Raw genomic sequence first — 57,671 nt, forward strand, 5'->3', positions numbered from 1 at the left:
CGGTGAATTCGAAATCTTCGCCTTCTTTGATCTCTTTCGGATCCATGGTCGGCGCGCCAGCCGGGCTCAGTTTGTTTTCGATGATGGCTTTGATGAAGTTGTTCTGCATCATTTCATCGGCAACACGGGCGTGAGCCATGGCACCAAACATCTTCTTGATGATGGCAACCGGAGCCTTGCCAGGACGGAAACCGTCGATGCGACGGGTTTTGGCCAGGCCGTTCAATTCTTTGCGCACAGCGGCGTCTACGGTAGCAGCCGGTACAGTGATGGTAAGACGGCGTTCCAGACCCTGGGTTGTCTCTACAGAAACTTGCATTCTTCTACCTCGTTCAACTCAGCACTGTGTGCTGACCCTTTATTGCCTCCGGGCAAAGCCGGAGTCTTCCTGTTTATAAAGACAACAATATGTCTTTGTGATGAGAAAATATGACGCGGCATTATAGCGGCGCACTCTGGTCGAGTCGAGCCACACAACCCCCACATTGGGCGCCGCAGAGGCACAATTCGTGCAAAAGTGCTCTTTATATGGGGAGTTGCAGCCCGAACTTCAACTGGCATTGCGCGATATTTTTGCGCTTGCTCACCTTTTTCTGCGCAAATTTGCCTGAAACGCCGATCTATTGGTCAATATCCGGCAACTGAATACCCGCTGCCCATAGGTGGTATCACGACCCAGGTTGACCGGCCCGATGCATCCGGGCCAATCAATCGTTGCGTCCCCTGCCCTCCCTCGTTATGGTGGCAACCAACTTGATAAGTCTGGAGTATCCCACATGGCCTTTTTCCGCTTCTTGTTCAATCTGCTCTGGTTTGTACTGGGAGGTGTCTTTATGGGCCTGGCCTGGTGGCTGGCCGGTCTGCTCTGCTTTATCTCGCTGGTCGGCATCCCCTGGGGGCGCGCCTGCTTCGTCATTGGCACCTTCACCTTCTTCCCTTTCGGCAAGCAGGCGGTCAGTCGCAAGGCGATGACGGGTCAAGGTGATATCGGCACCGGCACACTCGGGCTGATTGGCAACATCATCTGGTTCGTGCTGATCGGGATCTGGCTGGCCATCGGCCACATTGCCTCGGCGCTGGCCTGCTTCATCACCATCGTCGGCATTCCATTTGGTATCCAGCACCTCAAGCTGGCCATCATCAGTCTGGCCCCCATCGGCCAGATGATCGTGACCAATCAGGAAGCCGAATCAGGCCGCTATATCCGCTGAGCGGGTTAAAAATCGGATGGCAGGCGGTGCCTGTATTGCAAAAAAAGGGCAGACTAGGGTCTGCCCTTTTTCATTGCATCCATTCGAGGCACTCCATGCTCCCCAGCCACTTTTTTGCCAATCTCGCCCGCATGAAGCTCATCTACCGCTGGCCACTGATGCGCAACATCCAACCGGAGAACATCGCCGAGCACAGCCTGCAGGTCGCCATGGTGGCCCATGCTCTGGCCATCATCAAAAACCGGCTCTTTGGCGGCACTGTGAATGCCGACCGCGCAGCAGTGATGGCGCTCTACCACGACAGCAGCGAGGTGCTGACCGGCGATCTGCCCACCCCGGTCAAGTACTTCAATCCCGAGATTGCCCGCGAATACAAGAAGATTGAGCTGGCCGCCGAGCAGCGTCTGCTTGGCATGCTGCCAGCGGAACTGGTGGAGGACTTTCGCCCACTGCTCGATTCGGCGATGCAGGATGAGGAGCTGGCAAGGCTGGTGAAAGACGCCGACACCCTCTGCGCTTATACCAAGTGTCTGGAGGAGATCAACGCTGGCAACCGGGAGTTTGAACCGGCTCGCAAACGCCTCGAGGCGATGTTGGCAGCGCGGATGAGCGAGGAGATGCGCTACTTTATCGACACCTTCGTTGCGAGCTTTTCCCTGCCGCTCGATGAGTTGAACGCCCACTAAGTCCGCTCACTACATTGACACACAGACATAAAACAGGAGAGCCCGCCGGTTTAACACCGGCGGGCTCTTCGTTTTGATTAGCGGATCAGATGCTGTGCATCAGTGACCCAGCTCGCGAGACGGCACCAGACCGCTCGCCCGCCAGGCGGGATAGAGGGTCGCAACCAGACTCATCAGGATGGCCGCCCCCGTCACGATAAGCAGATCCTGCATATGCAACTCGGTCGGCAAGAAGTCGATAAAGTAGATATCCGGATTGAGAAAGCGGTGGCCAATGAGCTTCTCGATAACACCCAGGATCTGGGTCAGCTTGCTGGAGAGCAGGCCCCCCAGCAGCGCACCGAGCAGGGCACCGGCTACACCGTTGACCATCCCCTGAATGACGAAAGTAAGCCGGATCTGGCCAGGACTCGCCCCCATGGTCTTGAGGATGGCGATCTCGCTGCGTTTCTCGTTCACCGCCATCACCAGGGTGGAGACGATATTGAAGCAGGCCACGGCCACCACCATCAGCATCACCACATACATGACGGTACGCACCATCTGGATGTCCTGATAGAGGTAACCCTGGCTGTTCATCCAGCTGCGGATATAGACGTGATGAGGGAAGCGCTGGGCCGCCGCGACCGTGATGGGCTGCGCCTTGAGCACATCGCTCACCCGCAGGCTGAAGCCCTCCACATCGCTGCCCATACCGGTGATCGCTTGCGCATCGGTCAGGTGCATGAAACCGAGCAGGCCATCGAGCTGGCCGCCGATCTCCAGCAACCCGACCACAGTCAGGGTTTCCCGGCGGGGATTCTTGATCCCCGTCTGATCGCCCCCTTGCGGCAACAACAGAGCAAGGGTGTCGCCAACCTTCACCCCCAGCTTGTCGGCGATGGTCTTGCCGAGGATCACCCCCCGCTCGCCGGGCTGCAGCTCACGCAGGCCACGGCCCGTCATGTATTTGCCGGCATCGGAGAGATTGGCTTCCAGATCGGGCAGCACGGCACGCAGCTGAACCCCCTTGAGGGCGGAGCCGTGCTCCAGCAAGCCGTTGAGACGAATGACGGGGGCGGCAGCTTCCACCCCGGGCTGCGCCAGCAGGTAGTCGCGCAGACGGGGCCAATCCGGCAGCGGCCGCTCGACAGCATCCAGCTCCCCTTGCGGCACCACGGAGAGCACCCGGTCTTTCAGTTCACGCTCGAAGCCGTTCATGGCGGAGAGGCCCAAAATCAGCGCCATCACCCCGAGGGCGATACCGATCAGGGAAGAGGCGGAGATAAAGGCGATAAACCCGTTGCGACGACGGGAGCGGCTATAGCGCAGGCCCAGAAAGAGGGGCAGCGGTTTGAACATCAGGCAACCTCCGCCATCACGCCGCTCACCAGCGTGACCCGACGATGGAGCTTGGCCGCCAGACTCAGATCATGGGTGACCACCACAAACGCAGTGCCCAGCTCACGGTTGAGCTCGCACAGCAGCTCGTAGACGGCGGTAGCGCTGGCGTGATCCAGATTACCGGTCGGCTCGTCCGCCAGCACCAGGCTCGGTTCGTTGACCAGCGCACGGGCAATCGCCACCCGCTGGCGCTCACCACCGGAGAGCTCGGACGGTCTGTGGTTGAGACGGTGGGAGAGCCCTACCCGCCCCAGCATCCGGGTCGCCTTCTCGGTAGCGACCGCTACCGATTCACCGGCGATCAGCAGCGGCATGGCCGCATTTTCCAGCGCACTGAACTCGGAGAGCAGGTGGTGGAACTGATAGACGAAACCCAGCTCCTGATTGCGAAAACGGGCCTGGGTACGGCTATCCCAGTGGTGAATATCCTCCCCCTTGAACAGCACGGCGCCGCTGGAGGGGTTATCGAGTGCCCCCATCAGGTGCAGCAGGGTGGTCTTGCCGGAGCCAGAGCTCCCCACTACCGCCAGCATCTCGCCCGGTGCGACGCTCAAATCGATCCCCTTGAGTACCTGGGTCTCCAGCTCGCCCTCTTTGTAGACATGGTTGAGGGCCTGGCAACGCAGCAGAGGCTCACGGGATACGGCTTCATTCATAAAGGGGGCTCCACTTGCTCCAGTAATTGCACCAGAGGTAACAACAGAAGATGAATTATTCATAACGCAGCGCCTCCGCCGGCTTCACGCGCGCCGCGCGGGCTGCTGGATAAAGGGTGGCGCTGAAGCTGAGCAGCACGGCGCCCAGCAAAATGGTGACGACCTGGGCTGGTTCGACGATAACCGGCAAGCCGCTTCCGCCCGCAGCCATATAGAGGTTGAGCCCCACCGCATTGAGCAGCGGGTTGAGACCCAGGGTCAGGCCAAGCCCCGCCAGCGCACCAAACAGGGAGCCAATCACCCCGCTGGAGGCTCCAAGCACCATGAAGATTTTGACAATCCCCGACTCGCTCATGCCCATGGTGCGCAGGATGGCCACTTCACCCTCCTTGTCAGTCACCACCATCACCAGCGCTGAGAGGATATTGAAGGTCGCAACGGCGATGATCAGCACCAGCATCAGCCCCATCATCCGTTTCTCCATGGCGACAGCCTGGAACAGCTCACCCCGCTCACGGCGCCAATCCTGCCACAGCAGGCCGTCGGGCAGCGGGGTTTTGATCACCTGATCAGCGGCAAACGGGTCATCGAGCCAGAGGCGAATGCCACCGACGGTTTCTGTCGGCAGACGCAGCAGACGCTGGGCATCCCCCAGCGCAATGAACGCAATCTGGTTGTCCACATCGGCACCGACCCCGAAGATACCGGAGACCGTAAAGAGGCGCTGGGCCGGCACCCGGCCAAAGGGGGTAAAGCGGGAGCCTTCAGTCAAGATCAGACGAACCTGATCGCCGATGGTGACATTGAGGCGGCGCGCCACCCCCTGCCCCAGCACGATGCGGTAGTGACCGGCCTGCAAGGTATCGAGGCGCCCCCCCAGCATCTGGGAGTGCAGGATGTCATCCTTGGGCCAGAGGGCGGGATCGATCCCCTGCACGCTGACGCCGGTGAGCTGGCCGGGGCTTTGCAGCATCCCTTCGCTGTCGAGCATGGGGGCCGTGGCCACCACATGAGGCAGCCTGGCCAGGTCCGGCAGCCCTTGCGGCGCGGCATCAATGCGGCCAGCATCGTTGGTGACCACCACATGGGGGATCACCCCGAGGATGCGCCCCTTGAGCTGGCCTTCGAAACCGTTCATCACCGAAATGACCACCATCAGGGCCGCAACCCCGATAGCAATGCCGAAGGTGGAGAACAGGGAGATAAATGAGACGAAGCGGTTGCTGCGCTTCGAGCCGGCATAACGCAGGCCGATGGCCAGCGAAAGGGGCTGAAAAAGTCCGGTCTTCAAGGATATCTACGTTGCCAACAAAATAAGATACCGGATAATAAAGGGAAACCGTCCATGACAACAAGGGATAGCCTCCATGCAGGAACAGTTCTTCAGCGTTACTCATGCCATGCCGGTCAATGTGATCCCCATGCCGGCAGACTTCCATCTCCCTTCGCTCACGGAGCTGGACGCTGAGCTGCCGGAGCCTTTTCGCATCTCCTCGGCCATCACCTCCATCGACATGGTGACCAGCCGGCTGCTGCGGAATCAGAACGAATCGATGCACGATCTGGTCGAGATCGTCAATCAGCAGTCGCGCAAGATCGACATGATCATGGGCTATGTGCTCTCCATGCAGGATCACCCCGAGCAGCGCTTCCACACCCTGCGCTTTGGCGCTGGCGAGCTCACCTACCTGCACCCCTATCATGGCCACGGGGATGCGCCGCATCCACACCAGATAGTGCGCCTCAAGATCTTCCTGCGCGAAGAGGCCGCCGCCATCTACTGCTATGGCCAGGTCAGGGAGGTCACCCCGGGCGAGCATGGCACCCATGTGGTGCTCGACTATGTACGGATCCGTGAAGATGACCGTGAACTGCTGGTACGTGCCAGCCTCCATGTGCAATCCAAACAGCTCAAACTGCGTGCCCAAGAGCGCCAACAACGTTAAAAGAATCGAACGATGCCAATGACACTCCCCGCCTTGCCCGCCAAAGCGGGCCAAAAGATCACGCTCGGCCAACTGGTCGGCAGCAGCCTCTCGCTCATCGCCGCTCGCCTCATTACACAAAACAAGGGGCCCGTGCTGCTGCTCACCGCAGATACTCCGAGTGCCTTGCGCCTTGAGCAGGAACTGCAATACCTGCTGGCCGACAAGGGCTGCCCGGTACTGCTGTTTCCGGATTGGGAAACCCTGCCCTACGACACCTTCTCCCCCCATCAGGACATCATCTCCCAGCGGCTCGAGACCCTCTACAAGCTGCCGCAGATGAGCAGTGGCGTACTGATCGTCCCCGTCTCGACCCTGATGCTGCGTTGTGCGCCGCGCGCCTATCTCGACAAATACAGCCTGATGGTGAAAAGCGGCCAGCGCCTCAACCTGCAACAGCTGCGCGGGCGCCTCGCCGAAGCGGGTTACGTGGCGGTGGATCAGGTGCTGGAGCACGGCGAGTTTGCCGCCCGCGGCTCCCTGCTCGATCTCTTCCCCATGGGCAGCAGCAGCCCCTATCGCATCGACTTCTTCGACGATGAAGTGGACTCCATCCGCCCGTTCGATCCGGAAACCCAGCGCTCCAGCGAACCGGTCAAGAGCGTCAGCCTGCTGCCAGCCCGGGAGTTTCCGACCGATGAGGGGGCCATCGAGCTGTTTCGCGGCCACTATCGCGAGCAGTTCGAGATCTCCCGCGCCGAGGGCTCCGTCTATCAGGAGGTGAGCAAGGGGCACTGGCCTGCCGGCATCGAGTATTATCTGCCGCTCTTCTTCGACCAGACGGCCTGCCTGTTTGACTACCTGCCGGCAGAGACCCTGCTGCTCACCGTGGGGGATATCTACCCCGCCGCCCAGCGCTTCTGGAACGACATCGAGCAACGCTACGAGGACAGGCGCTGGGACAACACCCGTCCCCTGCTCCCCCCGGCCCAGCTCTACCTGCCGGTGGAGCAGCTGTTTGCCGCCCTTGGCCACTACGGCGCCGTCAGGTTGCAGGAGGGGCCGACTGCGGGAGATGCGGGGCAACACGATATGCCGGCCAGCACGCTGCCGGACCTGCAACTCGACCACAGCAAGGAGCAGCCGCTGCTGGCGCTCAACCAGTTCCTGCAAGGCTTTGCCGGGCGCACCCTGTTTGCGGTGGAGTCCGAGGGTCGGCGTGAAGTGCTGGGCGAGCTGCTGGCGCGCATCGCCCTGCAACCCAAGGAGTTCCCCTCCCTCGACGCCTTTATGGCGAGCCAGGATCGCCACGGCCTGCTGGTTGCCCCTCTTGAGCGCGGTTTCCTGTGGCAAGAGGCCGGAGCTGATGCCAGTAATCAGCCACTGGCCCTGATCACCGAGACCGAGCTGCTGGGTGGCAAGGTACGCAGCAAGCGGGCACGGGAGAAGAGCAAAAACTTAAGCTCCGATGCGGTGATCAGAAACCTCGGCGAGCTGACCCAGGGCCAGCCGGTGGTGCACCTCGATCACGGAGTCGGCCGCTATCTGGGGCTCGAAACCATCGACGCCGGTGGCCTGCCCACCGAGTTTTTGACTCTCGAATATGCTGGCGGCGACAAGCTGTTCGTGCCGGTTACCAGTTTGCACCTTATCAGCCGCTACACCGGCTCTGACAACCCGCCCAGCCACAAGCTCGGCGGCGAGGCCTGGAGCAAGGCGCGGCGCAAGGCGGCGGAAAAAGTACGCGACGTGGCGGCCGAGCTGCTCGATGTCTACGCCCACCGCGCCGCTCGCGCCGGCTTTGCCTTCAAACACGACCGCGAAGCCTATCGCCAGTTTGCCGCCGGCTTCCCGTTCGAGGAGACCGAGGATCAGCTCAACGCCATCAATGCGGTGCTGGGGGACATGTGTCAGGCCAAGAGCATGGACCGACTGGTGTGCGGCGACGTGGGCTTCGGCAAGACCGAAGTGGCGATGCGGGCGGCGTTTGTGGCCGTTCATGGCGGCAAACAGGTTGCCGTGCTGGTGCCCACCACCCTGCTCGCCCAGCAGCACTACGACAACTTCCGCGACCGCTTCGCCAACTGGCCGGTACGGGTCGAGGTGCTGAGCCGCTTCCGCTCCGCCAAGGAGCAAAACAGCGTCATGCAGGAGCTGGCCGAGGGCAAGGTGGATATCATCATCGGTACCCACAAGCTGCTCGGCTCCGAGCTCACCTTCAAGGATCTGGGGCTGCTCATCGTCGATGAGGAGCACAGATTCGGGGTGCGCCAGAAGGAGAAGATCAAGGCGCTGCGGGCCGATGTGGACATCCTCACCCTCACCGCCACCCCCATTCCGCGTACCCTCAACATGGCGATGTCGGGCATGCGGGATCTCTCCATCATCGCCACCCCGCCCGCCAAGCGGCTCGCCATCAAGACCTTTGTCCGCCAGCACGAACCGGCGGTGGTGCGCGAGGCGGTGCTGCGGGAATTGAAGCGCGGCGGGCAGGTCTACTACCTGCACAACGACGTGGAGAGTATCGAGAAGTGCGCGGCAGACCTTGCCGAACTGGTACCGGAGGCGCGCATCGGCATCGCCCACGGCCAGATGCGCGAGCGTGAGCTTGAGCGAGTGATGTCGGACTTCTACCACCAGCGCTTCAACCTGCTGGTCTGCACCACCATCATCGAGACCGGTATCGATGTACCGAGCGCCAACACCATCATCATGGATCGGGCTGATCATCTCGGTCTGGCCCAGCTGCACCAGCTGCGGGGCCGGGTTGGCCGCTCCCACCATCAGGCCTATGCCTACCTGCTCACCCCCCATCCCAAGCTGATGACCAAGGATGCGGCCAAGCGGCTGGAGGCGATCGCCTCCCTCGAAGATCTCGGCGCCGGCTTTGCGCTGGCCACCCACGATCTGGAGATCCGTGGCGCAGGCGAGCTGCTCGGCGACGATCAGAGCGGTCAGATCGAATCGGTGGGTTTCACCCTCTACATGGAGATGCTGGAGCAGGCGGTCGAGGCGCTGAAATCGGGCAAGGAGCCATCTCTCGAGCAACTGATGAGCCAGCACACCGAGGTGGAGCTACGCCTGCCAGCGCTCTTGCCGGACGACTACATCCCGGACGTCAACATGCGCCTCTCCATGTACAAGCGGATCGCAAGCGCGGCGGACGAACAGGAGCTGCGCGAACTCAAAGTGGAGCTGATCGATCGCTTCGGCCTGTTGCCGGAGGCGACCAAAACCCTGCTGGAGTTGGCGGCCTTCCGTCAGCGCGCTACCGCCCTTGGCATTCGCCGGGTGGAGATGAGCGAGCGCGGTGGCTATCTCGACTTCACCCAGGAGACCAAGGTCAACCCGACCTATCTGGTCAAGCTGCTCTCCGAGCAGCCGCGCATCTACAAGATGGACGGGCCGACCCGGCTGCGCTTCCAGGTGCCGACTCAGGACAGAGCCATGCGCCTCAAGCTGGTGGATGGCTTGCTGGCGGATCTGGCCAGTCACAGCCAGTAACGGCTGCGAACGCCAAAACGAAACGGGAGCCTGTGCGGCTCCCGTTTTTTATTCACTCGCGATAAATCAGAGAATTACCCCTGACTGGCCGGGTCCTCGTGGGAAGAGAATTCGCGCATAAAGGCCTCTGCCCGCTCCACCATCTTGGTTGAACCGACGAAGTAGGGGGTACGCTGGTGCAGCGCGGTGGGCTGGATATCCATGATGCGGTTGAAGCCGTCAGAGGCTTTGCCGCCTGCCTGCTCCACCAGAAACGCCATCGGGTTGCACTCATAGAGCAGGCGCAGCTTGCCGTTCGGCGAGTTGGTGCCGGACGGATAGATGTAAATGCCACCCTTGAGCAGGTTGCGATGGAAATCGGAGACCAGGGAGCCGATATAGCGGGAGGTGTAGGGTCTGTGGGTCGCTTCATCCCGCTCCTGGCAATATTTGAGGTACTTCTTCACCCCGTCCGGGAACTTGATGTAGTTGCCCTCGTTGATTGAGTAGATCTTGCCCTCCTCCGGAATGCGGATGTTTTCGTGGGAAAGGCAGAAGCAGCCGATGGAAGGGTCATAGGTAAAGCCGTTGACGCCAAAGCCGGTGGTGTAGACCAGCATGGTGGAAGAGCCGTAAACCACGTAACCGGCCGCAACCTGACGGTTGCCCGGCTGCAGGAAATCCTCGAGGGTGACGGGGGAGCCCTGCGGACTGACCCGGCGATAGATGGAGAAGATGGTTCCGACCGAAACGTTGACGTCGATATTGGAAGAGCCGTCGAGGGGATCTATCAGCACCACGTATTTGGAATTTTTGGAAAGCGGCGAGTCAAAAGCGACGAAGTCCTCCTCCTCCTCGGAGGCCATGCCGCACACCTCACCGCGCGCCTCCAGCGCCGCCTTGAAGCGCTCGTTGGCGTAGACGTCCAGCTTCTGCTGCACCTCGCCCTGCACGTTTTCAGCCCCCATGGAGCCGATGATATCGGCCAGCCCGGCCTTGTTGATCTCCCGGTTCACCACCTTGGCGGCAAGGCGGATTGAGCTCAGCAGCGAGGTCAGTTCGCCGGTCGCGGTAGGGTAATCAGCCTGCTTTTTGACGATGAACTCGCCCATGGTGATCATGTTTCGCATTTTTGGTCCTTTAAGATCGTTTCCGTTGGCGTTGAAAACGTTTGCAAGCATCGACAAAAAAAGAGCCGATCCTCGGTCGTGTTGTTTTGTAACTTAATGTAACGTCTGCTTTTTGTTTTTGCAGCGAATTAAGCGGGCTAATAAAACGGCAATCTGAACCCGATTTGTACTCGTTTCGGTCATAAAAAGGGGGCCATACGGTAACTTTAAGCCTCTTATTTTGCGCCAAAAAACGGCGCCAAACAGCGACCTTACTGACATTTCCCCCTCTTTGGCCTGTCGTTTCGCCCACCAGATACGTGGTGGCCTCTCCCCTATTGAGTTCCAAACGCCAATCACGCACACTCGTTTTCCGTTGGAAGCAAAAACATAAGGATTATCAATGAACAAGACTATCATTGCCGGCACGGTAGCCGGATTGCTCTCCCTGCCCGTCTGGGCTGCCGAAGTGCCGGCCGGCACCAAGCTGCTCCCCCCGGAGCAACAAACCTTTGTCACCAATATCGGCACCGAACCCACCACCATAGATCCGCAACTGGTGGAAGAGAGTGCCGGCAGCGCCGTCGTCAACGATCTGTTCGAAGGTCTCTATGTGCTCGATGCCAGCGGCAAGACCCAGCCTGCTGGCGCGCTCAGCTACGAGCTCGACAGCACCGGCACCGTCTACACCTTCAAGCTGAGGCCGGAGGCCAAGTGGTCGAACGGCGAGCCGGTTACCGCCGCCGACTATGTCTACGGCTGGCAGCGGGCGGCCAATCCCAAGACCGCCTCCAACTACGCCTGGTTTATCGAATTGATGGGTATCGCCAATGCCAGTGAAGTAATTCAGGGCAAGAAGAGCCCCGATGCATTGGGGGTCAAGGCGCTGGATGAACATACCCTCCAAGTGACCCTGAAAAACCCGGTTCCCTTCTTCCTGAAAACGCTGGCGCACTACACCACCTTCCCCGCCCCCAAAGCCACCATCGAGAAATATGGCAAGGAGTGGGTCAAGCCCGGCAATATCGTCTCCAACGGCGCCTTTGTGCTCAAGGAGTGGACCCCCAACGAGCGGCTGACTGCCGAGCGCAACCCGCACTACTGGGACAACCGGCACACAGTGCTGAACAAGGTGATCTATCTGGAGGTGGTGTCGGAGACCTCCGCCTACAACCGCTACCGCACCGGCGAGTTGCACTACACCACCTATCCGCTGGAGCAGTACCAGCACATCAAGAGCCAGAGTCCGGAGGAGCTGGTCAGCGCCCCCATGCTGGCCACCTACTACTACGTCTTCAACATACAGCGCAAACCGTTCGACAATCCGAAGGTGCGCAAGGCACTGTCGCTCGCCATCGATCGGGAGACCATCACCGACAAGATCCTGGGTCAGGGACAACTGCCCGCCTTCAGCCTGACCCCACCGAGCGTGGATGGCTTTGATCTGAAAAAACCGGCCAGCCAGCTGCAGAGCAAAGAGGAGCGGATCAAGCAGGCCAAAGCCCTGCTGACCGAAGCAGGTTATGGCCCGGACAAGCCACTCACCGTGGACATTCTCTACAACACCAACGAGAGCCACAGGAAGATCGCGCTGGCCATATCATCCATGTGGAAACACAATCTGGGGGTCACAGCCACCCTCAACAACATGGAGTGGAAGACCATGGTCTCCACCCTCAACGAGGGGGATTTCGGGGTGAGCCGCTACTCGTGGAATGGCGACTACAACGATGCCTCTACCTTCCTCGACATCCTGACCTCCAGCAGCAGCGCCAACAGCGGTCGCTGGTTCAACAAGGAGTACGACGCCCTGCTGGCCAAGGCTCACGATGCGCAGAATGCTGACGAACGCAACGGGCTCTATCAGCAGGCAGAAGCGCTGATCGATGCCGAGGCCCCTATTGCCCCCGTCTACTTCTACGTCAAGTCGCGCCTGCTCAAGCCTTTCGTCAAGGGTTACCCCTATCAGAACCCGCAAGATATCGTCTACAGCCGCGATCTCTATCTGGTTGCCCCGTAGCGCTGATCAGTAGTGCTCTGACCATAAAGAGCCGCCATCAAAAAAGCGCCTGCATTACTGCAGGCGCTTTCATTTTCACTCTGGCGATAGGCGCACTCACTCATCCTGACAGACGGCCATCTCCTGTCGGGCACGGCGTCTCAATACCACCGGCTGCACCAGCAGCTGGGCCAGCAGCACCCCGAGCAGGGTCAGGCCACCGCCGATGAGATGGTAGGCGGTCAACCGCTCCCCGAGCAGTGAGATGGCGAGCCCAGCCGTCATCACCGGCAACAGGTTCATGAAGATGGCGGTACGGTTGGCACCGATCAGGGTGATCCCCTGCATCCAGAGCCAGGGGCAGAGCGCCGACGCGGGGATCCCCGCATAGAAGATGAGCCAGAGCGCGCGCGCCTCGGGCAGTTGACCATCCATCAGCAGATAGAAGGGGGTCAGCAGCACCACGCTGCAGAGCACCTGACTGTAGAGCAGAGACCAGTTGTCGAGCCCCAGATCCCACTTCTTGAGCAGTACGCTGTAGAGCGCATAGGTGCCGGCCGAGAGCAGCATGTAGACCGAGCCAATCTGGATGCCGTGGGTAAAGAGCCGGGTCGGATCCCCCTGCCCCAGCAAAATGGCCAGCCCCATGATGGAGAGCAGTGCCCCCAGGATGGCGCCCCAGGTGGGGCGCTCGCGCAGCAACCAGATGCTGAACAACACGGTGAGCAGCGGCGTCAACCCCATCATCAGCCCCATCTCGGTGGCGCCCATGGTTTGCGCCGCGTAGTAGCCGAAGGTCTGGTTGAGCACCATGCCAAGCAGCGCCAGCGCGGCGATCTGCCAGATACCGGCACGCAGGCGGGCCCGCTCGCGCCATACCCGGCGAGCCAGAAAAGGGGTCAGAACCAGCGCAGCCACCACCCAGCGGGACCAGGCGAACGCGGCGGGTGACAAGACACCAACCGCCAGTTTGCTGACGACGCCATTGCCAGCCCAGATGGCAATGCAGGAGAGAGGGAACAGAAAGGCAAGGGGCATCAACGGCTCCGGCATCCCGAACAAAAATTGAGCGAGGCAGTATAGGGGGCAACGGGTGAGAAACAAAGCCGTCATCAAGGGAGGCACGAGAGAGAAAACCGGATCGACAAAAACAAATATGCCCGCATAACGCGGGCATATCCGTGCAGAAACACGCTCAGAAGATTATCACGCCGCATCCATGTGCAGTCTGGAGATCAGCTCATTGACCTCGGTGACTGTCTGACGGTGGGGAATGTCCGCCTGGCTCGGCATGAGCAACAAACCGGACTGAAAATCAAACCGCCCCCGACCATGGATATAGATCCGACCTTTAAAGAAGGTTTTGACGTGTTTTGCCACCATCAGTGGCAGGTACTTCTTGAACACTCTCATCGTTTGCAACCTCTTGCAGTTGTATCCGTATGACAGCAGCTTCTGCGAATTAATTCCGTAAAATAATCATAAAAATCCGGAAAACTCGCCCATCTCTTCCCAAAAAATTCAATCTATAACTTTTTATTAACTTTTAGCCTATTGTATGCGGCCCTTCGAGCCAGAGCAAGGATCCTTTGCCATTGTGCCACTCGATGCAGGCAATGCCCGAGGTGGCGAACATGGGGGCTCCGGCGGCCGGGCAGAGGCTCTGCACCAGATATCCCACCAGCGGCAGATGGCTCACCAGCATGATCTGCTGATGCCGTTCTGCCAGCGCGGTCAGGTAGCTGGAGACAAATGCTGGATCACCATAAGGGGTGATGTCACCGCTCTCCTCCACCACGACGGCGTCTGGTAATTCCTTGCATATGGTCTGCCAGGTTTGGCGGGCGCGCAGATAGTTGCTGTGGATCACCCGATCGATACGACCGGTCAGCTGAGGCGCCAACCAGCGGGCCATCAGAAGGGACTCTTCAATGCCCTGCTCGGTCAATGGACGCTGTTCATCAGTTTTCGCATTCATGCCAGCCTGGCCATGACGCATGATATAGATCTTCATTACAACCTCGCCCAACGGGCCTGTTTTGATAGCCGGGGGATCTTACCCTGCCACGGGTGTTGAAACAATTGCGCTACCTCTCAGAAAAGGGTTTGCCTCACCGGGTAGCGGGGTCGATAATCATGTTTAAATTCAAATAAATCCAACGTGAGTCGCCCACCAATGAGCCCATATGCCAGTCCCAATGACCATCGGCAATACCACTATCTGGAGCTGGCCAACCGGCTCAGGGTCTTGTTGATTTGCGATCCCGATACCGATAAATCCGCCGCTTCTCTGGCGGTCAATACCGGCCATTTTGACGATCCGGCCGACCGGCAGGGGATGGCTCACTTTCTCGAACACATGCTCTTTCTCGGTACCGCTACCTACCCCAAGCCAGGTGAGTACCAGCAATTTATGAGCCGTCATGGCGGCAGCAACAACGCCTGGACCGGCACCGAGTTCACCAACTTCTTTTTCGAGATCGACAACGGCTTCTTCGAGGCGGGTCTCGACCGGTTCGCCCAGTTCTTCATCTGCCCCACCTTCGATCCGGAGTGGGTCGACAAGGAGCGCAACGCGGTCGACTCCGAATACCGCCTCAAACTGCAGGATGATGTGCGCCGCAGCTATCAGGTACACAAGGAGACGGTCAACCCCGCTCACCCCTTTGCCAAGTTTTCGGTGGGCAACCTCGATACCCTGGCCGATCTTCCGAGACGGGACCTGCGCTCCGACCTCATCAACTTCTACGAGAGCCACTACAGCGCGGATCGCATGGCGCTGGTGATGATGTCGCCTGCCGACATCGACACCCAGTTGCAGTGGTGCTGTCGCTATTTCGCTCCCATTTTGAATCGCAATTTGGGAACGCCGACTCTCGATATGCCACTCTACCGGCTCGACGACCTCGGCATCCGCATCCAGATCAAGCCGGTGAAAGAGACCCGCAAACTGGCGCTCACCTTCCCGCTACCCAATGTGGACGCCTTTTATGACAAAAAGCCCCTCACCTTCCTGAGCCACCTTATCGGCTACGAAGGGGATGGCAGCCTGCTCTCCCTGCTTAAAGCGAAAGGCTGGGTCAACCAGCTCTCGGCAGGCGGCGGTATCAGTGGCGCCAACTTCAAGGATTTTGGCGTCAACTTCGGCCTCACCCCGCTCGGCCTTGAACATGTGGACGAGATCGTGGCCTTCCTGTTTGGCTACCTCAAGCTTATCGACCGAGCAGGGCTGCAGGCCTGGCGCTACGACGAGAAGCGTACCGTGCTCGAATCGGCGTTCCGTTTTCAGGAGCGCGGCCGCCCCCTCGATACCGTCTCGGGGCTGGTGCTCAACCTCTTTAGCTACCAGCCGGAGGATCTGCTGCACGGCGACTACATGATGCGCGAATATGACGAGGCGCTGATCCGCCGCTTCCTCGCCAAGCTCACCCCGCACAACCTGCGCATGACCATCACGGCGCCGGAGGTGACCACCGACCGGCTGGCCCGCTGGTATCAGACCCCCTACAGCGTGGCGACCATCACCGAGGCGGAGAAGATCCGCTGGCAGCAGAGCGAACCGGACAAGGCACTGGCGCTGCCCAAGCCCAACCCCTTTATCAGCAGCCGACTCGATCCGCGCACGCCGGAGATCGCCGCCGAGATGCCGGCCTGCCTTATCGATCGCCCCGGCTTTCGCCTCTGGCACCTCCACGAGCACCTCTTTAGCGTGCCCAAGGGCAATCTCTATATCTCCATCGATAGCGAACACGCGGTCAAAAGCCCGCGCCACATCGCCATGGCGCGCCTTGCGGTGGAGCTTTTGGCCGACCACCTCAACGCCCTCACCTATCCGGCGGAGCTGGCGGGGCTTGGCTACCAGATCTATGCCCATCAGGGGGGCTTTACCATCAACCTGAGCGGCTTTGCCGACAAGCAGCCGCTGCTGCTCGACATGATCCTCGGCAACCGCACCCTGGGTTACCCCGACCCGGGCCGCTTTAGCGAGATCAAGGAGGCGCTCATTCGCAACTGGGACAACCAGTCCAAGGCGCGCCCCATCTCCCAGCTGTTCAACCAGCTCACCAGTTTGCTGCAGCCCAACAACCCGCCGTTCGAGCAGCTGCTGCGCCACCTGCGCACCGTCGAGCTCTCCGAGATGCCTGACTTCGTGGCGAGTCTCTTTGCCGAGGTGCATATCGAGACGCTGGTGCACGGCGACTGGACTGCGGCCGAGGCGCTGGAGCTGGCGGCGCTGATGGAGCGCCACCTGAGCGACATCAATGGCACCAGCAGCAAGCCCAGTGGCGAGACCCGCCGCCCGCTTATCTCGATTCAGGACAGGGGCACCCTTATTCGCGAGCAGGGCTGCGAGCACGAAGATTCGGCCCTGCTGGTCTACTACCAGTCCCGCACCACCCGGGCACGGGATCTCGCCTGCTTTACCCTGGCCAACCACATCATGTCCTCCACCTTCTTCCACGAACTGCGCACCCGCCAGCAGCTCGGTTATGTGGTGGGGGCAGGCAACCTGCCGCTCAATCGCCACCCGGGTCTCATCTTCTATATCCAGTCGCCGGTAGCGGGGCCCCAGCATCTGCTCGACGCGGTGGAGGAGTTTATCGACCTCTTCCCGCTGGCCATGCTCGAATTTACCGAGCAGCAGTGGCAGGAGAGCAAGGCCGGGCTGCAGGCCCAGCTCAGCGAGCGCGACGCCAATCTGCGCAGCCGCGGCCAGCGGCTGTGGGTCAGCATCGGCAACAAGGACTTGGGGTTCGATCAGCGGGAACGGGTCTGCGAGGAGGTCGGCAAGCTGACGCGCGCCGACCTGGTGCGCTTTATCACCCAGCTGCGTTCACGCACCTCCGATCGGCTGATCCTCTGCAGCTACGGGCAGGGGCACGAGCACGAGGAGCGGATCACCGGCCAGTTTATCGACGATCCACGAGCATTCCGGCTCAATGCCGCCACCTTCGAGGCCTGATCAGGCCTCGCATCTCCCCGTTTTTCCTTCCACGGCAAATCGCAGCCAATAAAAAGCCGACCCACGAGGGTCGGCTGGAAAAACCATAACAATTGCGACAAAGCCGCCAAAAGTGAACATGAGCGTGAAAATCAGACACTGAGTTGATGACAGGCAAGCAGGAAACCCCTTGAACTCGCCGTACAATGCCAACAGTGATTGAGAAACAGCCACATCTTAGGCACTCCCCCCGAAAACCACGTTGATCTACGTCAAAGGAGGTAGCGAAGAGTCCACCTGAAGACTCATTTGCCCTGCCGGATCACCCTTTGCCGCCCATCTGCCGCCTCTCAAGCGCGGCGGATCAGGCGATAGGCCACTTCATCGAAATAGGAGAGCTGACCGGAGAGCACCCGCGGGTGATCCACCTCGGCAGCCCGCCCCAGCACCTCAACCCGAAAGTCCCGTTCAAACAGCGCCCGCACCTCCATCTCGCCCACCGAGAAGGGCGGCTGGCTCTGCTGCTCCGGCTGATATTCAAGGGTCACCAGCAAGATCTGACCCCCCTCCTCCACCAGTCGGCTCATCAGCGCCGCATACTGGCGGCGCATGGCGGTTGGCAGGGCGATCAGCGCCGCCCGGTCGTAGACCAGCCGATAGCGGCGACCGAGCTCGGGCGCGGCAAAGAAATCCCCCTCGAAGATGCGCAGGCTATCGACCTGATGGCTCTGATAGGGGCCCACCTCGCTCACCGTCGCCTTCAGGTTGTTTTCACTGAAAAAGCTGGCGATAGCGACGGAGGAGAGCTCGAAGCCATCGACCGGATGGCCCTGCCCGCTCAGCCAGAGCATGTCGCGGGACTTGCCGCACAGAGGCACCAGCACCGGCTCGTCCGGCTGCTGCGCCGACCACCAGGATTGCAGCCAGCGGTTGAAATCTGCCTGATGAAAGCCAATTCGGTTCTCTTCCCAACGCTGATGCCAAAACGCAGCTTCCATCATGATTCCCCATTGCTTACGAAAAATTGCTTACTAAAAGATGCCTCAATATCACAACTTAACCGGCACCACGCAACCCTCTGCCTACCCTTTTTATCGGGCGGCCCCTCACCGCCTCTCCCGTGATGGCCTGCGGGGCAATCTGGCCTCTCCGGCAGGCAAACAGGGGCTTAAACCCATGCCAAAATGGCATTGGTTGGTAATGATTGATGAGAAAAAGAGGAGGATTTAACGGGCCGAAGAGGCCCGCAAGATCACAACAGCGTGCTGCGCGCCGCCACAAGCTGACGGCCGATCTCGGCAAAAGCGGGCCGCTCGCCATGAAGTTCAGAGAGGCAGGCCGCCGTGAGCTGGTGCAGATCGGCAAGCAGCGCTTCTTCAATATCGCCATCGCAGCGTGCCAGCAGCTCCTCCAGCAGACAGCCAAAGGCGCGCACCTCCAGTCGCTCCAGCCCCTGCGCCAGCTCGCGCTCATGCAGGTCATAGAGGGAGGCGGCGCCAAAATCACCGAGCAGGGCGTGGGCAGAGGGCCCGCGGGTAAACAGGATATTGTGGCCGTAGAGATCCCCGTGCATGATGCCGGCCTGGTGCAGATGACCCGCCACCGAGGCAATCCCCAGGGCCAGCGTCAGCGCCTCGGCCAGGGTAAAACGCAGCCCTTCGTCATAAACATCGCGGGTGCAGGAGGCCAAACTCGGCGGCCCCGCCAGATTGGCAAAGGCCGGGTCGATCAGCGCCATCACCAGCGCCGGCATGCCGGAGGGGTGATCGGCCACCCGCCCCAAGACGGGAATAAGATTGGGATGAGCGCCTGCCGCAAGCGACGCCGCCATCTCGCACTGGGGCAAGCCATCGCTGGTCACCGCCCCCTTGAAGATCTTGACCGCCACCTCGCTCGCGCCAATGGCATCGCGCGACTCATCGGCCATCCGATCTGCCACCAGCGGCTCACTGTGCATGGCCGCGCGATGAATCACGCCAGAAGCCCCCTGCCCCAGCAGCTCGCCAAGCGCCAGGCGCTGCCACGGCAGGGTGGCAACCTGGTCATCGCTGATGGCGCGCGCCTCCGCCCCCTCGCTAAAGGGATTGCCGGAGTAGGCAAGCCAGGCAAGGCGCGGCAGCGAGAGCAACCACTCGGGGAAGCGTTCGATGCGGTTGGCGGCGATGCGCAGCAGCTCCAGCTTGCGGCAATTGGCAAGGCTGGCCGGCAACTCGCGCAGGCGGTTGCCCGCCAGCATCAGCTTTTGCAGAGCGTCGCACTGGCCCAACTCATCAGGCAGCCGCTCAATTGCGTTATCGGTCAGGATCAGCCAGCGCAAACCGGCGGGCAGCGCTTTGGCCGAGACGGTGGCAATCTGGTTGGCCTTGAAGCCCACCATGGTGAGCGCCGGGCAGCGCCCCAGCACCTCGGGCAGCTCGGTAAAGCGGTTCTCGGAGCAGAAGATGATGCGCAGCTTGCCAAACCCGGCCAGCTCGTCAGGGAGCGTGCTTAGCTGGTTGCCGGTCAGATCCAGCACCTCCAGCGTCTCTTTCAGGCTCAAAATCTCGCTGGGGAACTCCGTCAGATTTTCAGAGAGCTTCAGATGGCGGGCGCCGCACAGTTCACCCGCGCGCAGCTGTTCCAGAGTATGCATAACCGTTTCTCAATCCTGATGATCTGCCTGATGGCACAGCGACCATCAGCGCGCGCCGAACCCGGGTCCGGCGATTTTAAAGGGGGGCATTATAAAGAATTCGGGGCGAAGATCGCCCCTTTTGTTACTTTGGCAAAGCTCAACGCTCAGCCACACCACCCCAGCGAATTGACGAAGAGACGTAGGGTGCAATAAGCGCAGCGCATTGCACCGTTTGCCGAGCGGCTTTTGTGCAAGGTATGAGGAACAAAAGTAGAGGTGCAATTTCATTGCACCCTACGGCGTGGTGCTTTTTTCCTGTACTACAAGGTTCAGCAGATGGGAATAATCCCCCATCAGTTCTTCATCCTCCATAAAAAGCCTCCGCCAAAAGCAAGAATACGGATAATCCGGCTGAAGCATTCGCTCTAATTTATCTGCAGCCTTTTTCTTTTGCGCTCTACCACTATCATCATCGAGTAATGCTTCAGAATACTTGTAATACTTCCCATAGAATTTAACCAACTGATTGCGTAATTCCGCCCTTGTAATTTCTTGATAGCCTGACTCATTACGATTATAACATTTCTCAAGTAACTTAACCGTATTGTCTGCTTCTATTGAAGCATACCCATCATTAACACGAACTAAAATTGGTTTCTTTTTAAGAGTTGGTAACTCACACGTTATCGCAGAAAAAACATCTACTCTTGTGCAATCAAGTAATTTATCGGGACTACTACTTTTTATTGAATTGCATCGACGACATGCATAGAACAGATTGTTCCAATCTCGTTCTAAATCAGGATTAACAGATTTAGGTATAAAATGCTCGACTTCTGGCGACATTGGATTTTTTGTCTCACACAAATAGCACTTTTTATAAAAAGCCTTCCTTAATGCTTTCACTACATCTTCAGAATCATAACCTTGAACTAATCCAACAGGAGCTTCTTTAGGTCGCACGACTTTGAACATACCCACCCCTATTTTTATTTTTGACCAAGTTTAAACTTCGACATATCAAAACCACTCTTGACCAACGCTTTTCTTGTTTTTAAAAGGAGTAAAACTGCTTCAGGACTTAAATCCTTTTCATGCACTGCAAGTTTTAAATATAACTTGCTGACTTTTGTTAAATCAAAATTATCAATATTGATAGCATCGTCTAACTCATCTAGCAAGTCTTCAGTAGACATAGAGTTAATACTTACACCAAGTAATCCCTCCAAAATCGCTTGATATGAAAACTTTGATAAATCTTCTAGCTGTTCTCGTTTAGAAAGATCATATATAACAGCGTCACCTACAGATTGAACAACAAAAGGAGAGTGTGTTGTAACTATGAACTGGATACTAGGAAATGCATGAGTGAAAAAGGATAATATTCGACGTTGTAAAGAAACATGCAAATGTGCATCTATTTCATCAATTAGCACGATGCCATTTAGCTTGTCTGCTGGTATATCCTTCAACTCCACCTTCATTAACAAGTCAGAGTATATATACATTATTGCGGAGAAGCCAGATGATAGTTCATTGAATTGAAAAGGACTTTTACCTTCCTGATTAATCTCGAATGATTGCTTTTCTCTATTATACGTTAAATGTAGTTCTGTATCCTCGAACAAATAACGTAAATCAGATTGAACCTTTTCCAACCATTTAGCGACCCTATCAGCTTGAGGCTTCGCGATAATATCTTGAGTTGCAACTATATCGTTATAGATAACTTTTTGTGCCACTAAATACTTTTCAAATAAAACACCAAAGTGCTCTGATAACATTTTACTTTCTTCGCCAGCCTTAAGAGCATTTAAACTTGGTCTTGTGCTATCAACTGAAATATTCGACTGACGTTCCGCTGGATAGTAACTTAAAACAAACCGTTTATCTGCGTACTCCTGCCTAAGATTATTTTCATCGACAACGGAAACAACGACGCGCTTCACATCTTCAATTTCATTTTCAAGAATAGAAACCCTGTCTTTGAAGTAGGTGTAATTAGAGTTTACGGCTCCTTTGCTCACCTCCTGTCTAGCATAATTCAAATTTGAGATGAGCTTATCCATTGTTTTATCGGGGTCAGTGCAGGAAATCAATCTATTATTTAGATTCTTAATAAAGCTTGTTTTGCCACACCCGTTACTTCCTGTGACGATAAGGTTTTTCCCAGCAAGATCTATATTGATTGGTACAGACATGTAGGGTAGTTCTAGTTTTATTCTCTGTATCTGTTTCATATTTACCACCGTAAGTTAGCAGATTTATAATCTTACTCCTTTATTTAAGGTATGTTCAACCATCCCTTAGTATAAAAATCTAGTTCAACTATCTTTCACTCATATTTCCATCGAACTCTATCCCATAAACTCTCAGAAAAAGAAAAGACGCCCTAAGGCGTCTTTCTTTATCTGGAGTCTGTAGCAAACCGGTTAGGAGATCTCCCCCTCCCCGCCTTGCCCGCAACCCGATCAGATCGGGGTGATGGAGGTGATATGGGCCGAGCCATCCAGAGACTGGAAGATCTGCACCACGGCTTCGCCATGGATCGGCTGGGCGAGCGGCACAGTGCTCTTGCACTTGAAGCGGTAGTTGGTGCCAGCCACCACCTGGGTGGAGACTTCAAAGGGGGTGTACTGTACCCCGACAAATCCTTTCATCGCCTGATTGAACACTGCCTGATCTTCGGCGGTCAGCTTGTGATATGCGGTCCATCCACCTACCAACACTGCTTGTTCTGACATATCAAACTCTCCGTGCTCTATGATCCCGATTCGTTTGGCCGATCGGGCTGCGCCCCGTTGATTCAAGTGGTTTCCGGTCTCCACCGGGAGCCGCTGCCGGTTGGCACGCTGACACCCCTTTGCCGCATCGCGGCCCTGTTGCCGCCCGCCTTGCCTGATGAGGCTTGCTGGCGCTGTATCATCAGGGGCCGGTCGCAATGGGCATGAAAGAGCCTAGTGCCGATGCCAGAAATCGCCCCCTGTTAGATGTGACAGGGGCGCGCCCGGGCAAAGCTGCTAGCGGGCAGAAAATTGCGGCGCAAACGATTGGAAAAAGAAAAGACGCCGCAAGGGCGTCTTTTTTGCATTTTTATGCTCGATGGGCAGCAGGGCGCGTGCCGCTTATTCCCATTCGATGGTTGCGGGCGGCTTGCCGGATACGTCGTACACCACGCGGGAGATACCGTTGATCTCGTTGATGATGCGATTCGATACGTGACCGAGGAAGTCGTACGGCAGGTGAGCCCAGTGAGCGGTCATAAAGTCGATGGTTTCGACGGCGCGCAGGGCAATCACCCAGTCATATTTGCGACCATCGCCCATGACGCCAACGGAGCGCACCGGCAGGAAGACGGCGAACGCCTGGCTGACCTGGTTGTAGAGGTCGGCTTTGCGCAGCTCTTCGATAAAGACCGCATCGGCGCGGCGCAGAATATCGCAGTACTCTTTCTTCACTTCGCCAAGGACGCGCACGCCCAGACCGGGGCCCGGGAACGGGTGACGGTAGAGCATGTCGTAAGGCAGACCCAGCTCGAGGCCGACGCGGCGCACTTCGTCTTTGAACAGCTCGCGCAGCGGCTCGACCAGACCCATCTTCATCTCTTCCGGCAGGCCGCCGACGTTGTGGTGAGACTTGATGACGTGGGCCTTGCCGGTCTTGCTGGCAGCAGATTCGATAACGTCCGGATAGATGGTGCCTTGCGCCAGCCACTTGGCGTTTTTCAGCTTTTTCGCTTCATCATCAAACACTTCGACGAAGACGCGGCCGATGATCTTGCGCTTGGCTTCCGGCTCGTCAACACCGGCCAGCGCAGAGAGGAAGCGCTCTTCGGCATCGACCTTGACGATGTTCAGACCAAAGTGATCACCAAACATCTCCATCACCTGGGTGCCTTCGTTCAGGCGCAGCAGGCCGTTATCCACGAAGACGCAGGTGAGGCGATCGCCGATGGCGCGGTGCACCAGCATGGCGACCACGGAGGAGTCGACACCGCCGGAGAGGCCGAGGATCACTTCATCGTCACCCACCTGCTCGCGGATGCGGGCAACGGCGTCGTCGATGATGGTGGCCGGGGTCCAGAGGCATTCGCAGCCGCAGATGTCTTTGACGAAGTGCTCCAGCATGCGGGCACCCTGACGGGTGTGGGTCACTTCCGGGTGGAACTGCACGCCGTAGAAACGCTTGGCCTCACACGCCATGGCCGCGTGCGGGCAGGTCGGGGTTTGGGCGATGGTGGTGAAGTCGGCCGGAATGGTAGTGACCTTGTCACCGTGGCTCATCCAGACATCCAGCAGGGCATTGCCGTTGTCGGCGATGGCATCTTCGATGTTGCGCAAGAGCGCGCTGCTCTTGCCAGCTTCGCCCAGCACTTCCACCTTGGCATAACCGAATTCACGCTCGGTGGAGGATTGCACCTTGCCACCCAGCTGCTCGGCCATGGTCTGCATGCCGTAGCAGATACCGAACACAGGGACACCGGCGTTGAACACATACTCGGGGGCGCGCGGGCTGCCCGCTTCGGTGACGGACTCGGGGCCGCCGGAGAGGATGATGCCGCTCGGATTGAATTCGCGGATCTGCTCTTCGGTTACGTCCCAGGCCCACAGTTCGCAGTAAACGCCGATTTCGCGCACGCGGCGGGCGATCAGCTGGGTGTACTGGGAACCGAAGTCGAGGATAAGGATACGGTGCTGGTGAATGTCTTTAGTCATTTTATTCCTGCATCAGGCTGATGTTGTCACAAAGGGCACGGGATAAAAAAAGGGTGGAAAAACGGGGCGCAGGGCCCCGTTTTATCAGCCCATCCGATAGTTGGGGGCTTCTTTGGTAATAGTCACATCGTGGACGTGGGACTCTTTCATCCCGGCGCCGGAGATGCGCACGAATTCAGCCTTGGTGCGCATGTCGTCGATGGTGGCGCTGCCGGTCAAGCCCATGGAGGAGCGCAGGCCGCCCATCTGCTGATGGATGATCTCTTTGAGGCGACCTTTATAAGGCACGCGACCTTCGATACCTTCCGGTACCAGCTTGTCGGCGGCGTTGTCGGTCTGGAAGTAGCGGTCGCTGGAGCCTTTGGACATGGCGCCCAGAGAGCCCATACCACGGTAGGATTTGAAGGAGCGACCCTGATAGAGCTCGATTTCGCCCGGCGCTTCTTCAGTACCGGCGAACATGGAGCCGACCATGACGCAGCTGGCGCCCGCGGCGATGGCCTTGGCGATGTCGCCGGAGAAGCGGATGCCGCCGTCGGCGATAACCGGTACACCGGTGCCTTCCAGCGCATCAACGGCATCGGAGATGGCAGTGATCTGGGGCACGCCCACGCCGGTCACGATACGGGTAGTACAGATGGAGCCCGGGCCGATACCGACCTTGACGGCGTTGACGCCGGCAGCAACCAGCGCCTTGGCGCCAGCGGCGGTCGCGACGTTGCCACCGATGATCTGCAGATCCGGATAGGCTTCGCGGGTGGCTTTGATGCGATCCAGCACGCCCTGGGAGTGGCCGTGGGAGGAGTCGATCAGCAGCACGTCAACACCGGCTTCCACCAGCGCGGCGACGCGCTCTTCGTTGCCGGCACCGGCACCAACGGCAGCACCGACCCGCAGACGACCCTTGTCATCTTTACAGGCGTGGGGCTTGCGCTCGGCTTTCTGGAAATCTTTAACGGTGATCATGCCCTTGAGTTTGAAGTCGGCGTTCACCACCAGCACTTTTTCGATACGGTGCTTTTGCATCAGGGCAACCACCTCTTCACGAGGGGCCCCTTCACGCACGGTGACCAGACGATCTTTCTGGGTCATGATCTGTTCAACGGTCTGGGAGAGGTCAATCACGAAGCGCACGTCACGGCCGGTGATGATACCGACCAGCTGATTGCCGTCAGTCACCACGGGGTAACCGGCGAAGCCATTCTTGTGGCTCAGCTCCTTGATTTGGGCGATGGTCATGTCAGGGCGTACGGTGACGGGGTCAGTGACCACGCCGCTCTCGTACTTCTTGACCTTGCGCACTTCGGCAGCCTGCTGCTCGATGGACATGTTCTTGTGGATAAAGCCGATACCGCCTTCCTGGGCCAGTGCGATAGCCAGACGGGCTTCGGTCACTGTGTCCATGGCAGCGGAAATCATCGGGATGTTCAAGCTGATGGCGGAGGTCAGCTTGGTACGCAGATCGGCAGTATTGGGAAGAACTTCGGAGTGGGCGGGAACCAACAGTACATCGTCGAAGGTTAACGCTTCTTTGGCAATCCTGAGCATGGCAATATCTCACCGTTGAGGAAGTGGGGGTGTAAAATATTGCCGACGAAGTTTACTCACGGATTGGTCACTGGTAAAGAAGTTTTTTGAATTTTTTATGGCGTAGCCCTCATTTAGGAGGCCAAAACGCCAAAAAACCAAGATTATCAGTACGAAAACCGCCATTTCGGGGCAAAAGAGTTGGCAAAGTGGTGTTTTATGCACCCTGCCCGTTTGCCAAACGCCCCTCTCAGAGCGGTCAGAATGGCTCCCCTCACCTTACCTAGCGCACCAAAAAGAGCGTCAACATGCTTGTTTTTTGAGCGCTTTTTCTTGTTCGAATCGCGCCTCGCACGGCACATATCTCCTATTCGGGCACGGTTTTGCCACTGCGGCAGCCCCTATAAGACAGCAACCATTTTCGCCATTGTCATACCTATGAGACAACATACAGGCCATTTGTTGCACAGGTGAAAAATTAGTGGTGCAAAACATCATGAGCTCCGTATGATTACTCACATATGCCGTGGTTACGAATCCACCGCACCAATAGCTGAAGCTTGTTTTCATAAGGGGTTACCTCAGCGCCATAATCTAGCAACAAATCAACATTTTATTTTTTTAAAACCCCAATACGGAGTTGAAATGTCACGTAACAAATCAATCATAAATCTGTTTGTCGCAGCATCATTCATTATCTCACCCTATTTATCTCATGCCGCCAGTTTTGATTGTAAGAAAGCAAAAACATCAAATGAAAAGTTGATATGTATGACGCCTGAGCTGAGTAAATTAGATGAAGAACTTGCCAAAACATATCTACTCTCACTCAAAAATAGCGCAGATAATGATATTATAAAAAAATCACAACGAGCTTGGCTGAAACAGATTAAGAAAGAGTGCTCATCTGCTGACTGTCTAATCAAAAATTATCGGATCAGACTGGAAACACTGGAAAATTGGGAAAAGAGCATCCCTGCCGATACAACAATGATTGGTACGCATTATCTCTCGCATTCAGTACCAATAATAAGTAACTCGACAAAGGAAGGATATTACTTAATTGATGCTAAAAATTGTATATCCATTGAAGAAAAAGACAATAAAACCATATCTTTCTCCATATTGACATTTAATACAAATGGGCATATTTGTGATATTAATGGCATAGCCAAACTTGTTGGAAATGAATACCAATATATACCCTCATCGGATACAGATGAACTAGATAAAGCATGCTCGTTACGCATAGTTAATCGGGCTGGCAGTATCTTGATACTCGACCCTGAAATGAAATGCAGGGAATATTCCTGCGGTGTGAGAGCCGGCCTTGATGGCACCGTTTTTCCTAAAAATTTGTCGATGACAACAGGCTGTGACCGTGGATACTGAATGTCTTCATGCGTGGCAAGTTATATATGGCCTGAATACCCGTAACGCATCACTTCCAGATAGAGGCTCGGCACCTGCCCCGCGCTGGGGTAAGATAGCGTCCATCGTTTTATCCCGGCCCCGCCGGGGCAGACCATAGGTACGCCATTGAACCGATTTACCTCATCCAGTGCGGCGAACGGCCGCGAGCAGCAGGTCTTTACCGTCACCCGCCTCAACAGCGCCGTGCGCATGATCCTGGAGCAGGATCTGGGGCTGGTGTGGCTGACCGGCGAGCTCTCCAATCTGGCGATGCCAAGCTCCGGCCATTGGTACTTCTCCCTCAAGGACATGTCGGCCCAGGTGCGCTGCGCCATGTTCAAGGGCAACAACCGGCGGGTGGCCTTCCGCCCGCAGGATGGCATGCAGGTGCTGGTGCAGGCACGGGTCTCCCTCTATGAGCCGCGCGGCGACTACCAGTTGATCATCGAGTCGATGCAGCCCGCTGGCGACGGCGTGCTGGCGCTGCGCTTTGAAGAGCTCAAGCGCCGCCTCGGTGCAGAGGGGCTGTTTGACGAAGGCCGCAAGCGGCCGCTGCCCCGTGAACCGCGCGCGGTGGGCCTTATCACCTCCGCCACAGGTGCCGCCCTGCACGATATGCTGACGGTGCTTAAACGGCGCGCGCCGGATCTGCCGGTCTTTATCTACCCGACTCAGGTTCAGGGGAGCGCCGCCATCAGCCAGATCGTCGCGGCGATCGCCAAAGCGAACCAGCGCGCCGAGGTGGATGTGCTGATCGTCGGGCGCGGCGGCGGCTCGCTCGAAGATCTCTGGTGCTTTAACGAAGAGGCGGTGGCCCGCGCCATTGCCCACTCCGCCATACCGGTGGTGAGCGCAGTGGGCCACGAGGTGGATGTCACCATCAGCGACTTTGCCGCCGACTTGCGCGCCCCTACCCCTTCGGCTGCCGCCGAGCTGGTGGCGCCGGATCAGAGCGCCCGTGCCCAGCGTCTGGTTCACCTCAAGCAGCAACTGCTGCAGGCGATGAGCCGCCAGCAGACCGCCGCCCGCCACGATTTCATCCTGCTGCAAAAGCGGCTCGACCATCAGGATCCGAAACGGCGGCTGGAACAGCAGTCCCAGCGCCTCGACGAACTCTCCACCCGTTTGCAGCAGCTATTGCGCCAGCGCCTGCATCAGGGTGAGCGGCGCCTCGTCAACCTTGAGCTGCGCCTGCAGGGCAAAAGTCCGGAGCGTCTCTTGGCAGCTGGCAAGCGCCGCCACCAGCTGGCCGAGGAGCGGCTCTATGCTCTGATTGCCAAGCGGCAAGACCTTGCCAGTCACCGCCTCGCCATGCTCACCGCCCGCCTCGACGGGGTGAGCCCGCTCGCCACTCTGGGGCGCGGCTACTCCATCACCCGCACTGCGCGTGGCGAAGTCATCAGCCGCGCCGATCAGGTCAACAGTGGCGATCAGCTCATCACCACCTTGGCACAAGGGAGCCTGCAGGTACGGGTCGAGGAAATTATCAAAGATTCAGCGCAGTAGCTCCTCGGTATCAAACCACCAGCCAGCATGCTCCCCAGCTAGGCTGTTGGCCTGTTAATCAACCAAACAAAAAGGCCACCACCGCAAACACGGTGGTGGCCTTTTTCATCTCGGGTGCTGGTGCCTGCTCACCCCTTGGCGCGGCGAGCGACCAGGGTGAACTTGTAGTCATCGCTCTTGAAGAAGTTGCGACTGAACTCAAACACGGTGCCATCTTGCAAAAAGCCACGGGAGACCTTCTCGATAATGGGCTTGGCGGGATCGATACCGAGCGCCTCCACCACCTGCGCCGAGGGGAGCACCGGAATGATCTCCTGCTCGCTGCGGTCGATCACCAGCTGCTTCACCTCTTCGATGTAGTGGTACTTGGAGCCCTGCATCACCGCATAGCTGAGGTCGGGGAAGAGAGCGAGCGGCATCCAGGTCTCCTCCAGCGTCACCGCGATCTGGCGAATAAAGCGCACCCGCTTGACGTAGTAGACCAGCGCCCCTTCCAGCAGATTGAGCCGCTCGGCCAGCTCGCTGCTCGCCTTGATCACCTCGAAGGCGAGAATGTCGCTGTGGGTCTCGGCCGCCGGATCGGTCACCTTCTCATAGAGGCTGGTGAGCTGATAGATGTCGTAGTTCACCTTCTCCTGCCGCACATAGCTGCCGCTGCCCTGAATGCTCTCGATGACGTTGAGTTCGGTCAGCTGCTTGAGGGCCTGGCGCACCGTCACCCGGCTCACCCCGAACTGCTCGCGCAGCTCGGCTTCGGTGGGCAGGGCATCGCCGGGGGCCAGCTCCCCTTGCGCAATCCACTGCTGGATGGTGTCGGCTATCTGACGATACATGGGTTTTTTCGACACGAAAGGCCACCTCGTCGGCTCTGCGCCATGATAAATGGAAGAGGCGCCATTCTACCCCAGTTGCCCGGCAGACAAAACGGCTTGGCCCCATTTGACCTAACAAATTACCTCGACCAAACAATACAAAAACAATACAAATAATGAATTGTATGATACCACTCACAAAAATCAGTCGGCCGGTTTGTTAGCATCGCTGTCACTTTCACCATGACGGCTTGCTGGCAAGCCAACCTGACAGAGGATCATCATGAATCTGACCAGTCTTACCGGCCCCCATCTCATCACGCTGCAAACCCGGTTTGCCGATCGAGATGCGGCCATCCATGCCCTGGCTGATCGGCTCGATCAGGCCGGCAAGCTGCACGACAAGGCCGCCTTTCTGGCCGCGGTCATGGCCCGCGAGGCGCAGGGCCCCACCGCCCTTGGCGAAGGGCTGGCAGTGCCCCACGGCAAGTGCGATGCGGTGCGTGAAGCGGCCTTTGCCGTCGCTACCCTGAGCGAGGAGCTGGGTTGGGAGGGGATCGACGGCCCCGAGCCGGTCAACCTGATCTTCATGCTGGCGATCCCGACCGTTCAGGCGGGCTCCACCCACATGCAGCTGCTCACCACCCTCACCACTGCCCTGGTGGATGACGATACCCGCGAGGCGGTGCTGGCAGCTCAAAGTGCCGAGCAACTGATGGCACTGCTCGATGGTGAGGGGGATAGTGGCAAGCAACCAGAAAAAGAAGACAAATCAGATACAAATCAACCCACAGTGGTCTGTGTCACCGCCTGCCCGGCGGGGATCGCCCACACCTATATGGCCGCCGAGTATCTGGAAAAGGCGGGGCGCAAGCTGGGCATTCGGGTACTGGTCGAAAAGCAGGGTGCCAACGGCATCGAGGATCGCCTGCCGCAAGAAGCGCTCGATGCTGCGGTAGCCTGCATCTTCTCCGCCGAGGTGGCCATCAAGGAGCAGGAGCGTTTTGCCGGTATCCCCCGGATCGAGACGCCGGTTGCCGAGCCCATTCGCCATGCCGAGCGGATCCTGAATGGGGCGCTGGAAGCGGCCAAGGCCGGTCGCACCGCCCCGACGCCCAACCCCAACCAGAGCGACGCGCCAACCGGCAAGAAGGTGAGCCTCAAGACCGAGCTCAAGCAGGCGCTGCTGAGCGGCATCTCCTTTGCCGTGCCGCTGATTGTGGCAGGCGGTACCGTGCTCGCCGTCTCTGTGCTGCTGGCCCAGATCTTCGGCCTGCAACATCTGTTTGATACCGAGAACTCCTGGCTCTGGATGTACCGCAAGCTGGGCGGCGGCATGCTGGGCACCCTGATGGTGCCGGTGCTGGCGGCCTATACCGCCTATTCGCTGGCAGACAAACCGGCGCTGGGCCCGGGCTTTGCGGCGGGACTGGCCGCCAACATGATTGGCTCCGGTTTCCTCGGTGGCGTGGTCGGTGGCCTGATCGCCGGTTACCTGATGCGCTGGGTCAAGCAACATGTGCGCCTCAGCCCCAACTTCAACGGCTTTCTCACCTTTTACCTCTATCCGGTGATCGGCACCCTGGTGGCAGGCAGCCTGATGCTGTTTGTCATCGGCCAACCGGTGGCCTGGCTCAACAACAGCCTCACCGAGTGGCTCAACGGCCTCTCCGGCACCAACGCGCTGGTACTGGGCGCCCTGCTCGGCTTTATGTGCTCGTTTGACTTGGGTGGTCCGGTCAACAAGGCGGCATACGCCTTCTGCCTCGGCGCCATGGCCAACGGGGTCTACGGCCCCTACGCCATCTTCGGTGCGGTCAAGATGGTCTCGGCCTTTACCGTCACCGCCTCCACCCTGCTGGCGCCGCGCCTGTTCCAGACCTTCGAGATCGAGACCGGCAAATCGACCTGGCTGCTGGGGCTGGCGGGGATCACCGAGGGCGCCATTCCGATGGCCATCGAAGATCCGATCCGGGTGATCGGCTCCTTCCTCGCAGGCTCGGTGGTCACCGGCGCCATGGTGGGAGCCATGGGGATTGGTCTCTCCACCCCGGGGGCCGGCATCTTCTCCCTCTTTCTGCTCCACGATGGCGGCCACGGTGCCCTGATGGCTGCCGCCGTCTGGCTCGGTGCGGCGCTGGTGGGCACCCTTATCTCCACTGTGGTGCTGATCGGCTGGCGCCGTCACGCCATGCAGCGCGGCACTTATCAGGTGGTCGCCGCAGAGTAAAGCTCATCTTCACCACCGTTTTTTCAACAGACTATTTTTCCGCACGGCAGGCAAGGGCCGCCGTGCGTCAGCAAAGGATCATTGTCATGACAGTTTCACGAGTTCACATCACGCCGCACATGCACTGGGATCGGGAGTGGTACTTCACCACCGAGGAGTCCCGCATTCTGCTGGTCAACAACATGGCGGAGATCCTGGCGCGTCTTGAATCCGACCCAGACTACAAGTTCTATGTGCTGGACGGCCAGACCGCGGTGCTGGAGGATTACTTCGCCATCCAGCCCGAGAACAAGACCCGGGTGAAGGCACTGGTGGAAGCGGGCAAACTCATCATCGGTCCCTGGTACACCCAGACCGACACCATGCAGGTGAGCGGCGAGTCCATCCTGCGCAACCTGCTCTACGGGATGCGCGACTGCCTCAGCCTTGGCGAGCCGATGAAGATCGGTTACCTGCCCGATTCGTTCGGCATGTCCTCCCAACTGCCCCACATCTTCAACGGCTTCGGGATTGACCGTGCCATGTTCTGGCGCGGCTGCTCCGAGCGCCACGGCACCGACAAGACCGAGTTCCTCTGGCAGAGCAACGATGGCAGCGAGGTGATCGCCCAGGTGCTGCCGCTCGGCTACGCCATCGGCAAGTACCTGCCAGAAGATGAAGCTGGGCTGCGCAAGCGGCTCGAATCCTACTTCGAGGTGCTGGAGAAGGCCTCGGTGACCAAGGATATCCTGCTGCCCAACGGCCACGACCAGATGCCGCTGCAGCAGAACATCTTCGCCATCATCGACAAGCTGCGCGAGATCTACCCCCAGCGTGAATTCCACATGAGCCGCTTCGAGCAGGTCTTCGAGCGCATCGAGGCGTGCCGCGATCAGCTGGCCACCCTCAAGGGGGAGTTCAACGACGGCAAATACATGCGGGTACACCGCACCATCTCCTCCACTCGTATGGATATCAAGCTGGCCCACGCCGCTATCGAGAACAAGATCGTCAACATCCTCGAACCGCTGGCGAGCATCGCCTGGGCGCTCGGTTTCGAGTACCACCACGGGCTTTTGGAGAAGATGTGGAAGGAGATCATGAAGAACCACGCCCATGACAGCATCGGCTGCTGCTGCAGCGACAAGGTGCATCAGGAGGTGATGACCCGCTTCATTCTGGCCGACGACATGGCCGAGAACCTGATCCGCTTCTACATGCGCAAGATTGTCGACAACATGCCGGTGGCACTGTGCGAAGACGGCGTGCAGGTGGCCGACAAGCTCTGCCTGTTCAACCTGATGCCCTTCCCCCGTCAGGAGGTGATCAACACCAGCATCCGCATTCGCGCCCAATCCTTTACCCTGCGCGATGAGGCGGGCCAGCCGGTCCCCTACTTCATCCGCGCCAAGCGCGAGATTGACCCGGGTCTGGTGGACAGACAGATCGTTCACTACGGCAACTACGATCCCTTTATGGAGTACGACATCCAGCTCTGCCATCCCCTACCCGCCATGGGCTACTGCACTCTCCATATCGAAGGCAACCAGCCGGGACTGGAGCAGCCGGTGACTGCCAGCGGCGAGCTGCTGGAGAACGATTTTTACCGCATAGCCCTCAATGACAACGGCACTTTGCAGATCCTGGATAAACTGCGCGGCACCACCTTTGATCAGGTGCTCACGCTGGAAGAGGGCTCCGATGATGGCGACGAGTATGACTACTCGCCATCGCGCGAAGAGTGGCTGCGCTACTCCACCGAGTTTGCAGTGACCCGCGAGATCACCCATCAGGCGTGGCAAAGCATCGCTACGCTCAAACTGCGTATGGCATTGCCTGCCAACCTCGCCGAGCGAGCCAACCGTCAGTGCAGCGGTCACCTCGATGTCACCTGCCGTATCACGCTGGCGCATCAGAGCCCACGCATCGACATCGAACTAGAGCTCGACAATCAGGCCGATGATCACCGGGTTCGAGTGCTGATCCCCACCCCCTTCCCGAGCGACACCGTGGTCTCCGACAACCAGTTTGGCTGCATCACCCGCCCCACCCGCGACAGCGCCATGGCGAACTGGGAGGCAGAAGGGTGGAAAGAGGCCCCCATTCCGGTCTGGCAGCTGATGAACTTCGTCGCTCTGCAAGATGGCAAGCAGGGGCTGGCGGTGCTGAGCGACGGTCTGCGCGAGTTTGAAGTGATCGGCGAGCAGTGCGACACCCTGGCGCTCACCCTGCTGCGCGGGGTCGGCGTACTCGGCAAAGAGGAACTGCTGCTGCGCCCGGGTCGCCCCTCCGGCATCAAGCTGCCCACCCCGGACTCCCAGGTGCGCGGCAAGCTCAGCTGTCGTTTCAGCCTGCTGGCGTTTGCCGGTGATCACATCAGCGCCAACGTGATGCAGGCGGCGCGCAGCTACCTCACCCCGGTGCGCTGCTACAACAAGATCCCGTTCGATGCCATGAAGCTCAACAATGCAAGCTTCACCACCCCGCTCCACTTCAGCCTGCTCACCATGGATCCCTCCGGTCCGGTGCTGAGCGCCCTGAAAAAGGCAGAGGATGAAGAGGCGCTAGTGATCCGGGTCTACAACCCGAGCGAGCAAGCGGTGCTGGAGGGTGGCAAAGTGAGCTGCGAACACTCCCTGAGCGACTGGCAAGCGGTGCGGATGGATGAGCAGCCCCTGCACCTTGAGCTGGCTGCTGGCGAGTTTGGCGAACTGGCGCCCTGCCACTCCCGCAGCGCGCGCTTTCGGGTGGCTCGCGGCTAACGGCCGGTAACACCCACAGGTAGCAACAGGCGGGGAAGAGCCATCCCCTCCCCGCCTGCTTATCCCTCAGGCAGGCCTATCCCGCTTGATAAAGACATAAAAAAATCCCCGCCAATTGGCGGGGATTTTTATTGGAACGGTATCAACGCCCGTCAGCGAGAGCGCCCCGCTTAGCTGGCCTTGCGCAGGATCTGCTCAAGGTAGCGGGCGAAGTCGTGACCGTGATGCTCCAGCAGTTTCGGGAACATGGAGATGGAGGTCATGCCCGGGAAGGTGTTGATCTCGTTGAGCAGGATCTCGCCCTCCTCAGTCAGGAAGAAGTCGATACGGGAGAGGTGAGTCAGTTTCAGCTGACGGAACGCCTTGAGAGCGTACTCGTGAATGGCGTCAGCCTGAGCCTCGGTCAGCCCTTCGGCACGTAGTGCGGTCTCGGTATGGCTGGCGCTGCTGTACTTCTCTTCATAGGTGTAGAACTTGTCCTGCGGCACGCAGATCTCGCCCGGATAGGTGGCCACCAGCTCGTCACCATACTGGTAAACCGCCACTTCCAGCTCGCGCGGCTTGACCGCCTTCTCAATCAGAACCTGCTCGGAGTAACCGAAAGCATCGGCAATGCCCTTCACCAGATCCGCTTCGTTGCTGGCGGAGTAGCAGCCAACGGAAGAGCCCTGGGAGGCGGCCTTGATAAAGACCTTGCCCCACTTGGCCAGCGCCGCTTTCGCCTCAGCCAGAGCTGCATCGCCCTGTTCGGTCAGGAACAGATAAGGGGTGTTGGGGATACCGATGGCGGAGAGCCACAGCTTGGTGGTGATCTTGTTGAAGCAGATTTTGCTCGCTTCGGCGTCGCAGCCCAGATAAGGCAGGCCAGCCAGCTCAAGGAAGGATTGCAGATCGCCAGTCTCGCCCGGGTAACCGTGGATGCAGGGAACCACGTAGTCTACCGGACGGGCCACGCTGTCAAACGAGAGCAGCTTGTCCAGCCCCAGTTTGCACTCGCGACCATCGGCGCTGAGCCAGCGGTCGGCAAACATCTCGACGCGGGTCACTTCGACGCCGGGCAGGAGAGCGAGTTGTTTTTCGAGGAAATTGGCGCTGCGCAGAGAGACTTCGTGCTCGGAGCCACCGCCGCCGCACAGCAGCAAGACATGCATGTTCTTCATTAGATGTGATCCCTTGGGAGAAGCGGCTTCGTCATGACCATTCAAAAACCACCGCATTCAAAACCGGACGAAGCCAGATACGAACATAAGTGCGCGCCAGTGTAGCAAGGGAGACAAACCCTTGTCAGCTGATGGCTGCCCTGCCAGCCACATCTTGCGGTGAAAAAGGGCGTCCTGTGTCAAAAACCGCGCAGCCCTATGGGTCAGCGAGGGGGATCGACCCGTCCCATGCCGCTGCCATTGACGCGAAACCAGCCGGCAATGCTGTAACGCTCCTGATTGGCGGGCAGCACTTCGTGGGGAAACTCTTCGGAGAGGAAGATCACCAGCCGCCCCCCTTTGGGGCTCACATCCATCAAGAACTGCTCGTCGTTGTCATAAAAGCGCAGGACACCGCCCGCTTCGGGTTGCCAGTCGTTATTGAGGTAGAACACCGTCGTCAAGCGACGGTTGGAGCGACCGGCAAAGGCATCGCGATGGGTCGCGTAGAAGTCGCCGCAGCGATAACGGGCAAAGTGAGCCTCATAGTCGAACAGCCCCAGCATCAACATCCGGTTGGCAGCCAGACGCAGTGCCTCCATGCGGGCGAGATAATCGGCGACCGGCGCCCCGAGGGAAGGCTCCAGCCAGTGGATCTGGTCGCGGCGGATCTCGCTGTTGCCTTGATGGAGCCCTTCACGACCGATCCCGGCCGGTTGCCACTCCTCTGGCAGACACCCTTTGAGGGCATCCACCTCGGCGGCAGTTAAAAAATCGTCCACTATCACCCAACCTCGGGTGTAGAAGGCATCCATGACGGCTTGATAGTCCAAGATTGACTCGCAACATGTGGAAAAGAGAGCGCTTTTTAGCGGCTTCCCGCTAAAGGCACAAACCGGTTTGCTTCTCTTGAGAAGTCCCACCATCAATACCCGATTTGGCAGGCCGCGCCCCCTTTTTCCGGGCCGATTGTGATCCTGCCCTCACCCGGTGCGTAATGGAGGGGAAAAGTGTGAGCCGCCACCCATTGCATCGGTGCCCGTTAACGTAACGCCTTGCCGTTAAAAGAGCCAAGCGATACCGTAGCGACCATGGGAATAACCCCCTTTCCTCCTGCGAGCACACTGTGCAACTTATGTGCAATCAACGACATGCAATCAACAAAAGGATGATGTGATGCCTCTGCCCGACCTGACGCTGCAACAACTGGATGGCACCCCCTACCCGCTCTCCCAACTGGCCGGCAAGGTGATCCTGGTGGTGAATGTGGCCAGCCGCTGCGGCTTTACCCCCCAATATGAGGGGCTGGAAGCCCTCTATCGCGAGCTGGGCCCCGAGGGGCTGGAGATCCTGGGTTTTCCCTGCAACCAGTTCGGTCAGCAGGAGCCTGGGGATGCCGAGGAGATCGCCCGTTTCTGCTCCTTGGACTACCCGGTCACCTTCCCCATCATGGCCAAGTGCGATGTCAACGGCGAGCAGGCCCACCCGCTCTATCAGTGGCTCAAGAAGGAGAAACCGGGGCTGCTTGGGTTGGAAAACGTCAAGTGGAACTTCACCAAATTCCTGATCGACCGTGACGGTAACGTGGTGGAGCGGTTTGCTCCCACCACCAAGCCGGAGAGTCTGGTCGCCCCCATCCGCGACCTGCTCTGATTTTGCGGCACATAAAGAGCGGCCGGTGCGACAGCTACTGCGCACCGGCCGCTCTTTTGCTATATTACGCCCCCGTTATCATTTCCATATCGTGGCTGGCGCCCGCGCCGGTCATCCGCTGAGCCAAAGGCTCACCAGAGGAGTTTCTCTCGAACATGTCATTCAACGAACTGGGTCTCTCCCCGCACATCCTGCGGGCCGTCAAGGAGCTGGGTTACGAACAGCCAACCCCCATCCAGCAGCAAGCCATTCCGGCTATTCTGGCTGGTCAGGATGTCCTCGGCGGAGCCCAGACAGGCACAGGCAAGACAGCCGGTTTCACCCTGCCCATGCTGCAGTTGCTGCTGGCCAACCATGGCCGCGGTCGCCGTCAGGTGCGCGCCCTGGTACTGACACCGACCCGCGAACTGGCCGCCCAGGTGGGTGAGAGCATCATCAAATATGCCCACCACCTGCCGTTTCGAACCCTGATCGCCTACGGTGGCGTCAGCATCAAACCCAATCTGGATGCCATCAAGCTCGGTATCGACATTCTGGTGGCCACCCCGGGCCGTCTGCTGGATCTGCTGACCCAGGGCGCATTGACCCTGAGCGAGCTGGAAGTGCTGGTGCTGGATGAAGCGGATCGCATGCTCGACATGGGCTTCATCGTCGACATTCGCCGCATCATGAAGGCGCTGCCCGCCAAACGGCAGAGCCTCCTCTTCTCCGCCACCTTCTCAAGCGAGATCAAGGCGCTGGCGGATGACCTGCTCAACGACCCCACCCTCATTGAGGTCGATCCCAGCAACACGGCTGCCGAACAGGTGACCCAGCGCATCATTCAGGTCGATCGGGAGCGCCGCCGCGAGCTGCTCTCTCACATGATTGGCCGTGGCAACTGGCAGCGGGTGTTGGTGTTTGTCCGCACCAAGCAGATCGCCGATCGCCTCGCGCATCAGATGCAGAAAGATGGTCTCGACACAGTCGCCATTCACGGTGACAAGAGTCAAGGAGCCCGCAACCGGGCGCTGGCCGATTTTCGCGAAGGCAAGGTGCGGGTGCTGGTGGCAACCGATATCGCCGCCCGTGGCCTGGACATCGATCAGCTGCCCCACGTGATCAACTTCGAGCTGCCGCAAATGGCGGAGGATTACATCCACCGTATCGGCCGAACCGGCCGTGCCGGTCGCGGCGGCGAAGCCATCTCGCTGGTCAGCCATGATGAGTTGGGCCAGCTCAAGGCGATCGAGGCCCTGATCGGTCAATCTCTCTCCGTGGAGATCCTCGACGGGTATGAGCCGAGCGGCAAGCCAAGCCGCCAGACCCTGCCCGGCAGCAAGCCGGTGCAGAACCCGCCGCGCACCCGTGGCGCAGCCAATGCCAAGGGTGGCAAGGGCAAACCGGCAGCAGGCAAGGGCAAAGCCAAAGGCGATACCGCCAAGAAGCCTGCCCCGGCCCGCAAACGGGAAGTGGTGGGTGAGGATGTCGGGTTTACCCCGATGCGCCGCCTGCCAAGGGCCCAGCGCGACAGCTATCAGGATAGCGACGACGAGTAATTCGTCCCGTACCTACACCAGACTGGTTGGCCAAGCAGCTGATTGACCAGACAAAGGGAGCCTCGTCGGCTCCCTTTGTGCTTTTGGCGATCGGGTAAAGCCCCTACACCAGCGAGTGGCGCACTCTCGGATGTTTACCATCCAGGTGCTTGCCATGCTGCAACGCAGGCTCGCTGCCATCGGCCGGATTGTGCTGCAAAAACTCGAACAACCCGGCCTGCATATTGACGTTCCAGAATCGCCCTGCCAGCGTCAGAACCAGCTGATCGCCAGCAAGATCGGCCAGCCCGTTTTGCCGCCAGGCATCGAACAGCGGCATCAGATGGCTGCGCAGTGAGGCTGGCAGGCGCGCCAGTGCCAGCACGCCACTGTCGAGTGCGCCACGCAGCAGACCATCCATCCGCGCATTCGGATTACGCCCCATCACCATGCCGGGCGCCCGAACTCCCTTCTCATGCGCTTCGTGCCACTGAGCCAAATCCCGCCCGTACATCACGCCATGGCCATGGATAGTGCCCCCGGCTCCGGCACCAAAGGGGAGGATCTCGGCACCGCGCTTGGCCATCTGGTTATAGCGACTCTGCTCGGCTGGGCTGCGCCGCCAATGACTGCAGGAGAGCCGCTCCCAACCATGCTGTTCCAGTTGTTGACCGCCGTAAGCGTACATGGCGGCCCGCTGCTGGCCATCGGCAGCCCAACCCAGCTTGCCCTTTTGCCCGGCCCGCTGCTGGCCATCGGCAGCCCAACCCAGCTTGCCCTTTTGCCCGGCCCGCTCCAGATTGGTGCCCGGCATGGCGATAAGCTGGTAGAGATCAACCCCGTGCACGCCGCTTGCCATCACATCCGTGATGTCCTGCTGCCACACGACATCATCCTGACCGGGTAGACCGAAAATAAGATCCGCCACGATCACAGCCGCATCATCGCGAGTCAGCTCGCCAAGGCGGGTCAGCAGGGTCTCCCTGTCATCGATCCGCGCCGCTTGCTGGCGCACACCGGTATCAAAACTCTGCACCCCGAACGAAAAGCGGTTGAAACCACCGCTCAGCGCGGCCTGCCACTTGGCATCGTCAAAGCCGTTGAGTCGCCCCTCCAGTGTTACCTCGGCATCAGCCGTCAGAGGAAAGCGCTGGATCATCCTGGCCAGCATCGCCAGCTCATCAGCATTCATATCAGTGGGGGTTCCGCCCCCGACATAGACGGCCGAGAAGAGGCCGCTTTGTACCAGCGGCGTCTCTGCTGCCTTGGCAAGCAATGCGCACAACCCGTCGACATAGCGGCTGATCCGCGCCGGATTGGCGCCATTTTCGAAGAAATTGCAGAAGCTGCAGCGCTTGCGACAAAACGGAATATGGAGATAGAGGGCACGCTCTTCGGCATCGCTCTCTTGCTGCCACCACTGTTGCCATTGGCTCTCATCGAGTGACAAGGGGCGGATCCCTCCCCGACTGGCATGTGCCGAGGTTTTGGCACTGAAGGCAAACTTGAGAGGATCCGGCGAAGCCACGCCGGTCATGGAAGGAGTTAGATGGATCATGGTGATGACTCGCAAATAACAGAAATGATACTTGTTATCATTCTCATGTTTTTGCGCAGGATCAACTCTTGGTGCCACTCAATCTGAAATTGCCCTGTTGGCAACCTCTATTACCGATCTGCTTAACAGATTATTTACTCAAGAGTGACTAAAGTGTGCCGATAGGAAACTGTCTCCCCGCCTCTCCTTGTCTACGCTCAAGATGAAACGGGAACCAATAAAAACAGATAAAGGGCATGGGATCGGCCACTATGCATAACCTCTCACTGAACTGGAAAATCTTTCTCCCCCTTGCGCTGGTCATCAGCTCCACCTTTGCCCTCTGCTTCGAGCTCTCTGCCTGGTTGCAACGGGATCTCGCCATCCGCATGGCAGAAGAGAAGGTAGAGAGTGCCGCCAACACCTACATGGATCAGCTCAACGTATTGATGATGACCGGTGGCATGGCCAACCGGCAGATAGTGCAAACCAAGCTCAAGAGCGAGGCCGGGATTGTCGAGGCCCGTCTTATTCGTGCCCCCGCCGTCAGCAACCTGTTTGGCCCGGGCCATCCCGACCAGAAAGCCCAGGATCCCCTCGATGAACGCGCCATTACGAAGGGGGATATCATCCTAGAGCAGCAGGGCAATCAGCTCACCCTGATCAAACCGTTCAAGGCCTACAAGGAGTATCGCGGCACCCAGTGCACCAGCTGCCATCAGGTGGATGAGGGAACCGTCATGGGAGCGGTTAGGATCAGCTATGACCTGACCCATACCTTCGACGATATCCGCCATAACAACTTTATTTTAAGCGGCAGTCTGGCGGCTGTTTTCGGCCTGGGCTTCAGCCTGCTCTGGTGGGTGCTGCAGCGCTACGTCAAACGGCCGCTGCGCCAGTTGCAACTCACCATGATCCAGATGGCGAAAGAGCGTAACCTCGCGCTCCCTCTCGTCAACAACAGTCAGGATGAGCTGGGTCAGATGACCCGCGCCGTCAACGACATGGTGCAGGGCTTCCGCCACAGCTTGCAGGAGGTGGAAGGAGCGACGCACCAGCTCTATCAGGAGTCGAGCCAGATCCGCCAGGTCGCCACCCAGACCGAAAACTCGGCCCGTCAGCAGGAGGGGATGACCACCCAGGTGGCGGCCGCAGTGAGCGAGCTCGCGGCCAGCTCCCACGAAGTACGTGAGCATGCCCGCCACAGTGCCGAGCTCTCCGCACTCACCAATCAGGATGCTGCCAATACCAGCTGTCTCGCCCAGCACTCCATCACCGACATGGGCGAGATGTCGACCGAAATCGACAGGGTGGATCAGGTGATCCAGCAGCTCGACAGCCGCTGTCTTGCCGTGGATGGAGTATTGGAAGTGATCAAGGGGATCGCCGATCAGACCAACCTGCTGGCACTCAACGCCGCCATTGAGGCTGCGCGAGCCGGCGAGCAGGGACGCGGTTTTGCCGTGGTGGCCGACGAGGTGCGCGCCCTCTCCAACCGCAGCCGGACCGCCAGCGAGGAGATCTCCCAGATGATCGCCGCCTTGCAAAAAGAGGCCCAGAGCGCCGTTACGGTGATCGGGGATGCAAAAACCAAGGCGGACGAGAGCATCAGCAAAACCGAGGCAACCCTGGCAGCCATGCAGAACATCATTGAACGCATCGCCCGGATCAACGATCTCAATGCCCAGATGGCTCAGTCAGCCGAAGAGCAGGACAGGGTCTGCAACGAGGTGGACCACTCGGTGAACCAGATCCGCAACACCTCCAACGATACCCTGGGTCAGGCTCATTCTGCCAACCTCGCCAGTATTCAGCTGGTCGAGCAGTGCCAGAAACTGGAAGCCCTGCTCAAGACCTATCGCTGGTAGCCCTGCCCCGACAACAAAAAGCGCGCCTGTGGCGCGCTTTTACTTTGTATCAATTCCTAGCTGTATCAGCTCGCTGATATATCCGTCTCAGCGGGCGTTGCGGGTGGCGACCGCATCGGCCAGATTGCGCAGCAGAGTTTCGGTATCTTCCCAACCGATGCAGGCATCCGTGATGCTCTGGCCGAAGGTGAGCTCGCAGCCCTCGACCAAATCCTGACGCCCTTCCACCAGATGGCTCTCCACCATCACGCCAAATACAGCCTTGCTGCCGGCGCGCAGCTGACCGGCTACATCTTCAGCCACCACCATCTGGTTCTTGAACTGTTTGCTGCTGTTGGCGTGACTAAAGTCGATCATCACCTTCTGTGGCAGACCCGCCTTCTCTAACCCCTTCACCACCTCGCTGACATGGGCTGCGCTGTAGTTCGGTTCACGGCCACCACGCAGAATGATGTGACAGTCCGGGTTCCCTTTGGTGGCAACGATGGCGGAGTGGCCATACTTGGTGACCGACAGGAAGTGATGGGGGGCACTGGCAGCACCGATGGCATCGATGGCTACCTTGATGGTGCCGTCGGTACCGTTCTTGAAGCCCACCGGGCAAGAGAGACCGGAGGCCAGCTCACGATGCACCTGGGATTCGGTGGTACGAGCGCCGATCGCCCCCCAGCTCATCAGATCAGCCACGTATTGCGGCGTGATCATGTCGAGGAATTCGGAAGCGGTCGGCAGCCCCATGTCGTTGAGATCGAGCAGCAGCTTGCGACCCAGGCGCAGACCGTCATTGATCTTGCAGCTGTTATCGAGGTACGGATCGTTGATGAGCCCCTTCCAGCCCACGGTAGTGCGCGGCTTTTCGAAGTAGACCCGCATCACGATCTCCAGCTGGCCCTTGAGCTCATCACGCAGCGCCTTGAGGCGCTTGCCATATTCGATGGCGGCAACCGGATCGTGGATGGAACAGGGGCCAATGACCACCAGCAGACGGTCATCTTCACCATTCAGGATGCGGTGGATGGCCTGACGGGAATCAAACACGGTCGATGAGGCGGTCTCGGTCGCCGGAAACTTCTCAAGCACCGCAACCGGAGGGAGTAACTCTTTGATTTCACTGATACGAACGTCGTCGGTTTGATGCTGCATGACAAGGCTTCCTGCTAGATAACTGCGATTAAGAAATCTCAACATAGCCCGCAGCCGAGTCGGTGTAAATAGAAAATTACATCGCTAAAGAAAGTTTTTTTAACATGCATCTTGCAAGTTAATGAAATGCTGCTAGCTGCGAACGTGCCGGAGATAAAAAGGCCCGCACAAGGCGGGCCCCATCATGTTGGAGGGATTAATCGCGCTGGCTGATGCTGGCCAGTTTTTCGAAGTAGTCCGGGAAGGTCTTCGAGGTGCACTTGGGATCGTTGATAGTCACCGGCGTATCGGACAGAGCCACCAGCGAGAAGCACATGGCGATCCGGTGATCGTTATAGGTATCGATCTCGGCATGCTTGAGCTGCGTCGGCGGGGTCACGGTAATAAAGTCACGCCCCTCCTCCACTTCTACGCCCAGCTTGCGCAGCTCGGTCGCCATGGCATGCAGGCGATCGGTCTCTTTCACCCGCCAGTTATAAATATTGCGAATGGAGGTCGGCCCCTCGGCAAACAGCGCCGCAACCGCGATGGTCATGGCAGCATCGGGAATATGGTTCATATCCATATCGATGCCGTACAGCGGCGCCTGCTCCGCTTCGATAAAGTCATCACCCCAGGTGATGCGCGCGCCCATCTTCTCCAGTACGTCGGCGAAATGGATGTCGCCCTGAATGCTGTGCTTGCCGATGCCGGTGACCCGCACCTTGCCCTTGATGGCGCCTGCCGCGAGGAAGTAGGAGGCGCTGGAGGCATCACCCTCCACCAGAAAATCACCGGGGCTGATGTAGGTCTGGTTGCCCTTGATGTAAAACAGCTTGTAGTTGTCGTGCTCGATGACCACCCCGAACTGCTTCATGATGTGCAGGGTGATATCGATGTAGGGCTTGGAGACCAGCTCCCCCTTGATATGGATGCGGGTGTCGCCAGCCGCCATGGGCGCAGCCATCAGGAAGGCGGTCAGGAACTGGCTGGAAACGGAACCATCGACATGGACGTCGCCGCCCCACAGCCCCTTGGCATCCACCACCAGCGGCGGAAAACCATCTTTTTTCAGGTACTGGATATGAGCGCCCGCCTCACGCAGGGCATCAACCAGATGGCCGATGGGACGCTCTTCCATGCGCGGCTCACCGCCCAGGGTGTACTCACCGGAGCCCAGACACAGCGCGGCACAGAGCGGGCGCATGGCAGTGCCGGCATTGCCAAGGAACAGATTGATCGGCTCTTTGACGGCAAAGCTGCGGCCAAGGCCTTGCACGGTGCACTCGGTCTTGTCGGCAGAGAGTTTGTACTTGACCCCGAGCTGGGTCAGTGCCGCCAACATGTGACGAATGTCATCGCTGTCGAGCAGGTTGGTCAAACGGGTAGTACCACGGGCCAGTGCCGCCAGCAGCAGCGCCCGGTTAGAGACACTCTTTGAACCGGGCAGATTGACCTCACCGGCCACACGAGAAATGGGTTCCAAACGCAACGAATTCATAGACTTCCTGTGCAATCTCAAATAAATGACCTGACCGGACGTTAACAGTACGCGCCCCGCTCGGCAAGGGCAGCGACAGGGGAAAAACGGGGCTGCACGCTAAGATTCAGTCGTTGTTGAAAAAAAGACGCCGGGCAAGCCCGGCGTCAGGATTAACTACAGACCGGATCAGCCGTGACGCTTGGCAAACTCATCCATAAAGCTGACCAGCGCCTTCACACCCTCCAGTGGCATGGCGTTGTAGATGCTGGCCCGCATGCCACCGACGATGCGGTGACCTTTGAGCGCCAGCAGGCCAGCAGCTTCCGATTCGGCCAGGAACTGCTTGTCCAGTTCGGCATTTTTCAGCTGGAACGGGATGTTCATCCGCGAACGGCAGCTGACATCCACCTGATTGCTGTAGAAGCTCGATTGATCGAGATAGTCGTAAAGGAAGTCGGCCTTCTCCTTGTTGCGCGCTTCCATCGCCGCAAGGCCACCCTGTTCTTTCAGCCACTCGAACACCAGACCGGCCAGATACCAGGCGTAGGTGGGCGGCGTGTTGAACATGGAGTCGTTCTTGGCGGTGAGCTTGTAGTCGAAAATCGACGGTACATCGGCTCTGGCCTGATCCAGCAGATCATCGCGCACGATGGCGATGGCGAGCCCGGACGGGCCGATATTTTTCTGGGCACCGGCATAGATGATGCCAAAGCGGCTCACATCGATGGGACGGGAGAGGATGGTCGAGGAGAGATCCGCCACCAGCGGTACACCGCCGGTAGCAGGGATATCGAACATCTCGATCCCTTCAATGGTCTCGTTCGGGCAGTAGTGCACATAGGCGGCATCAGAGCGAAACGCCGGTGTCGGCAACAGGTGCGTAATCCCCTGCTCGTTTTTGGCAACCCCTTGCCAGGTCTGGATGTCGCCGTACTTTTGCGCCTCATCCACAGCCCCCTGCGACCAGACACCGGTCAGCAGAAAATCGGCCTTCTTGTTGGCGCCACCCAGCAGGTTCATGGGCACGGCGGAGAACTGACCGCGGCCGCCACCGTGCATGAACAGCACCTTGTAGTTGTCCGGCACCGCCAGCAACTCGCGCAGATCGGCTTCGGCCTTCTCGGCGACCGCCATGTAGTGCTTGCCGCGGTGGGAAAGCTCCATGACCGAGGCTCCCAGCCCCTGAAAATTACAAAATTCGCGCTGGGCGCGCTCCATGACTTCAACCGGCAACATGGCGGGGCCGGCGCAGAAGTTGTAAACCTGTTTGCTCATGACGCTTTCCGTGAGTGGATGAGTGTGATCGATGACTTGTCAGGTTTTACACAAGAGCAGCCAGCGGATCAAAGGCTTTTTGGGAGCTGGCTCAACCTTTTACCGTCACTCTTGCTCCCCTTTTCAGTAGAAAAAGCCCTGAACGGGTCAGGGCTTGCAGAGAACATGCGCAGAAACGGTCAAGAGACCGCATAAACGGGTTGCCTCTCCCCTTTCCGACAAATTTACACCTTGGCGGTGAGCTCGGGCAGCAGGGTGAAGAGATCCCCCACCAGACCGTAGTCGGCAACCTGAAAGATGGGCGCCTCGCTGTCCTTGTTGATGGCCACAATCACCTTCGACTCCTTCATCCCTGCCAGATGCTGAATGGCACCAGAAATGCCAATCGCGATATAGAGCTCGGGAGCGACCACCTTGCCAGTCTGGCCAACCTGCAGATCGTTGGCGACGAAACCCGCATCGACGGCAGCGCGCGATGCGCCGACCGCCCCCCCCAGCTTGTCGGCCAGCGCCTCAATCAGGGCAAACTGCGCCTTGGAGCCAAGGGCTCGGCCACCGGAGACCACCACGCGCGCAGCAGTCAGCTCGGGTCGGGGCGATCGCACGGCAAGACGCTCCACCAGACGGGTCCGGCGGGTCAATTCGGGCACCACCAGATTCTCGACGGAAGTATTGCCTTCCTGCGGAGTCTTGGCAAAAGCGGTCGCCCGTACCGTCATCACCTTGATAGGGGCGCTGCTCGCCACCCGGGCGATGGCATTGCCCGCATAGATGGGGCGCAGGAAGGTATCGCTGCTCTCGATAGCCGTCACCTCGGAGATCATCTCAACCCCGAGCCGGGCAGCGATCTGGGGCAGCAGCGCCTTGCCCATGGTGCTCGCCGCCATCAGGCAGTGGCTGTAACCTTCGCACCAGCGAGCCAGCAGCTTGTCGAGTCCCTCCAGCAGACCTTCCGCCAGTGCGGGAGAGTCGGCCAGCAGTACCTTGCTCACCCCGCTCAGCGCAGCCGCCTGCTGGCCCACTTCGCTTATCCCCTGCCCCGTCAGCAGCAGATGCACTTCACCCCCCAGTTGGCTGGCAGCCGTAACCAGGCGGGCGACGTTGTCGGCCAGATGGCCCTGATGATGTTCGGCAATGATCAATACGCTCATAGTACCTTCGCCTCGTGCTTGAGTTTGTCCACCAGCTCATCCACCGAACTCACCTTGATCCCGGCTTTGCGAGCTGGTGGCGCCATCACCCCGAGCAGACGAGTCTGGTTGGCAGGTACAACGGCGAGCTCGGCAAAGGGGGCACTCTCCAGCAGCTTGCGCTTGGCCTTCATGATGTTGGGCAGCGAGGCAAAGCGCGGTTCATTCAAACGCAGATCGGCGCTGAGCACCGCAGGTAGCGGCATGCCCAGGGTCTCCAGTCCACCATCGATTTCACGGGTCACCAGCAACTCCTCTCCTTCCAGCCTGATAGCTGAAGCGCAGGTAGCCAGCGGCCAGTCGGTCAGGGCGGCCAGCATCTGAGCCACCTGACCGTTGTCCGAGTCGATGGACTGCTTGCCGAGCAGCACCAGATCCGGTTGCTCCAGCTCACACACCTTTTGCAAAGCCCGTGCAACCGTCAGTGGCGCCAGCGTCTCGTCTGTCACATAGTGGCGCGCCCGATCCGCTCCCAGCGCCAGCGCATGGCGCAGCTGCTCGGCGGCAGCATCCGGGCCAAAGGTCACCACCACCAGCTCGCTGGCGATACCGGCCTCACGCAGCCGGACGCCCTCTTCCACCGCGATTTCACAAAAGGGGTTGATCCCCATCTTCACATTGGCCAGCTCCACATCGGAGCCGTCCGCCCTGACCCGGATCTTGACGTTGTAATCCACTACCCGTTTGATTGCGACCAGCAGCTTCATGGGGTCATGCCTCGTCTCTTTGGATTGAATTCATTCACCAGTCCCTGCACTTTTGCACCGTGTTTCGCTTAATTTTTTGCTTACAATCACTTTACGTTTACGTAAACTACCAGCACTACCCTAGGTCAACTTCGGTGCAGAGGCAAGATGGAACGGGAAGCAATGGAATTTGATGTCGTCATCGTAGGTGGCGGCCCGGCGGGGCTCAGCGCCGCCATCGCGTTGAAACAGCAGGATGCCAACCTCTCGGTCTGCCTGCTGGAAAAGGGCGCCGAAATTGGCGCTCATCTGCTCTCCGGCGCCCTGCTGGATCCCGTCGCCCTCAAGGAGCTGCTGCCACAAAGCTGGCAACAGGCACCGCTCGGGGTAGCGGTCAACGACGATCAGGTACATTTGCTGCAAAGCGAGCACCGCTCTCTGCAGCTGCCAAGCTGGGCCGTACCACCACGGATGCACAATGAAGGCTGTCACATCGTCAGCCTTGGCAACCTTTGCCGCTGGCTTGGCCAGCAGGCGGAGCAGCTGGGAGTCGAAATATACCCGGGGTTTACCGCCAGCGACCTTATCATGGAAGCGGGAAGGGTCAAGGGGGTCATCACCGGCGATTTGGGACTTGATCGCGCTGGCAATCCAAAACCGGATCATGTTCCCGGCATGGCGCTCTATGGCCGCTATACCCTCTTTGCCGAGGGAGCCCGCGGCCATCTGGGCAAACAGCTGATCGCCACATTCAATCTGGAAAACCCTGCACAGCCCCAACACTATGCCATCGGTTTCAAGGAGCTGTGGCAGCTTCCCGCTGGCCGGGGTAAGGCGGGACAGGTACTCCATGGCAGTGGCTGGCCTCTTGGCAAGGAAGGAAAGAACCACAGTCACGGCGGCTTCTATCTCTATCAGATGGAGGGAGATCAGGTTGCGGTCGGGCTGATCGTCGACCTCAACTACCAGAATCCCTGGCTCAGCCCGTTTGACGAATTCCAGCGTCTCAAGCATCACCCGCTTATCGCCAACCTGCTGCAAGAGGGCGAGCGCATCAGCTATGGTGCCCGCGTCATCACCAAGGGGGGCTGGCACTCCCTGCCTCGCATGCACTTCCCCGGCGGGCTTCTGATCGGCTGCGATGCCGGCACCCTCGACTTTTCCCGTATCAAGGGGATCCACACCGCCATGAAATCGGGGATGCTGGCGGCAAAAACCGTCGCGATGGCGCTGCGAGGTGGCGATGAGGGAGGACGGGATCTGGTTCACTATGCCGACGAACTGCACCAGAGCTGGCTGGCACAAGAGTTGGGCGCGGCCCGCAACTTCGGAGCCGCCCTGCATCGCTGGGGCCCCTGGCTTGGTGGCGCCTTTAACTGGCTGGAGCAACGGCTGTTTGGCGCAAACTCGCCCTTCAAACTTATCGATAAGGAGCCAGATTACCGCCAGCTGCGCATGGCCAGCCGCTGCGAGCCCATCCATTACCCCAAACCCGATGGCAAGCTCAGCTTCGACAAACTCTCCTCCGTCTATCTCGCCAACACCAGTCACGATGAGGATCAGCCCTGCCATCTCAAGCTGCAGGATGAGCTGATCCCGGTAAAGGTCAACCTGCCGACCTGGGGAGAACCCGCCCAGCGCTACTGCCCGGCAGGGGTGTTTGAGGTGCTGGAAACGGAGGGGGTGGCCAAGCTGCAGATCAACGCCGCCAACTGCATTCACTGCAAGACCTGTGACATTAAAGATCCCAGCCAAAACATCGTCTGGACACCGCCACAAGGGGGCTCCGGGCCCAACTATCCCAATATGTAAGCTGCAGCTCACCTGTTGCGAAAACGAGCCTGCAACAAAGGGCTCGGATAAAGGGGGCAGGAAGGCAATGAGAGATGCACAAGGAGCAGCGCTCAAAACGGGACGAGCTGCTCCGACCTCGCCACCTTGCAGCTGTTTTTTTGAACAAACAAGCTGAATCCCCAATGAATAGCCCCTGACAAGCGCGGCCCGCCCCTGTATAGTTCGCCGCATTCAGGTTTTCCATCGGCCCGATCTGCTTATCCACGGGATCGCCTTCTGCAGCGATCTAAGGCCGCATGACCTGTGCAACCATCCCTGATTACCCATGACTTTTTAAGGGGGGACAGATGATCACCGCCTACATTCTCAATAACAAGGTGCTGGATATAGTCACGCTCGGGCCTGACGACATAGTACCTGACAACACGGTCTGGCTGGATGCCTACAAGCCGGACACGGCAGAGCGAGAATGGTTGACGGGCCTGTTCCTGGAAGAGGTTCCCGACAAGGAAGAGCTCGACGACATCGAAGCATCAGCCCGTTTCTACTGGGATACCGATGGTCTGCACATTCACTCCCTGTTTCCCCAGCGGATCGGTCGTGACACCAAGGGTGTCCACGTCTCCTTTACCCTGCGCAACAACCTGCTGATCAGCATTCGTGAAGATGACATCGGGCTGGTTCGCCTGCTGCGCCACTATATGCGCCAGGATCGGCTGGAGGTAGAGGATGCCCTCGACATCCTGCTGGAAGTGCAAAACCTCAAGGTAGAGTACCTCTCCGACCTTATCGAAGATGGTTACAAGACATTGGAAAACACCGCTGACCAGATCTTCGAGCCGGATCAGATCAATCCCATGCTCAAGGAGTTGATGGCTCAGGAAGAGGCCAACGGCCAGATCCGTCTCTCCCTGCACGATACCCGCCGCGCCTTGCGCTTCCTCAAGCGCAGCCTGCGCCAGCGCATGAGCCTTGAGCAGAACAAATGGATCGACGAGATGCTGCACGACGTGGAGTCACTGTTGCCCCACACCCAGTTCTTGTTCGACAAGATCAACTTCCAGCTGGAGGCCTCCATGGGGGTCACCAATCTGGAGCAGAACAAGGTGATCAAGATCTTCTCGGTAGCAGCCGTAATTTTCCTGCCGCCGACCCTGATTGCCAGTATCTACGGCATGAACTTCGGCCGCATGCCGGAGCTCGCCTGGGAGTATGGTTACCCCCTCTCGCTGGTGCTGATGGTGATGTCATCGCTCGGCACCGGTCTCTTCTTCAAGCGCAAAGGCTGGCTATAACGCCGGCTGCCCGGCACAAAAAGATTCTCGCGCATTGGGGGGCATGACCCCCCGATTAATTCCCACCCCCTCCCGCGCCTTGCAAAGGGCTCGCCTTCGCCCCATATCCTCTGCATCACTTGCACTCTATCAATGGATATCGGGCAACCATGACCCTCTACCCCGAACACCGCTATGACGATCACGGCCAGCTTCGTCCCCCTCTCTGGTTCTGGCCCATCGCCCTACTACTGACCCGCTCGGTCTGGCTCTTTCTGATGGCTGGCGTCACCCGCCAGAGCGGCAGCGAGATCCTTGAGCTCTTCTACCCCGACAAGCTCACTCTCTATATCAGCCTGCTGACCGATGTGCCCGCCATGCTGGCCCTGCTCGCCTGTGGCGGCACCTATCAGCAGACCCGCGGCATTCGCGCCAGACTCAGGCGCCATAGCCCCTTGTTGCTGCTCTGCTCTGCCACCAGCGGCCTGCTGATGCAGCTGCACAGCCTCAACTTGCAGAAGTGGTCGTTCAGCTGGCCCACCGCGCTGGTGCTGGTCGCCAGCCTCTGGGCGCTCTGGTATCTGCTGCGCAGTCGCCAGTTGCGCGAATATGCGGCCGACGAGCCCCACTAACGGGGCTCCGGACACGGTTTGCGAGGTATTCAGTGCTATTGAGGAGTAACCCGGATCTGCAGGGTCTGGCGATCGCTCTGGCTGCCACGCCCGCCCTGCAACTGCGTACCAAGGGTGCTGCCCTGCTGCGCCGAACTGGTGGATAGCTCCCCCACCGTCAGCCACTGGCCCGGGGCTCCACTGACCTCGGTGGCACTCTGCCCACGATTGATGGTTCCCTGCTCCAGCCTCGCCTGCTCGCTGCTGAGCGCTACCTGAACCCTGTCCCCTATCAGGGTTGCGGTGGCATAGAGGCCGTTCACCAGCGGCATCATCCCCACCACCGCGCCCCCGTTCCACTGATAGAAGGTGACCGGCTGATAGGAGCCCATTTGCAGCAACACGGGGCGACCCGAAAGCCCGCGTACCTGCCAGCTGTCGTTCTGGCTGCGCTGGTACTGCCGGGCATTGCCATCGAGCAGCCACTGCCGTTTGGCCTCGTCACGGCTTACTGAACCGCCCAGTTGTTCACTGTTGGAAAGCCCATCCACCCGCCACTCGATAAGCAGGCTTTGCGGTGGCTGGTTGATTTGCGCCAGAGTCGCCTCGGCTTCCTGCAATTGGTCCGGCGTCCCGCTCAGCACCAGCTGATTGCCCATGGCGCTTACTCCGAGCCGGGGATAGATCTCCTTGAGGGTCTGCACCGCGGCCTGCGCCTCGAATACCGGGATCACCTTCACATCGGCCCACGAAGATGAGCTCCATATTCCCGCCATACAGCAGAGCCACAGCAACCACCTGCATCCATATCTTGTCAGACTGCCCATCACATCTCCTCCTGGACCCGAACCGGCTGTTCGATGATGAGCCCCGTCACAGGCAAAAGACAACCTCCGAGATGCCACTCGCAACAACCGTGTCATCAGACTCCCGCCCGGGGCGGGTTATCGCGTAAGATACGCCCCATTATGTTGACCAACCGGAACCTCTCATGCTGAAACAGCTGTTGTTACTCCCCCTCGCCCTGCTGCTGGCGGCCTGCTCGCTGACCCAGTACAACGTCAGCGAAGCCGAAATCAACCAGTACCTCAAAAAGCAGGTCTCTTTTGAAAAACAGCTGGGGATCCCCGGCATCATGTCGAGCAAGATCCGCCTGGACGAGATGCAGAGCCGTATCGGCCGCAAGCAGCCGGATCGCATCGAACTCGATGCTGCCGGTGACCTGCAGGTAAGCAGCCCCCTTGGCAGCCAGCAGATGAAGGTTCGTTTTGCCCTGAGCGCCCGCCCGGAATATGTCGCCGATCAGGGGGCTATCTATCTGCGTGATCTCGAACTGGTCTCGGTGCAGACCGATCCGGCCAACATAGGTGCCGCATTGACCCCTATCCTGCCCACCTTCAATCAGTCACTCTCCCTCTTCCTTTCGCAGACGCCGGTCTATCGCCTCGACAGCAGCCGCAAGAACGAAGCGAGGATCAAGGAGAAGGTTGAAGATCTCAAGGTGGAGCCGGGTCGTCTGGTGATCCCCTTCAAGGTGCTCTGATCAGGTAATTTCTCCCCCCTCACCTTTGTTGTGCAAACCGCCCGGCCTCTTGTCCTGATCCCCAGACAAGCTGCCGGGCGGTTTTTTGCTTCTCAACCCGGCGCGAACAGAGCATAATGCACACCATTCTCATTTAGATTCGTCATGAGAAGCGTCAATAATAAAACCAATGGTGAAAAGGGACATGAGAAAAACCGTTCTGGCACAGGCCGTTGCCTGTACTCTGGTGAGTGGCATCGCACACGCAGCCGTCAAGGTTGAAGACAAGACTTTCAACACCGCCGCCAACATGCTGGCCTATACCGAATTTGAACTCTCCGGCGAGCCGCTGGCCGAAGCGCTGGGGCTGGATCTGGACGTGCTGGATGCCAACCGTGCCGATGAACCGACCCCGTTCGACTTCGCTGCCGGCATCGAATCCTATGAATACTCCGAAGAGGCGATGTACGCCCTCAACTATCAGTCGGGCATGGGCCCCCATCTGGTGAACGGGCCGCAAAACCTGGCCCGTGGTGGCACCATGGCCGATCTCGGCAAACGGGTCATGGCCATGGCGGAGGCAGTTGGCTTCCCGGCTGACGAGATCCCGCAAGGCATGTATCCCCTCTCTCTGCCCTACGCCTCCGCCAACCCGGAGTTTGCCGACGCTGTGAATACCACTCCGGTCAATGGTGACCAGATCACCATCAAGACCGCCAAAGGCGTCGAGAAAACCGTCAAGACCCAGGTTCCGGCCTACTTCCGTGACTACACCACCCTGCGCTGGAGCGGCAGTGACAACCTGCTGGTACCGGCGGCTGTGGGCGGCATTTTGCTCAAAGAGGTGATGTGGTCTCAGGACTTCCTCGGCGGCATGCACGTGGCCGAGAGCGATGAAGAGGTTGAAGCCGCCTCCGCCACCATGGATCAGGATGGCAAGCACAAGCTCGGCGTCTCCGCTGCCGACGGCTTCAACGGCATGATGCTGACCGAGCAATCCATCGACAAGCTGACCATCATGCAGAACCAGCTTGGCTTCGATGGCAAGCAACTGGGTGCCAAGATCACCCCGCAGTATGATCCGGCCAAGGGCATCATCTACTTCCCCCATCAGGTGAAAGTGACCGAGACTCGCAACAACGATGCGGGCGCCATCGGCAAGCTCGACGTAGTGGATGGCTCAGCCCAGCTGCGCGATGCCTGGATGATGCTGTGGCCACTCTCCGAGTTCTACGCTTTCAGCGACCAGCGCACGGCCAACACCAACCAGAATCCGGCCTTCCACGCCGTGTTTGACGGTGAGCCGTTTGCTGCAACACCCAAGGCCAACCAGACCAATGATCTGGGCAAGGCGGTGGCGGGCAGCGACGCCTTCTCGCTGGCGCTCAACCTCTCCAGCTTCACCTTCAAAAACCTGACTGCCCTGCACTTTGATGGCAAGGCCGGCACTCTGGTAGATAGCTGGCAGGCAGGCAAACAGAGCAAGCACGTCACCACCTTTGACGCCGCTTACGCACTGGTCGCTCTGCAGATCTTCCAGCGCGCTCAGGATGCATTGCCGGTCGGTTACGCCGCTGGCGACAACGGCGAGCTGAACCTCAAGACCAAGCAGGGTCAGCAGGCGCTTGAGCTTATCCGCAAGCAGGCCGATTTCATCCTTGCCAATCTCAAGGGGAACAACGGGCTGGTATACGATGGTCTGACACTGGGTGGCAAGGTAGACAAGGCGCAATCCGTTGATGCCCAGTTTGCCGCTATCCGCGGCCTGACCGCGGCGTTCCTCGCGACTTCCGATGCCAAGTACCGCACCGCCGCGCGCGAGCTGTTTATCGCCGCTGACAAGGCCTATTTCAGTGCCAAAGCGGGCACCTGGCTGGCTGGCAAACAGGGCGAGTACACCCCCTGGACCCAGGCTGCCATCTCCGGTGCGCTGCGTTCTGCCATGCTGAACCTGCGCAACGAAGGGGCCGAGAAGGCGCCCGAACTGGAGCTGGCCAAGCTGACCGGTCAGTACGTCAGCTGGTTCCGCAGCACCGTCAACGGCGGCATGCAGATGGCCGAGTGGGTCGGCGACTCCGGCGAGAACGTCATCGAAGGCGCCGGTGGTGACACCGACGAAGATGGCGTCCCGCAAGTGACCGCCGCCGGTGGCAAACACGGCACCGCCATGGTGATGGCCGCCAAAGCGGTGGTCAGCGAGTAATTCGCACCATTCACCCGGATGAAAAAGGGAGCCTTGATGGCTCCCTTTGCATTACAGCGTCTGACTCTTCATTTCAGGGCACTTCAATTAATTCGCTTGGGTTAACCCAGCTTGTCCAGCATCTCCTTGGTCACCAGCACAATGCCCTGCTCTGAGCGATAGAAGCGGCGTGCATCCTCATCGGCATTCTCACCCACCACCAGCCCGTCAGGCACCTTGCAGCCCTTGTCCACCACCACCCGGCGCAGACGGCAGCCAGTACCGATCTCGACCCCCGGGAAAATGACCGCCTGATCCAGAGTGCAGAAGGAGTGCACCCGCACGTTGGTAAAGAGCACCGAGTTGAGCACGAACGAACCGCTGACGATGGTTCCACCAGCAAACATGGAGTTGATGGTCATGCCGTGCTGACCATTTCTGTCCTGCACGAACTTGGCGGGCGGCGTCAGGGTCTGGCTGGTCCAGATGGGCCAGTTTTGATCGTAAATATCGAGCTCGGGCAACACGGAGGCGAGGTCCATGTTCGCTTCCCAGAATGAATCCAGGGTACCTACATCACGCCAGTAGGGCTTTTGTCCCTCGCGCGCCCCGACACAGGACATGTTGAAGGGGTGCGCAAAGGCCAGCCCCTCCTCCACGATGCGGGGGATCACATCCATCCCGAAGTCGTGTTTGGAGTCTTGGTTGAGAATGTCTTCCTCCAGCAACTGGTAGAGGTACTCCGCCTCGAAGATGTAGATCCCCATGGAAGCAAGGGAGCGATCATCACACCCCGGCATGGCGGGCGGATTGGCCGGTTTTTCCACGAAGGCGCGGATCTTGCGCTGCTCGTCGATATCCATGATGCCGAAGGCTGACGCCTCGGCGCGCGGCACCTCGATACAGGCTACCGTGACCTTGGCTCCGAGACGCACGTGATCGAGCAGCATGGCGGCGTAGTCCATCTTGTAGATGTGATCCCCCGCCAGCACCACTATGTATTTGGGGCCGTAGTCGCGAATGATGTCGACGTTCTGATAGATGGCATCGGCAGTACCGCGATACCAGTGCACCTCGTCCACCCGCTGCTGGGCAGGCAGCAGATCGATGAACTCGTTCATCTGGTAGCGCAGGAAAGACCAGCCTGATTGCAGATGACGCAGCAGGCTGTGGGATTTGTACTGGGTCACCACCCCCACGCGGCGGATCCCGGAGTTAATACAGTTGGAGAGTACAAAATCGATGATGCGGAACTTGCCGCCGAAATGGACGGCCGGTTTGGCGCGGTTGTCGGTCAACTGCTTCAGGCGACTGCCACGTCCTCCCGCCAACACCAGTGCCATACTCTGGTTCAACAACTGACGTGCTTTGGCACTATTTTCGGGCTCTAACAACATGATTTACCTCTGCCTTGTTTGATCTATTTTCAACCCATCTTCGCCTGTTTCAGTGGCACTGAAAGTGGTTTCACTCACATTTAACCGATCTCAATTGGCCCTTTTATCCGAGTTGCGAGTCATAACATGTTTTGCTTGGTATGCTTGGTTAAAATTTCCTCATAAAGCAGCCACTTCAAGGATGACAAGATGGTTCACAAGCTCGGACGCCCTCTCGTTTTGATCGCCATCATAGTGGCCATACCTCTATTGCTTCTGCAAGGGGTTTGGCTGGCTATGCAGAGCACTCCGCTGACGCTCGTTCTGATTCTGGGCACCACGCTGATCGGCATGGCCCTACTGCTGATGCTGGCTCTGCGCACCCTGGGCGGCATTCAACAGAATCAGGAACAAGTCTGGATAAAAGCCCTGCGCAGCCGGGATCCGCAGTTACTGGAAGCTCCCCGCTCGCAAGAAGCGCTGCAGCAGT

The 57,671-nt window shown here is 58.9% G+C and carries 45 protein-coding genes (2 of these 45 cut by a window edge); 19 read left to right on the forward strand and 26 right to left on the reverse strand.

Annotated elements, in window-relative coordinates; translation table 11 throughout:
* Nucleotides 1-319, reverse strand: partial view of a trigger factor gene (gene tig, locus BS300_RS02120; protein WP_041207530.1) — the 5' portion only. 992 nt of this gene lie to the left of the window's left edge; only the first 319 of its 1,311 coding nucleotides appear in the window; the start codon lies at nt 317-319; the stop codon falls past the left edge of the window.
* A gap of 457 nt (nt 320-776) precedes the next feature.
* Here tig and BS300_RS02125 point away from each other — a divergent pair, with 457 nt between their 5' ends.
* Both BS300_RS02125 and yfbR read left to right on the forward strand, forming a co-directional pair.
* Nucleotides 777-1,211 carry a YccF domain-containing protein gene (locus tag BS300_RS02125; RefSeq protein ID WP_042032366.1) on the forward strand — a complete coding sequence of 145 codons (435 nt, stop codon included), beginning with the start codon at nt 777-779 and terminating at the stop codon, nt 1,209-1,211.
* Between the two features lie 95 nt (nt 1,212-1,306).
* A complete protein-coding gene (yfbR, locus tag BS300_RS02130) occupies nt 1,307-1,897 on the forward strand; it encodes a 5'-deoxynucleotidase (RefSeq protein ID WP_071910477.1) in 591 nt (196 codons plus the stop codon).
* Between the two features lie 99 nt (nt 1,898-1,996).
* Here yfbR and lolE read toward each other — a convergent pair whose 3' ends face one another.
* From lolE to BS300_RS02145, 3 genes are read right to left on the reverse strand one after another with little or no spacing between them, the layout of a single operon-like run.
* A complete protein-coding gene (lolE, locus tag BS300_RS02135) occupies nt 1,997-3,238 on the reverse strand; it encodes a lipoprotein-releasing ABC transporter permease subunit LolE (protein WP_071910480.1) in 1,242 nt (413 codons plus the stop codon).
* A complete protein-coding gene (lolD, locus tag BS300_RS02140) occupies nt 3,238-3,936 on the reverse strand; it encodes a lipoprotein-releasing ABC transporter ATP-binding protein LolD (RefSeq protein WP_033113129.1) in 699 nt (232 codons plus the stop codon). Before lolD ends, lolE begins: the two co-directional genes overlap by 1 nt.
* A 55-nt stretch (nt 3,937-3,991) precedes the next feature.
* Complete coding sequence (locus tag BS300_RS02145) at nt 3,992-5,227, reverse strand: lipoprotein-releasing ABC transporter permease subunit (protein WP_071910482.1); 1,236 nt, start codon at nt 5,225-5,227, stop codon at nt 3,992-3,994.
* A gap of 76 nt (nt 5,228-5,303) precedes the next feature.
* On the opposite strand from BS300_RS02145, the gene BS300_RS02150 reads away from it, so the two are divergent.
* The gene (locus BS300_RS02150) at nt 5,304-5,882 is read left to right on the forward strand and encodes a PilZ domain-containing protein (RefSeq protein WP_033113131.1); all 579 of its coding nucleotides are present in this window, start codon (nt 5,304-5,306) and stop codon (nt 5,880-5,882) included.
* Between the two features lie 18 nt (nt 5,883-5,900).
* Complete coding sequence (gene mfd, locus BS300_RS02155; RefSeq protein WP_071910485.1) at nt 5,901-9,365, forward strand: transcription-repair coupling factor; 3,465 nt, start codon at nt 5,901-5,903, stop codon at nt 9,363-9,365.
* A gap of 74 nt (nt 9,366-9,439) precedes the next feature.
* Here the strand turns inward: mfd and fbp are convergent, their stop codons facing one another.
* The gene (gene fbp, locus BS300_RS02160) at nt 9,440-10,474 is read right to left on the reverse strand and encodes a class 1 fructose-bisphosphatase (RefSeq protein WP_041207524.1); all 1,035 of its coding nucleotides are present in this window, start codon (nt 10,472-10,474) and stop codon (nt 9,440-9,442) included.
* A 382-nt stretch (nt 10,475-10,856) separates the two neighbouring features.
* On the opposite strand from fbp, the gene BS300_RS02165 reads away from it, so the two are divergent.
* Complete coding sequence (locus BS300_RS02165; protein WP_071910487.1) at nt 10,857-12,473, forward strand: peptide ABC transporter substrate-binding protein; 1,617 nt, start codon at nt 10,857-10,859, stop codon at nt 12,471-12,473.
* Between the two features lie 96 nt (nt 12,474-12,569).
* Here the strand turns inward: BS300_RS02165 and BS300_RS02170 are convergent, their stop codons facing one another.
* From BS300_RS02170 to sixA, 3 genes are all read right to left on the reverse strand, one after another.
* Nucleotides 12,570-13,490, reverse strand: a complete 921-nt coding sequence (locus BS300_RS02170) for a DMT family transporter (protein ID WP_071910489.1) — start codon at nt 13,488-13,490, stop codon at nt 12,570-12,572.
* Nucleotides 13,491-13,658: 168 nt separating this feature from the next.
* Entirely contained in the window at nt 13,659-13,865 is a 207-nt protein-coding gene (locus BS300_RS02175) for a DUF1107 domain-containing protein (protein WP_026457339.1), read from the reverse strand.
* Between the two features lie 133 nt (nt 13,866-13,998).
* A complete protein-coding gene (sixA, locus tag BS300_RS02180; protein ID WP_041207521.1) occupies nt 13,999-14,466 on the reverse strand; it encodes a phosphohistidine phosphatase SixA in 468 nt (155 codons plus the stop codon).
* Between the two features lie 162 nt (nt 14,467-14,628).
* Between sixA and BS300_RS02185 the strand changes: the two genes are divergently transcribed.
* The gene (locus BS300_RS02185) at nt 14,629-17,415 is read left to right on the forward strand and encodes an insulinase family protein (RefSeq protein WP_071910490.1); all 2,787 of its coding nucleotides are present in this window, start codon (nt 14,629-14,631) and stop codon (nt 17,413-17,415) included.
* 329 nt (nt 17,416-17,744) lie between these two features.
* Here the strand turns inward: BS300_RS02185 and BS300_RS02190 are convergent, their stop codons facing one another.
* From BS300_RS02190 to guaB, 7 genes are all read right to left on the reverse strand, one after another.
* Complete coding sequence (locus tag BS300_RS02190; RefSeq protein ID WP_071910682.1) at nt 17,745-18,392, reverse strand: thiopurine S-methyltransferase; 648 nt, start codon at nt 18,390-18,392, stop codon at nt 17,745-17,747.
* 254 nt (nt 18,393-18,646) lie between these two features.
* Entirely contained in the window at nt 18,647-20,026 is a 1,380-nt protein-coding gene (locus BS300_RS02195; RefSeq protein ID WP_071910492.1) for a leucine-rich repeat-containing protein kinase family protein, read from the reverse strand.
* A gap of 276 nt (nt 20,027-20,302) precedes the next feature.
* Nucleotides 20,303-20,983: an HNH endonuclease gene (locus BS300_RS02200; protein WP_071910495.1), complete on the reverse strand. Its 681-nt coding sequence runs from the start codon at nt 20,981-20,983 to the stop codon at nt 20,303-20,305.
* A 14-nt stretch (nt 20,984-20,997) separates the two neighbouring features.
* Entirely contained in the window at nt 20,998-22,248 is a 1,251-nt protein-coding gene (locus BS300_RS02205) for an AAA family ATPase (protein ID WP_071910497.1), read from the reverse strand.
* A 231-nt stretch (nt 22,249-22,479) separates the two neighbouring features.
* Complete coding sequence (locus BS300_RS02210) at nt 22,480-22,752, reverse strand: hypothetical protein (protein ID WP_033115211.1); 273 nt, start codon at nt 22,750-22,752, stop codon at nt 22,480-22,482.
* Nucleotides 22,753-23,133: 381 nt separating this feature from the next.
* Entirely contained in the window at nt 23,134-24,723 is a 1,590-nt protein-coding gene (gene guaA / locus BS300_RS02215; RefSeq protein ID WP_041207518.1) for a glutamine-hydrolyzing GMP synthase, read from the reverse strand.
* An 84-nt stretch (nt 24,724-24,807) separates the two neighbouring features.
* Entirely contained in the window at nt 24,808-26,271 is a 1,464-nt protein-coding gene (guaB, locus tag BS300_RS02220; RefSeq protein ID WP_041207517.1) for an IMP dehydrogenase, read from the reverse strand.
* A 486-nt stretch (nt 26,272-26,757) separates the two neighbouring features.
* Here guaB and BS300_RS02225 point away from each other — a divergent pair, with 486 nt between their 5' ends.
* The gene (locus tag BS300_RS02225; protein WP_083593333.1) at nt 26,758-27,642 is read left to right on the forward strand and encodes a lysozyme inhibitor LprI family protein; all 885 of its coding nucleotides are present in this window, start codon (nt 26,758-26,760) and stop codon (nt 27,640-27,642) included.
* A 147-nt stretch (nt 27,643-27,789) separates the two neighbouring features.
* Entirely contained in the window at nt 27,790-29,169 is a 1,380-nt protein-coding gene (xseA, locus tag BS300_RS02230; RefSeq protein ID WP_071910501.1) for an exodeoxyribonuclease VII large subunit, read from the forward strand.
* A gap of 128 nt (nt 29,170-29,297) precedes the next feature.
* Here the strand turns inward: xseA and BS300_RS02235 are convergent, their stop codons facing one another.
* A complete protein-coding gene (locus tag BS300_RS02235) occupies nt 29,298-30,017 on the reverse strand; it encodes a GntR family transcriptional regulator (RefSeq protein WP_005337027.1) in 720 nt (239 codons plus the stop codon).
* A gap of 247 nt (nt 30,018-30,264) precedes the next feature.
* On the opposite strand from BS300_RS02235, the gene mngA reads away from it, so the two are divergent.
* The gene (gene mngA / locus BS300_RS02240) at nt 30,265-32,211 is read left to right on the forward strand and encodes a PTS 2-O-a-mannosyl-D-glycerate transporter subunit IIABC (RefSeq protein WP_071910504.1); all 1,947 of its coding nucleotides are present in this window, start codon (nt 30,265-30,267) and stop codon (nt 32,209-32,211) included.
* An 86-nt stretch (nt 32,212-32,297) separates the two neighbouring features.
* On the forward strand, nt 32,298-34,952 hold the full coding sequence (mngB, locus tag BS300_RS02245) for a mannosylglycerate hydrolase (protein ID WP_071910506.1): 2,655 nt from the start codon (nt 32,298-32,300) through the stop codon (nt 34,950-34,952).
* A 170-nt stretch (nt 34,953-35,122) separates the two neighbouring features.
* On the opposite strand, the gene BS300_RS02250 is transcribed toward mngB, so the two are convergent.
* Together BS300_RS02250 and BS300_RS02255 are read right to left on the reverse strand one after the other, a co-directional pair.
* Nucleotides 35,123-36,112 carry a D-alanine--D-alanine ligase gene (locus BS300_RS02250; protein ID WP_041207509.1) on the reverse strand — a complete coding sequence of 330 codons (990 nt, stop codon included), beginning with the start codon at nt 36,110-36,112 and terminating at the stop codon, nt 35,123-35,125.
* Nucleotides 36,113-36,315: 203 nt separating this feature from the next.
* The gene (locus tag BS300_RS02255) at nt 36,316-36,924 is read right to left on the reverse strand and encodes a 2OG-Fe(II) oxygenase (protein ID WP_071910508.1); all 609 of its coding nucleotides are present in this window, start codon (nt 36,922-36,924) and stop codon (nt 36,316-36,318) included.
* A gap of 343 nt (nt 36,925-37,267) precedes the next feature.
* On the opposite strand from BS300_RS02255, the gene BS300_RS02260 reads away from it, so the two are divergent.
* A complete protein-coding gene (locus tag BS300_RS02260) occupies nt 37,268-37,744 on the forward strand; it encodes a glutathione peroxidase (protein ID WP_071910510.1) in 477 nt (158 codons plus the stop codon).
* A 155-nt stretch (nt 37,745-37,899) separates the two neighbouring features.
* Nucleotides 37,900-39,282 (forward strand): DEAD/DEAH box helicase, encoded by a 1,383-nt coding sequence (locus BS300_RS02265; protein ID WP_071910512.1) that lies wholly within the window; start codon nt 37,900-37,902, stop codon nt 39,280-39,282.
* A 103-nt stretch (nt 39,283-39,385) separates the two neighbouring features.
* On the opposite strand, the gene hutW is transcribed toward BS300_RS02265, so the two are convergent.
* A complete protein-coding gene (gene hutW, locus BS300_RS02270) occupies nt 39,386-40,819 on the reverse strand; it encodes a heme anaerobic degradation radical SAM methyltransferase ChuW/HutW (protein WP_071910684.1) in 1,434 nt (477 codons plus the stop codon).
* 251 nt (nt 40,820-41,070) lie between these two features.
* On the opposite strand from hutW, the gene BS300_RS02275 reads away from it, so the two are divergent.
* Nucleotides 41,071-42,666 (forward strand): methyl-accepting chemotaxis protein, encoded by a 1,596-nt coding sequence (locus BS300_RS02275; protein ID WP_071910686.1) that lies wholly within the window; start codon nt 41,071-41,073, stop codon nt 42,664-42,666.
* Nucleotides 42,667-42,753: 87 nt separating this feature from the next.
* On the opposite strand, the gene aroG is transcribed toward BS300_RS02275, so the two are convergent.
* From aroG to BS300_RS02300, 5 genes are all read right to left on the reverse strand, one after another.
* Nucleotides 42,754-43,809, reverse strand: a complete 1,056-nt coding sequence (gene aroG, locus BS300_RS02280) for a 3-deoxy-7-phosphoheptulonate synthase AroG (protein WP_071910514.1) — start codon at nt 43,807-43,809, stop codon at nt 42,754-42,756.
* A gap of 196 nt (nt 43,810-44,005) precedes the next feature.
* A complete protein-coding gene (aroA, locus tag BS300_RS02285; protein ID WP_071910516.1) occupies nt 44,006-45,289 on the reverse strand; it encodes a 3-phosphoshikimate 1-carboxyvinyltransferase in 1,284 nt (427 codons plus the stop codon).
* Between the two features lie 168 nt (nt 45,290-45,457).
* Nucleotides 45,458-46,546, reverse strand: a complete 1,089-nt coding sequence (gene serC / locus BS300_RS02290; protein ID WP_071910519.1) for a 3-phosphoserine/phosphohydroxythreonine transaminase — start codon at nt 46,544-46,546, stop codon at nt 45,458-45,460.
* Nucleotides 46,547-46,770: 224 nt separating this feature from the next.
* Complete coding sequence (locus BS300_RS02295; protein WP_071910521.1) at nt 46,771-47,697, reverse strand: FAD-binding protein; 927 nt, start codon at nt 47,695-47,697, stop codon at nt 46,771-46,773.
* Nucleotides 47,694-48,443, reverse strand: a complete 750-nt coding sequence (locus BS300_RS02300) for an electron transfer flavoprotein subunit beta/FixA family protein (protein WP_071910523.1) — start codon at nt 48,441-48,443, stop codon at nt 47,694-47,696. Before BS300_RS02300 ends, BS300_RS02295 begins: the two co-directional genes overlap by 4 nt.
* A 147-nt stretch (nt 48,444-48,590) precedes the next feature.
* Between BS300_RS02300 and BS300_RS02305 the strand changes: the two genes are divergently transcribed.
* The 3 genes from BS300_RS02305 to BS300_RS02315 all read left to right on the forward strand — a co-directional run bounded on the left by BS300_RS02305 (nt 48,591) and on the right by BS300_RS02315 (nt 52,122).
* Nucleotides 48,591-50,234 carry an electron transfer flavoprotein-ubiquinone oxidoreductase gene (locus BS300_RS02305; RefSeq protein WP_071910525.1) on the forward strand — a complete coding sequence of 548 codons (1,644 nt, stop codon included), beginning with the start codon at nt 48,591-48,593 and terminating at the stop codon, nt 50,232-50,234.
* A 329-nt stretch (nt 50,235-50,563) separates the two neighbouring features.
* The gene (gene corA / locus BS300_RS02310) at nt 50,564-51,511 is read left to right on the forward strand and encodes a magnesium/cobalt transporter CorA (RefSeq protein WP_026456618.1); all 948 of its coding nucleotides are present in this window, start codon (nt 50,564-50,566) and stop codon (nt 51,509-51,511) included.
* A 149-nt stretch (nt 51,512-51,660) separates the two neighbouring features.
* On the forward strand, nt 51,661-52,122 hold the full coding sequence (locus BS300_RS02315) for a DUF2919 domain-containing protein (protein ID WP_043851066.1): 462 nt from the start codon (nt 51,661-51,663) through the stop codon (nt 52,120-52,122).
* Nucleotides 52,123-52,157: 35 nt separating this feature from the next.
* On the opposite strand, the gene BS300_RS02320 is transcribed toward BS300_RS02315, so the two are convergent.
* Nucleotides 52,158-52,877: a hypothetical protein gene (locus BS300_RS02320; protein ID WP_239693790.1), complete on the reverse strand. Its 720-nt coding sequence runs from the start codon at nt 52,875-52,877 to the stop codon at nt 52,158-52,160.
* A gap of 215 nt (nt 52,878-53,092) precedes the next feature.
* Here BS300_RS02320 and BS300_RS02325 point away from each other — a divergent pair, with 215 nt between their 5' ends.
* Both BS300_RS02325 and BS300_RS02330 read left to right on the forward strand, forming a co-directional pair.
* Nucleotides 53,093-53,644, forward strand: a complete 552-nt coding sequence (locus BS300_RS02325; protein WP_043851068.1) for a lipoprotein — start codon at nt 53,093-53,095, stop codon at nt 53,642-53,644.
* Nucleotides 53,645-53,828: 184 nt separating this feature from the next.
* Nucleotides 53,829-55,826, forward strand: a complete 1,998-nt coding sequence (locus BS300_RS02330) for a hypothetical protein (RefSeq protein ID WP_071910529.1) — start codon at nt 53,829-53,831, stop codon at nt 55,824-55,826.
* Between the two features lie 101 nt (nt 55,827-55,927).
* On the opposite strand, the gene glgC is transcribed toward BS300_RS02330, so the two are convergent.
* A complete protein-coding gene (gene glgC, locus BS300_RS02335; RefSeq protein ID WP_041207494.1) occupies nt 55,928-57,202 on the reverse strand; it encodes a glucose-1-phosphate adenylyltransferase in 1,275 nt (424 codons plus the stop codon).
* Nucleotides 57,203-57,391: 189 nt separating this feature from the next.
* Here glgC and BS300_RS02340 point away from each other — a divergent pair, with 189 nt between their 5' ends.
* Nucleotides 57,392-57,671: the 5' portion of a GGDEF domain-containing protein gene (locus tag BS300_RS02340; protein ID WP_071910531.1), read on the forward strand. The gene runs 1,361 nt beyond the window's last position; 280 of the gene's 1,641 nt are visible here — the first part of the coding sequence; it begins with the start codon at nt 57,392-57,394; the stop codon falls past the right edge of the window.

Source organism: Aeromonas sp. SCS5 (assembly GCF_001887375.1).
Taxonomy (GTDB): Bacteria; Pseudomonadota; Gammaproteobacteria; order Enterobacterales; family Aeromonadaceae; genus Aeromonas; species Aeromonas jandaei.

Bases quoted from the DNA above. Each gene is read 5' to 3' on its own strand.
- BS300_RS02125 (WP_042032366.1), top strand. From the start codon at position 777: ATGGCCTTTTTCCGCTTCTTGTTCAATCTGCTCTGGTTTGTACTGGGA.
- yfbR (WP_071910477.1), top strand. From the start codon at position 1,307: ATGCTCCCCAGCCACTTTTTTGCCAATCTCGCCCGCATGAAGCTCATC.
- lolE (WP_071910480.1), bottom strand. From the start codon at position 3,238: ATGTTCAAACCGCTGCCCCTCTTTCTGGGCCTGCGCTATAGCCGCTCC.
- lolD (WP_033113129.1), bottom strand. From the start codon at position 3,936: ATGAATGAAGCCGTATCCCGTGAGCCTCTGCTGCGTTGCCAGGCCCTC.
- BS300_RS02150 (WP_033113131.1), top strand. From the start codon at position 5,304: ATGCAGGAACAGTTCTTCAGCGTTACTCATGCCATGCCGGTCAATGTG.
- mfd (WP_071910485.1), top strand. From the start codon at position 5,901: ATGACACTCCCCGCCTTGCCCGCCAAAGCGGGCCAAAAGATCACGCTC.
- fbp (WP_041207524.1), bottom strand. From the start codon at position 10,474: ATGCGAAACATGATCACCATGGGCGAGTTCATCGTCAAAAAGCAGGCT.
- BS300_RS02165 (WP_071910487.1), top strand. From the start codon at position 10,857: ATGAACAAGACTATCATTGCCGGCACGGTAGCCGGATTGCTCTCCCTG.
- BS300_RS02170 (WP_071910489.1), bottom strand. From the start codon at position 13,490: ATGCCCCTTGCCTTTCTGTTCCCTCTCTCCTGCATTGCCATCTGGGCT.
- BS300_RS02175 (WP_026457339.1), bottom strand. From the start codon at position 13,865: ATGAGAGTGTTCAAGAAGTACCTGCCACTGATGGTGGCAAAACACGTC.
- sixA (WP_041207521.1), bottom strand. From the start codon at position 14,466: ATGAAGATCTATATCATGCGTCATGGCCAGGCTGGCATGAATGCGAAA.
- BS300_RS02185 (WP_071910490.1), top strand. From the start codon at position 14,629: ATGAGCCCATATGCCAGTCCCAATGACCATCGGCAATACCACTATCTG.
- BS300_RS02190 (WP_071910682.1), bottom strand. From the start codon at position 18,392: ATGGAAGCTGCGTTTTGGCATCAGCGTTGGGAAGAGAACCGAATTGGC.
- BS300_RS02195 (WP_071910492.1), bottom strand. From the start codon at position 20,026: ATGCATACTCTGGAACAGCTGCGCGCGGGTGAACTGTGCGGCGCCCGC.
- BS300_RS02200 (WP_071910495.1), bottom strand. From the start codon at position 20,983: ATGTTCAAAGTCGTGCGACCTAAAGAAGCTCCTGTTGGATTAGTTCAA.
- BS300_RS02205 (WP_071910497.1), bottom strand. From the start codon at position 22,248: ATGAAACAGATACAGAGAATAAAACTAGAACTACCCTACATGTCTGTA.
- BS300_RS02210 (WP_033115211.1), bottom strand. From the start codon at position 22,752: ATGTCAGAACAAGCAGTGTTGGTAGGTGGATGGACCGCATATCACAAG.
- guaA (WP_041207518.1), bottom strand. From the start codon at position 24,723: ATGACTAAAGACATTCACCAGCACCGTATCCTTATCCTCGACTTCGGT.
- guaB (WP_041207517.1), bottom strand. From the start codon at position 26,271: ATGCTCAGGATTGCCAAAGAAGCGTTAACCTTCGACGATGTACTGTTG.
- BS300_RS02225 (WP_083593333.1), top strand. From the start codon at position 26,758: ATGATTACTCACATATGCCGTGGTTACGAATCCACCGCACCAATAGCT.
- mngA (WP_071910504.1), top strand. From the start codon at position 30,265: ATGAATCTGACCAGTCTTACCGGCCCCCATCTCATCACGCTGCAAACC.
- mngB (WP_071910506.1), top strand. From the start codon at position 32,298: ATGACAGTTTCACGAGTTCACATCACGCCGCACATGCACTGGGATCGG.
- BS300_RS02250 (WP_041207509.1), bottom strand. From the start codon at position 36,112: ATGAAGAACATGCATGTCTTGCTGCTGTGCGGCGGCGGTGGCTCCGAG.
- BS300_RS02260 (WP_071910510.1), top strand. From the start codon at position 37,268: ATGCCTCTGCCCGACCTGACGCTGCAACAACTGGATGGCACCCCCTAC.
- BS300_RS02265 (WP_071910512.1), top strand. From the start codon at position 37,900: ATGTCATTCAACGAACTGGGTCTCTCCCCGCACATCCTGCGGGCCGTC.
- hutW (WP_071910684.1), bottom strand. From the start codon at position 40,819: ATGATCCATCTAACTCCTTCCATGACCGGCGTGGCTTCGCCGGATCCT.
- BS300_RS02275 (WP_071910686.1), top strand. From the start codon at position 41,071: ATGCATAACCTCTCACTGAACTGGAAAATCTTTCTCCCCCTTGCGCTG.
- aroG (WP_071910514.1), bottom strand. From the start codon at position 43,809: ATGCAGCATCAAACCGACGACGTTCGTATCAGTGAAATCAAAGAGTTA.
- aroA (WP_071910516.1), bottom strand. From the start codon at position 45,289: ATGAATTCGTTGCGTTTGGAACCCATTTCTCGTGTGGCCGGTGAGGTC.
- serC (WP_071910519.1), bottom strand. From the start codon at position 46,546: ATGAGCAAACAGGTTTACAACTTCTGCGCCGGCCCCGCCATGTTGCCG.
- BS300_RS02295 (WP_071910521.1), bottom strand. From the start codon at position 47,697: ATGAGCGTATTGATCATTGCCGAACATCATCAGGGCCATCTGGCCGAC.
- BS300_RS02300 (WP_071910523.1), bottom strand. From the start codon at position 48,443: ATGAAGCTGCTGGTCGCAATCAAACGGGTAGTGGATTACAACGTCAAG.
- BS300_RS02305 (WP_071910525.1), top strand. From the start codon at position 48,591: ATGGAACGGGAAGCAATGGAATTTGATGTCGTCATCGTAGGTGGCGGC.
- corA (WP_026456618.1), top strand. From the start codon at position 50,564: ATGATCACCGCCTACATTCTCAATAACAAGGTGCTGGATATAGTCACG.
- BS300_RS02315 (WP_043851066.1), top strand. From the start codon at position 51,661: ATGACCCTCTACCCCGAACACCGCTATGACGATCACGGCCAGCTTCGT.
- BS300_RS02320 (WP_239693790.1), bottom strand. From the start codon at position 52,877: ATGGCGGGAATATGGAGCTCATCTTCGTGGGCCGATGTGAAGGTGATC.
- BS300_RS02325 (WP_043851068.1), top strand. From the start codon at position 53,093: ATGCTGAAACAGCTGTTGTTACTCCCCCTCGCCCTGCTGCTGGCGGCC.
- BS300_RS02330 (WP_071910529.1), top strand. From the start codon at position 53,829: ATGAGAAAAACCGTTCTGGCACAGGCCGTTGCCTGTACTCTGGTGAGT.
- glgC (WP_041207494.1), bottom strand. From the start codon at position 57,202: ATGTTGTTAGAGCCCGAAAATAGTGCCAAAGCACGTCAGTTGTTGAAC.